Origin of the sequence: Actinomadura spongiicola, assembly GCF_003432485.1 — a bacterium.
Lineage (GTDB): Bacteria > Actinomycetota > Actinomycetes > Streptosporangiales > Streptosporangiaceae > Spirillospora > Spirillospora spongiicola.
The window spans coordinates 1-57,671 of record NZ_QVNQ01000008.1 but is presented as its reverse complement, the minus strand read 5'-3'; the positions used below and the strand labels follow the sequence as shown (position 1 = coordinate 57,671).

46 protein-coding genes (1 of these 46 running past the window's edge) are annotated in these 57,671 nt (G+C 73.6%); 21 read left to right on the top strand and 25 right to left on the bottom strand.

All coding sequences use genetic code 11. From position 1 onward, the window contains the following. From D0T12_RS24455 to D0T12_RS24430, 6 genes are all read right to left on the bottom strand, one after another. Positions 1-497, bottom strand: partial view of a helix-turn-helix transcriptional regulator gene (locus tag D0T12_RS24455; protein WP_117402457.1) — the start only. 2,518 nt of this gene lie to the left of the window's left edge; only the first 497 of its 3,015 coding nucleotides appear in the window; it begins with the start codon at positions 495-497; its stop codon lies off the left edge, out of view. Positions 498-885: 388 nt separating this feature from the next. Beyond that, positions 886-1,536, bottom strand: a complete 651-nt coding sequence (locus tag D0T12_RS24450; RefSeq protein WP_117402035.1) for a LutC/YkgG family protein — start codon at positions 1,534-1,536, stop codon at positions 886-888. After that, positions 1,533-2,969 (bottom strand): LutB/LldF family L-lactate oxidation iron-sulfur protein, encoded by a 1,437-nt coding sequence (locus D0T12_RS24445; RefSeq protein ID WP_117402455.1) that lies wholly within the window; start codon positions 2,967-2,969, stop codon positions 1,533-1,535. Before D0T12_RS24445 ends, D0T12_RS24450 begins: the two co-directional genes overlap by 4 nt. Positions 2,970-3,010: 41 nt before the next feature. After that, positions 3,011-3,736: a (Fe-S)-binding protein gene (locus D0T12_RS24440; RefSeq protein WP_117402034.1), complete on the bottom strand. Its 726-nt coding sequence runs from the start codon at positions 3,734-3,736 to the stop codon at positions 3,011-3,013. A gap of 58 nt (positions 3,737-3,794) precedes the next feature. After that, positions 3,795-4,292 (bottom strand): DinB family protein, encoded by a 498-nt coding sequence (locus D0T12_RS24435; protein WP_117402033.1) that lies wholly within the window; start codon positions 4,290-4,292, stop codon positions 3,795-3,797. A 36-nt stretch (positions 4,293-4,328) separates the two neighbouring features. Continuing rightward, on the bottom strand, positions 4,329-4,676 hold the full coding sequence (locus tag D0T12_RS24430) for a DUF1801 domain-containing protein (protein ID WP_158581617.1): 348 nt from the start codon (positions 4,674-4,676) through the stop codon (positions 4,329-4,331). 115 nt (positions 4,677-4,791) lie between these two features. On the opposite strand from D0T12_RS24430, the gene D0T12_RS24425 reads away from it, so the two are divergent. The 4 genes from D0T12_RS24425 to D0T12_RS24415 all read left to right on the top strand — a co-directional run bounded on the left by D0T12_RS24425 (position 4,792) and on the right by D0T12_RS24415 (position 7,439). Continuing rightward, a complete protein-coding gene (locus D0T12_RS24425) occupies positions 4,792-5,268 on the top strand; it encodes a MarR family winged helix-turn-helix transcriptional regulator (protein WP_199487675.1) in 477 nt (158 codons plus the stop codon). Positions 5,269-5,389: 121 nt separating this feature from the next. Then, positions 5,390-6,181: an aldo/keto reductase gene (locus D0T12_RS24420; protein ID WP_117402451.1), complete on the top strand. Its 792-nt coding sequence runs from the start codon at positions 5,390-5,392 to the stop codon at positions 6,179-6,181. A 54-nt stretch (positions 6,182-6,235) separates the two neighbouring features. Then, positions 6,236-6,448 (top strand): hypothetical protein, encoded by a 213-nt coding sequence (locus tag D0T12_RS34965; RefSeq protein WP_147339618.1) that lies wholly within the window; start codon positions 6,236-6,238, stop codon positions 6,446-6,448. Positions 6,449-6,494: 46 nt separating this feature from the next. Continuing rightward, positions 6,495-7,439, top strand: a complete 945-nt coding sequence (locus tag D0T12_RS24415) for a ribokinase (protein WP_117402031.1) — start codon at positions 6,495-6,497, stop codon at positions 7,437-7,439. A gap of 4 nt (positions 7,440-7,443) precedes the next feature. Here D0T12_RS24415 and D0T12_RS24410 read toward each other — a convergent pair whose 3' ends face one another. Then, a complete protein-coding gene (locus D0T12_RS24410; RefSeq protein ID WP_117402030.1) occupies positions 7,444-7,872 on the bottom strand; it encodes a PH domain-containing protein in 429 nt (142 codons plus the stop codon). A 162-nt stretch (positions 7,873-8,034) separates the two neighbouring features. Here D0T12_RS24410 and D0T12_RS24405 point away from each other — a divergent pair, with 162 nt between their 5' ends. Both D0T12_RS24405 and D0T12_RS24400 read left to right on the top strand, forming a co-directional pair. Continuing rightward, positions 8,035-8,967 (top strand): Ppx/GppA phosphatase family protein, encoded by a 933-nt coding sequence (locus D0T12_RS24405; protein ID WP_117402029.1) that lies wholly within the window; start codon positions 8,035-8,037, stop codon positions 8,965-8,967. Between the two features lie 110 nt (positions 8,968-9,077). Continuing rightward, positions 9,078-11,234, top strand: coding sequence for an MMPL family transporter (locus tag D0T12_RS24400; protein ID WP_117402028.1), 2,157 nt, complete (start codon positions 9,078-9,080; stop codon positions 11,232-11,234). An 83-nt stretch (positions 11,235-11,317) separates the two neighbouring features. Here D0T12_RS24400 and D0T12_RS24395 read toward each other — a convergent pair whose 3' ends face one another. The 4 genes from D0T12_RS24395 to D0T12_RS24380 form a co-directional block, all read right to left on the bottom strand. Then, a complete protein-coding gene (locus D0T12_RS24395; RefSeq protein ID WP_117402027.1) occupies positions 11,318-13,264 on the bottom strand; it encodes a protein kinase domain-containing protein in 1,947 nt (648 codons plus the stop codon). Positions 13,265-13,408: 144 nt separating this feature from the next. Further along, the gene (locus D0T12_RS24390) at positions 13,409-16,714 is read right to left on the bottom strand and encodes an error-prone DNA polymerase (protein ID WP_117402026.1); all 3,306 of its coding nucleotides are present in this window, start codon (positions 16,712-16,714) and stop codon (positions 13,409-13,411) included. Then, entirely contained in the window at positions 16,707-18,221 is a 1,515-nt protein-coding gene (locus D0T12_RS24385) for a DNA polymerase Y family protein (protein WP_117402025.1), read from the bottom strand. The genes D0T12_RS24390 and D0T12_RS24385 overlap by 8 nt, the downstream gene beginning before the upstream one ends. Continuing rightward, complete coding sequence (locus D0T12_RS24380; RefSeq protein ID WP_199487674.1) at positions 18,218-18,988, bottom strand: hypothetical protein; 771 nt, start codon at positions 18,986-18,988, stop codon at positions 18,218-18,220. The genes D0T12_RS24385 and D0T12_RS24380 overlap by 4 nt, the downstream gene beginning before the upstream one ends. Before the next feature lie 94 nt (positions 18,989-19,082). Between D0T12_RS24380 and mtnA the strand changes: the two genes are divergently transcribed. Continuing rightward, positions 19,083-20,156 carry an S-methyl-5-thioribose-1-phosphate isomerase gene (gene mtnA, locus D0T12_RS24375; RefSeq protein WP_117402024.1) on the top strand — a complete coding sequence of 358 codons (1,074 nt, stop codon included), beginning with the start codon at positions 19,083-19,085 and terminating at the stop codon, positions 20,154-20,156. On the opposite strand, the gene D0T12_RS24370 is transcribed toward mtnA, so the two are convergent. Then, positions 20,112-22,241, bottom strand: coding sequence for a M28 family peptidase (locus D0T12_RS24370; RefSeq protein ID WP_117402023.1), 2,130 nt, complete (start codon positions 22,239-22,241; stop codon positions 20,112-20,114). The two genes, mtnA and D0T12_RS24370, sit on opposite strands and share 45 nt — an antisense overlap. A gap of 139 nt (positions 22,242-22,380) precedes the next feature. Between D0T12_RS24370 and recD2 the strand changes: the two genes are divergently transcribed. Beyond that, complete coding sequence (gene recD2 / locus D0T12_RS24365) at positions 22,381-24,618, top strand: SF1B family DNA helicase RecD2 (protein ID WP_233526263.1); 2,238 nt, start codon at positions 22,381-22,383, stop codon at positions 24,616-24,618. Between the two features lie 114 nt (positions 24,619-24,732). Further along, the gene (locus D0T12_RS24360) at positions 24,733-25,476 is read left to right on the top strand and encodes a polysaccharide deacetylase family protein (protein ID WP_117402021.1); all 744 of its coding nucleotides are present in this window, start codon (positions 24,733-24,735) and stop codon (positions 25,474-25,476) included. A 4-nt stretch (positions 25,477-25,480) separates the two neighbouring features. On the opposite strand, the gene D0T12_RS24355 is transcribed toward D0T12_RS24360, so the two are convergent. Then, the gene (locus D0T12_RS24355) at positions 25,481-26,983 is read right to left on the bottom strand and encodes a peptide ABC transporter substrate-binding protein (protein WP_158581616.1); all 1,503 of its coding nucleotides are present in this window, start codon (positions 26,981-26,983) and stop codon (positions 25,481-25,483) included. Between the two features lie 170 nt (positions 26,984-27,153). Between D0T12_RS24355 and D0T12_RS24350 the strand changes: the two genes are divergently transcribed. Then, positions 27,154-28,611, top strand: a complete 1,458-nt coding sequence (locus D0T12_RS24350; RefSeq protein WP_117402019.1) for an LVIVD repeat-containing protein — start codon at positions 27,154-27,156, stop codon at positions 28,609-28,611. 27 nt (positions 28,612-28,638) lie between these two features. Here the strand turns inward: D0T12_RS24350 and D0T12_RS24345 are convergent, their stop codons facing one another. After that, positions 28,639-29,952 carry an aromatic acid exporter family protein gene (locus tag D0T12_RS24345; RefSeq protein ID WP_117402018.1) on the bottom strand — a complete coding sequence of 438 codons (1,314 nt, stop codon included), beginning with the start codon at positions 29,950-29,952 and terminating at the stop codon, positions 28,639-28,641. 59 nt (positions 29,953-30,011) lie between these two features. Then, on the bottom strand, positions 30,012-30,560 hold the full coding sequence (locus D0T12_RS35970) for a CGNR zinc finger domain-containing protein (protein WP_199487673.1): 549 nt from the start codon (positions 30,558-30,560) through the stop codon (positions 30,012-30,014). Positions 30,561-30,598: 38 nt separating this feature from the next. Between D0T12_RS35970 and D0T12_RS34960 the strand changes: the two genes are divergently transcribed. After that, positions 30,599-30,811, top strand: coding sequence for a hypothetical protein (locus D0T12_RS34960; protein WP_147339616.1), 213 nt, complete (start codon positions 30,599-30,601; stop codon positions 30,809-30,811). On the opposite strand, the gene D0T12_RS24335 is transcribed toward D0T12_RS34960, so the two are convergent. Continuing rightward, positions 30,808-32,253 carry a glutamine synthetase family protein gene (locus D0T12_RS24335; protein WP_199487672.1) on the bottom strand — a complete coding sequence of 482 codons (1,446 nt, stop codon included), beginning with the start codon at positions 32,251-32,253 and terminating at the stop codon, positions 30,808-30,810. The genes D0T12_RS34960 and D0T12_RS24335 overlap by 4 nt on opposite strands. 106 nt (positions 32,254-32,359) lie before the next feature. Between D0T12_RS24335 and D0T12_RS24330 the strand changes: the two genes are divergently transcribed. Genes D0T12_RS24330 through D0T12_RS24320 form a run of 3 tightly spaced genes read left to right on the top strand, consistent with a single transcriptional unit; the run spans position 32,360 to position 38,225 of the window. Next, entirely contained in the window at positions 32,360-33,451 is a 1,092-nt protein-coding gene (locus tag D0T12_RS24330; protein WP_199487671.1) for an amidohydrolase family protein, read from the top strand. A gap of 11 nt (positions 33,452-33,462) precedes the next feature. Further along, on the top strand, positions 33,463-34,848 hold the full coding sequence (locus tag D0T12_RS24325; protein WP_199487670.1) for an FAD-dependent oxidoreductase: 1,386 nt from the start codon (positions 33,463-33,465) through the stop codon (positions 34,846-34,848). A 35-nt stretch (positions 34,849-34,883) separates the two neighbouring features. Next, positions 34,884-38,225, top strand: coding sequence for a DUF4132 domain-containing protein (locus D0T12_RS24320; protein ID WP_117402016.1), 3,342 nt, complete (start codon positions 34,884-34,886; stop codon positions 38,223-38,225). On the opposite strand, the gene D0T12_RS24315 is transcribed toward D0T12_RS24320, so the two are convergent. After that, on the bottom strand, positions 38,222-39,493 hold the full coding sequence (locus D0T12_RS24315; protein WP_117402443.1) for a tetratricopeptide repeat protein: 1,272 nt from the start codon (positions 39,491-39,493) through the stop codon (positions 38,222-38,224). The genes D0T12_RS24320 and D0T12_RS24315 overlap by 4 nt on opposite strands. 110 nt (positions 39,494-39,603) lie before the next feature. Between D0T12_RS24315 and D0T12_RS24310 the strand changes: the two genes are divergently transcribed. The 4 genes from D0T12_RS24310 to D0T12_RS24295 are packed head-to-tail and all read left to right on the top strand — an operon-like array spanning position 39,604 to position 46,098. After that, positions 39,604-40,710, top strand: a complete 1,107-nt coding sequence (locus D0T12_RS24310) for an AAA family ATPase (RefSeq protein WP_117402015.1) — start codon at positions 39,604-39,606, stop codon at positions 40,708-40,710. Continuing rightward, positions 40,710-42,980, top strand: coding sequence for a DUF5682 family protein (locus D0T12_RS24305; RefSeq protein WP_117402014.1), 2,271 nt, complete (start codon positions 40,710-40,712; stop codon positions 42,978-42,980). The genes D0T12_RS24310 and D0T12_RS24305 overlap by 1 nt, the downstream gene beginning before the upstream one ends. Further along, entirely contained in the window at positions 42,977-44,140 is a 1,164-nt protein-coding gene (locus tag D0T12_RS24300) for a VWA domain-containing protein (protein ID WP_117402013.1), read from the top strand. The genes D0T12_RS24305 and D0T12_RS24300 overlap by 4 nt, the downstream gene beginning before the upstream one ends. After that, positions 44,137-46,098 (top strand): hypothetical protein, encoded by a 1,962-nt coding sequence (locus D0T12_RS24295; RefSeq protein ID WP_117402012.1) that lies wholly within the window; start codon positions 44,137-44,139, stop codon positions 46,096-46,098. Before D0T12_RS24300 ends, D0T12_RS24295 begins: the two co-directional genes overlap by 4 nt. A gap of 2 nt (positions 46,099-46,100) precedes the next feature. On the opposite strand, the gene D0T12_RS24290 is transcribed toward D0T12_RS24295, so the two are convergent. From D0T12_RS24290 to D0T12_RS24270, 5 genes are all read right to left on the bottom strand, one after another. Then, positions 46,101-47,039, bottom strand: coding sequence for an MBL fold metallo-hydrolase (locus D0T12_RS24290; RefSeq protein WP_117402011.1), 939 nt, complete (start codon positions 47,037-47,039; stop codon positions 46,101-46,103). Between the two features lie 24 nt (positions 47,040-47,063). Continuing rightward, positions 47,064-48,128, bottom strand: a complete 1,065-nt coding sequence (locus D0T12_RS24285; protein ID WP_158581615.1) for a rod shape-determining protein — start codon at positions 48,126-48,128, stop codon at positions 47,064-47,066. Between the two features lie 108 nt (positions 48,129-48,236). Then, positions 48,237-49,130 carry a metal ABC transporter permease gene (locus tag D0T12_RS24280; protein ID WP_117402009.1) on the bottom strand — a complete coding sequence of 298 codons (894 nt, stop codon included), beginning with the start codon at positions 49,128-49,130 and terminating at the stop codon, positions 48,237-48,239. Then, positions 49,127-49,780, bottom strand: coding sequence for a metal ABC transporter ATP-binding protein (locus tag D0T12_RS24275; RefSeq protein WP_117402008.1), 654 nt, complete (start codon positions 49,778-49,780; stop codon positions 49,127-49,129). Before D0T12_RS24275 ends, D0T12_RS24280 begins: the two co-directional genes overlap by 4 nt. Continuing rightward, a complete protein-coding gene (locus tag D0T12_RS24270) occupies positions 49,777-50,694 on the bottom strand; it encodes a metal ABC transporter solute-binding protein, Zn/Mn family (RefSeq protein ID WP_117402007.1) in 918 nt (305 codons plus the stop codon). The genes D0T12_RS24275 and D0T12_RS24270 overlap by 4 nt, the downstream gene beginning before the upstream one ends. A gap of 187 nt (positions 50,695-50,881) precedes the next feature. On the opposite strand from D0T12_RS24270, the gene D0T12_RS24265 reads away from it, so the two are divergent. From D0T12_RS24265 to D0T12_RS24255, 3 genes are read left to right on the top strand one after another with little or no spacing between them, the layout of a single operon-like run. Beyond that, positions 50,882-51,709 (top strand): PP2C family protein-serine/threonine phosphatase, encoded by an 828-nt coding sequence (locus tag D0T12_RS24265; RefSeq protein ID WP_117402006.1) that lies wholly within the window; start codon positions 50,882-50,884, stop codon positions 51,707-51,709. A gap of 60 nt (positions 51,710-51,769) precedes the next feature. Beyond that, on the top strand, positions 51,770-53,581 hold the full coding sequence (locus tag D0T12_RS24260) for an N-6 DNA methylase (RefSeq protein WP_117402441.1): 1,812 nt from the start codon (positions 51,770-51,772) through the stop codon (positions 53,579-53,581). After that, on the top strand, positions 53,578-54,510 hold the full coding sequence (locus tag D0T12_RS24255) for a serine/threonine-protein kinase (protein ID WP_233526262.1): 933 nt from the start codon (positions 53,578-53,580) through the stop codon (positions 54,508-54,510). The genes D0T12_RS24260 and D0T12_RS24255 overlap by 4 nt, the downstream gene beginning before the upstream one ends. A gap of 153 nt (positions 54,511-54,663) precedes the next feature. Here D0T12_RS24255 and D0T12_RS24250 read toward each other — a convergent pair whose 3' ends face one another. The 3 genes from D0T12_RS24250 to D0T12_RS24240 form a co-directional block, all read right to left on the bottom strand. Then, positions 54,664-55,569: a C40 family peptidase gene (locus D0T12_RS24250; RefSeq protein ID WP_158581614.1), complete on the bottom strand. Its 906-nt coding sequence runs from the start codon at positions 55,567-55,569 to the stop codon at positions 54,664-54,666. Positions 55,570-55,847: 278 nt separating this feature from the next. Continuing rightward, on the bottom strand, positions 55,848-57,275 hold the full coding sequence (locus tag D0T12_RS24245; RefSeq protein ID WP_117402003.1) for a maltokinase N-terminal cap-like domain-containing protein: 1,428 nt from the start codon (positions 57,273-57,275) through the stop codon (positions 55,848-55,850). 2 nt (positions 57,276-57,277) lie between these two features. After that, the coding region (locus D0T12_RS24240; protein ID WP_199487669.1) for an alpha-glucosidase C-terminal domain-containing protein at positions 57,278-57,671 on the bottom strand (394 nt) is incomplete at its 5' end.

The following is a 57,671-nucleotide window of genomic DNA, read 5'->3' as shown; positions in this document are numbered from 1 at the left end:
GCCCGGTACAGCTGGTAGCGGGCGACCGGCGTGTTGTCCGGCGCCGCCCCCGCCGGGCTCGGGCGCGGTTCCGCGTGCGTGGCTTCGTTCGGCCGGGGGCCGTCGTGGAGGCCGGTGTGCTCGCCGTCGTGGAGGGCGGCGGACAGCGCGGGGAACACGGGGGCCAGCAGCCGCACGGTCGTCGGGCTCAGATCGCCGATGTGCTCCTCGAGATGGTCGTCGAGCGCGTCGACGACGGCGCCGAACGGCATCTCCTGCTCGAACTCGGCGGCCCGGCCCGCCAGGATGCCGAGCTTGCGGGCGTCCGCGGCGTTCCACAGCTCGGTGAGGAGGCGGGTCTTGCCCGCGCCCGGTTCGCCGACCAGCGCGAGGAAACGGAACGAGTCGGCCGCGGTGGCGTCCAGGGCCTCGTCGAAGGCATGAAGGACGTCCTGCCGGCCGACGAGGGGAACGCTGTCCGGCGACTCGACGCCGCCGTGGCCGGAACGACCCTCCATGTCCACACCCCACCAGTGACAGGCGGTCGATACGCCGTGATCCGTGCTTTTTGTTGAAGTTCCTGAGAATTGGCGGGATTTACCCTATCGGGTGGAACGTCCATAAGGCGGGGCAACACGCCCCACCCGAGCCCCCGGCACCGGGCGGGTGCACTCGACCACCCGCTCCGCCGCCCGGCGCTCCACCCGGATCCTCACTGTGTTGTCCACGTGTTGTCCACGCCGTTGTTTCACTGCTATCAACCGTCCTCCCGGGCCGTGTGTCAACCTCGGGAGGGTAAACCGTTCCGCCGTCGTGACCTCCGACCGAACTCCGAGTGGCGCCGGGCCGGTCACGCGCGGTACCGCACCCGCCGAGCATAACCCGGCCCCCGGAGGGCGGCATCGGTCATTCGACGAGGAGCACCTCCAGGGCGCGCGGACCGTGCACGCCCTCGACCCGGGTCAGCTCGATGTCGCTCGTCGCCGACGGGCCGGACACGAACGTCAGCGGCCGGCGCGGGTCGAGCCGCTCCAGGGCCTCGGGCACGTCGGCGACGACCCGCTCGGCGAGCACGACGATCAGATGGCGGTCGGGGACGAGGGACAGCGCCCGCGGCCCCTGGTCGGCGCCGTGGTCGAGGACGATCGTGCCGGTCTCGGCGATGGCGACGGCGCAGCCGGTGACCGCGCCCGCGAGACCGTCGAGCGACGAGACCGGCGGGTCGCGGACGAGCGCGGCCCGCGTCGCGGACGTCCACTCGGCGGGCAGGCCGGACGGCACGCCGTAGGAGCCGCTGCCGGCCGCCAACCGCTCGGCGAGCGTCCCCGGCACCTCCGAGACGCGGACGCGCAGGACCGTCGCGCGGTAGTCGGCGACCCGCGCGGCGAACAGGTCGAGGATCCCGCCGTCGCCCGCACCGCCGTGGTGGCGGCGCAGGTAGCGGCGGTCGATCCGCGCGTACGCCGCGGCGACGTCCCCGTCCCCGGTCGCCCGCCGCGCGCCTCTCGCGCTCTCGACCCGTTCGATCCGGCGGAGGATCTCTTCGCGAGCGCTCACCCGCCGTCCTCCTCCCGACCTCCGGTTCGGGCCCACCAGGCGCGGAACGACTCGGACGGGGGCGCGGGCGCGTCCCGTGTCTCGGTCCAGGCGCCGAGCGGGCCGGGCAGCCGCCGGATCCGGCCGCCGCGCGCCACGACACGGCGGGCCGAGGACGCGGCGCGCTGGGCGAGCGCGAGCCGGGTCGGGGAACGCAGCGTCCACCCCGCCGCCGCCATCGCGACCCGTTCGAGCGGACGGCGCGGGCCGTCCTCGACGACGCGGGCCCGCAGGCGCACCAGCACCTCCGGGATGTCGATCGCGACCGGGCACACCTCGTAGCACGCGCCGCACAGCGACGACGCGAACGGCAACGACGCGTCGACCTCCGACCCGACGCCCCTCATCTGCGGCGACAGGATCGCGCCGATCGGCCCCGGGTACGGCGACCCGTAGGCGTGACCGCCCGCGCGCCGGTACACCGGGCACACGTTCAGGCACGCCGAGCAGCGGATGCACCGCAGCGCCTGGCGTCCCACGTCGTCCGCGAGGGTCGCGGTCCTGCCGTTGTCCAGCAGGACGAGGTGGAAGTTCCGCGGGCCGTCGCCGGGATGGACGCCCGTCCACATGGAGGTGTACGGGTTCATCCGCTCCGCCGTGGACGAGCGCGGCAGCAGTTGGAGGAACACCTCCAGGTCGCGTCGGCTCGGCACGATCTTCTCGATGCCCATCACCGAGATCAGCGTCTCCGGCAGCGTCAGGCACATCCGTCCGTTGCCCTCCGACTCCACCACCACGAGGGTGCCGGTGTCGGCCACGGCGAAGTTCACCCCCGACACCGCGACCTTCGCCGACAGGAACTTGGCGCGCAGGTGACGCCGCGCGGCCTCCGCCAGCTCGGCCGGGGAGTCGGTGAGGCCCGCCGGGACGTCCTCCATCGCGCGCAGGAAGATGTCGCGGATGTCGGCCCTGTTCCGGTGGACGGCCGGAACGAGAAGGTGCGACGGGCGGTCGTCCCCCAACTGGACGATCAGCTCCGCGAGGTCGGTCTCGTAGGCGGTGATGCCTTCCTCGGCGAGGAACTCGTTCAGCCCGATCTCCTGGGTGGCCATCGACTTGACCTTCACGACCTCGGTCTCGCCCGTCGCCTTCACCAGGTCCGCGACGATCCGGTCGGCCTCGGCGGCGTCGCGGGCCCAGTGCACCGTCCCACCGGCGCCGGTGACCTTCTCCTCCAGCAGCCGCAGGTAGTGGCCGAGGTGTTCCAGCACATGGTCCTTGATCTGCCTGCCCGCCTCCCGCAGCTCCGCCCAGTCGTCCAGTTCGGCGACCGCCTCCGCGCGGCGCGCCCGGATCGTGGTGGTCGCGTGCGCGAGGTTGCCGCGCAGCCGCGCGTCGGACACCGCGCGGCGCGCCGCGTCCGGGAAGGACGGCGTCCCCAGATACGTCGGCATCGCGCCCCGGCCGGGGCCGTCCTCGCGCGCCGCCCGGCCCGTCACGCGGGGGCCTGTTCGGTGGAGGCGAGGATCTCGGCGAGGTGCAGGGTCCGCACCCCGGCGCGCGTGCGGGTGAGCGCGCCGCCGATGTGCGCCAGGCAGGAGTTGTCGGCCGCGCACAGCGTCTCGGCGCCGGTCCCGCGGACGGCGGTGACCTTGTCGGCGCACATCGCGGCCGACACCTCGGAGTTCTTCAGCGCGAACGTCCCGCCGAAACCGCAGCACTCGTCCGCGTCCGGCAGTTCGCGAAGGTCGATGCCGCGCACCTCGCCCAGCAGCCGCAGCGGACGGTCGCCGACACGCAGCGTCCGCAGCGAATGGCACGTCGGATGGTAGGTGACGCGGTGCGGGAAGTAGGCGCCCACGTCGGTGACGCCCAGCACGTCCACCAGGAACTCCGACAGTTCATGGACGCGCCGCCCCGCGCTAGCGGCCGTCCCGGCGGAACTCGGGGCGAGCCTCGGATGCCAGTCACGGATCATCGCGGCGCACGACGCGGACGGCGTCACGATCGCGTCGTAGGGCGCGAACGTCTCCTCGAAGGCCGTCACGAGCGGGACGGCCTGGCGCCGGTAGCCGGTGTTGAGGTGCATCTGCCCGCAGCAGGTCTGCCCGGCCGGGAACTCGACGTCGTGGCCGAGCCTGCGCAGCAGCCGCACCGTCGCCTTCCCCGTCTCCGGGAACAGCGTGTCGTTCACGCAGGTGAGGAACAACGCGACCCGCATTCCGCGCCTCCCGGGAAAGTGGTGGTCGAAACCCGTCGTCGTCTCGTACCCGGCCGGGTCAGCGGCCCACCGAACCGTCGATCCGCTCGCGCAGGATGTCGGCGTGCCCGGCGTGCCGCGCCGTCTCCTCGATCATGTGCACCAGTACCCACCGCATCGACGGCGGCGGCGTGTCGCGCAGCGACCGGGCGCCCTCCCGGTCCAGGCCGGGACAGGCCGCCGTGATCGCGTTGCTCCGGGCGACCGCCTCCCGGTACGCGGCGACGAGGTCCTCGGCGGTCTCGTCGTCGCGCGGCGGTTCCTCGTGGTCCCACATCGGCACGTCGGCGCCCTCGTACGCCCACACGAACCAGTTCAGTTCGACGCGGGTCAGGTGTTTGACCAGGCCGAGGAGGCTCGTGCCCGACGGGACGCCGGGCGCGCGGGCCGCCTCGTCCGGGACGCCCGTCGCCTTGGCCGCCACCGCGTCCCGCAGGTAGTCGAGGAACGTCAGCAACGTCGTCCGCTCGTCGGCGTTCAGGTTCGGCGGACGGACGTCTCCACGCGGTTCGCTCATCCCTGGACTCTATTCCGAGATCCGGGACGTCTCCGGTCAGGCCCGGTCCAGCCGGACGGCCTGGGCGATGTAGTCGCGCAGCGCCTCCTCGTTGATCCCGTCCAGTGACTTGATCTTCACGTGCCGGGTCTTCTTGCCGACGCCCTCCAGCAGACCGTGCGGGTCCTCGAACTCGGCGCCGCGCTCGAAGGCGAAGGTGAGGTGCGTCCTGCTCTGGCTGATCACCGCGAGGATCCGCCTGCCGCGCCAGGCGGGCGACCCGTAGGTGAGGCACTCGGCGGCGTCGGGCGCGCCCTCGGCCATCAGCGCGCGCAGCGCCGTCAGGATCTCGGTGTACTTCGGGTCGAGCTTGGTCGCGACATAGGTGTCGATCTCGGTGCCCATGGGGGTTCCTTTCCTGGGCATCCCCGTGTCGGGGATGGTTCGGTGCCGTGCGAGTACGCTATAGTCACTGGCATTGATAGTCAAGATAAGTGACTAAATTCCTCGGGAGGGGTCCATGGAGACGGCAGCGGAAGACGCGGACCACGCCGGAGGCTCGACCTCCGACCTGGGCATGCTGGCCGGTCAGCTGATGCGGGGCCTGCAGGAGGAGCTGTTCGCGCGCCTGGCCGAGCAGGGCCATCCGGACGTCCGGCCCCGGCACGGCACCGTCCTCGCGTTCCTCGACCCCGCCGGGCTGCGCGCGACCGAGCTGTCGGCCCGCTCCGGCCAGCACAAGCAGATCGTCGGGACGATCGTCGACGAGCTCGTCGCCCTCGGGTACGTCCGCCGCGAACCCGACCCCTCCGACCGCCGCGCCAAGCGGATCGTCCCCACCGAGCACGGCCTCGACGAGATCGCCAAGGCGCGCGCCATCCTCGCCTCCATCGAGCGGCGCCACCGCGAGAGCCTCGGCGACGCGCGCTTCGACGTCTTCAAAGCCGCCTTCCAGGAGGTCGTCCGAGGTCAGCGCGCGTGGAGGGAGTCACGGTGAGCCGGAGGGCCCGTTCCGGGAACGCGGATTCGGGTCGCGTCCGCCGGGCAGGATCGCCCCAGCGCCGCTGAGGAGGGAAAACGTGACCGTACCGAAGGTTGATCTCATCGACGGGACCGCGATGCCGCAGGTCGGCTTCGGGGTCTTCCAGGTGTCGGACGACGAGGCGGAACGCGCGGTGGCGACGGCGTTGCGGGAGGGTTACCGCAGCGTCGACACGGCGAGCGCCTACGGGAACGAGACGGGGGTCGGGCGGGCGCTGCGCGGGTCGGGCGTGCCGCGTGAGGAACTCTTCGTCACCACGAAACTGTGGAACGACGAGCAGGGGTTCGACAACGCGCTGCGGGCCTGCGAGGCGAGCCTCTCCCGGCTCGGCCTCGACTACCTGGACCTCTACCTGATCCACTGGCCCGTGCCGGACCGTGGCCTGTACCTGGAGACGTGGCGGGCGCTCGAGCGGCTCAAGGAGGACGGGCGCGCCCGCTCGATCGGCGTGTCGAACTTCACCGTGGGGACGCTGGGACGGGTCATCGAGGAGGCGGACGTCGTCCCGGCCGTGAACCAGATCGAGTTGCATCCGTACTTCCAACAGGACGGCCTGCGCGCCTTCCACCGGGACCACGGCATCCGGACCGAGGCGTGGGCGCCGCTCGGCCAGGGACGCGGGCTCCTGGACGACCCCGCCCTCGCCGCCGTCGCACGCGCCCATGACCGCACACCCGCGCAGGTCGTGCTCAGGTGGCATCTGCAGATCGGCGACGTGGTGATCCCGAAGTCGGTGACGCCGTCCAGGATCGCCGAGAACCTCGACGTGTTCGGGTTCGAGCTGTCTCCGGACGACATGAAGACGATCGGCGAGTTGGACAAGGGCGTCCGGTTCGGCCCCGATCCCGTCACGTTCGGCACGGGCTGACCGGACCGACCCCCACTCCGACAACGGACTGTCACCCAAAGTAACTTTCCATGTGTGGAGAGTGATCGGGGGAGTTGGGTCGGGCCGGACGGTCTGCGGGTGACGGCGGTACGGCTCGACGGGGCGCACCAGGTGTGGGCTCGGTACACCGGAGTGCGAGGTCAGAGCGCGTTCCTGGTGACGCGCGACGGGGCGTTCGTCGGCTACTACCGGTCGGTGGAGGAGCTGGCCGAGGTGGTCGACCTGGCGGACCTGCGCACGCCGTGACCACGCGTGGTTGCGCGCACGCCCTACGCCGGGTAACCGTTACACCGTGCGTTCAAGGGACTGGGACGTCGTCGTCGTCGGATCCGTCAACGCCGACCTGGTGGTCGGCGTCGACCGGCGGCCCGCGCCGGGGGAGACGGTGCTCGGCTCCGACCTCGCCACGCATCCGGGCGGCAAGGGCGCCAACCAGGCGGTCGCGGCGGCCCGGCTCGGCGCGCGGGCCGCGCTCGTCGGACGGATCGGCGACGACGGCCACGGCGCGCTGCTGCGCGGAGCCCTCGCGGCCGACGGCGTCGGCCTGGACCGGCTCGCGACCACGCCCGGGGTGCCGACCGGCGTCGCGATGATCACGGTCGGACCGGACGGCGACAACAGTATCGTCGTCTCGCCCGGCGCCAACGCCCGGCTCGACCCCGCCGACGTGGCGCGGGCCCGGGACGTGATCGCCGGCGCGTCGGTCGTCTCGCTCCAGTTGGAGGTGCCGCTTCCCGCCGTGGAGGCCGCCGCCCGCATCGCCGCCGAGGCCGGCGGCCGGGTCGTCCTCAACCTCTCGCCGCCCGCGGCCGTCCCCGACGAGCTGCTCGCGCTCTGCGACCCGCTCGTCGTCAACGAGCACGAGGCCGCCTTCCTTCTCGGCGCGGGCGCCCGCGCGGAGGACCCGGCCGCGATGGCGGCGGCGCTCGCACGGTCCGGGCCGCGCTCGGTCGTGGTCACCTGCGGCGCCGACGGAGCGGTGGTCGCGGACGGAGCGGGCCCCGAGGGCGCCGGTGGGACGGTCAGGATCGCGTCCCCGACGGTGGAGCCGGTCGACACGACCGGCGCGGGCGACGCGTTCACGGCGGCGCTGTGCCTGCGACTCGCGCGGGGCGACTCGCCGCCGGACGCGGCCCGCCTCGCCGTCCGCGCGGGCGCCGCCGCCGTCCGCCGACCGGGGGCGCAGAGCTCCTTTCCCACGCCGGACGAGCTTCCCGACCCGGCTCCCGGCGGATAGGCGGTCAGCGGGTCGTGCGGGCGCGAAGCCTGTACAGCTCGTCGGCGACGTCGTGGACGTCGGCGCCCAGGTCGAACGCGCTGAGCAGGTGCAGATCGTCGCCGGTCTCGATCTCCAGCAGGCGGGTGTGCAGGAGGAGCCGCCGCCGCTCGTCCACCCGGATGGCGGTCACGTCGTCCCAGGGGATGCGGCGGCGCCGGGCGTAGCCGGTCACGACGGTGACGCCGGCGCCGTCGGCGGCGAGCCGGACCGGGGCGAGCAGGTCGCGCAGGACCAGGGCGTTCAGGCCGAGCGCCGCCGCGACCGCGAGGAACAGGAACTGGGGGTCGTGGCCGTACAGGACGATCAACGCGGTGACGGCCGCCGCGCCCGCGCATTTGACCACCACATGCCCGGGCGGCACCCGCCAGCGGCGTTCCGCACCCGTCTCCATGACAGCCCCCTTCCCGGAACCGTGCTGAATCCGCCACCGTAACCCGCGCGGGCGCGTGGGACGGGTGCATGGGTCGGGTGCGAGGGGCCTGAACGGTCACATTGCTGTTTCCCGGAGCAGTCGGCCCGGAATGCGGTGAAACCGTCCGATAGCGTCATACGCATGCGACTCGGCGTGTTGGACGTGGGCTCGAACACCGTGCACCTGCTGGTGGTGGACGCCCATGAGGGTGCGCGGCCGCTGCCCGCGTTCTCCCACAAGGCGGAGATGCGGCTCGCCGACCACCTGGACGACAAGGACCGTCTCTCCGCGGAGGGGGAGGCGCTGCTGCGGGACTTCGTCGACGAGGCGGTGCAGATCGGGGAGGACAAGGGCGTCGAGGACCTGGTCGCGTTCGCCACGTCCGCGGTCCGCGACGCCGCCAACGGCGAGGCGGTCCTGGAACGGATCCGCGCCGACAAGGGCATCGACATCAGGGCCCTGTCCGGCGAGGAGGAGGCGCGGCTGACGTTCCTCGCGGTGCGGCGCTGGTTCGGCTGGTCGTCGGGACGGCTGCTGGTGGTGGACATCGGCGGCGGCTCGCTGGAGGTCGCGTCCGGGATCGACGAGGAGCCGGACGTCGCGTTCTCGCTGCCGCTCGGCGCGGGACGGCTGACCCGCGACCGGTTCACCGCCGACCCGCCGCCCCCGGAGGAGGTCCGGAGCCTGCGCCGCCACGTCCGGGCGGAGATCGCGCGGCGGGTCGGGGACGTCTCCCGGTACGGCCCGGCGGACCACGCGGTCGCGACGTCGAAGACGTTCAAGCAGCTCGCCCGTATCGCCGGTGCCGCCCCGTCGGCGGAGGGACCGTACCAACGGCGGGTGCTGGCGGGTGACGACCTCACCGAATGGGCGGGGAAACTGGCGGCGATGCCGTCGGCGGAGCGGGCGGCACTGCCGGGCGTGTCGGAGCGGCGCGCCCCGCAACTGCTCGCGGGCGCGATCGTCGCGGACGCGGCGATGGACCTGTTCGAGCTCTCCGAGCTGGAGATCTGTCCCTGGGCGCTGCGTGAGGGCCTCATTCTCCGACGTCTCGACATGATGACAACCGGTTGACCGGATCCGGCCGCCGGTTGCGCGCGTCGCGATATGACTTGCCGAGTGGGATCCGATCCCGTAGGGAAGAAGATCACGTAGTCCCGCTTCACTACTGGGGGTTCTCCTAAATGACGCGCGCATACAGGTTCGCCTCTCTGCCTTGCGGGCGGCGGGCCAAATGGGTCGTGCTGGGCGTCTGGATCGTCATACTCCTCGTGTCGCTGCCGCTGGCAGGAAAGCTGACCGACGCGCAGAAGAACGATTCGTCGGCATGGTTGCCGAACGACGCCGAATCGACGCGGGTCGTCGAAGAGTCCAAGCGATTCGTACCGTCCGAGACATTACCTGCGGTGATCGTCTACCACCGGGACGGCGCCGCGATCACCGCGGCCGACCGGGCTAAGGCCGCGGCGGACGTCCCGCGCCTCAAGGCCGTCAAGAGCGATCTGGAGACCTCCGGGCCGAAGCGGCGACTCGCGGTGGACGTCAAGGGACCGATCCCTTCGCAGGACGGCAAGGCGCTGGAGACCATCGTCACCGTCCATGTCGGCAACGACGGATGGGCGGTGCTCGGTCCCGGCATCGAGGACTACCGCGACATCGTCCAGAAGGGTCCCCCGGGCCTGGACGCGCACATCACCGGGCCCGCCGGGTACGGCGGCGACTTCAGCAACGTGTTCTCCGGGTTCGACAGCGCGCTGCTCGCCGTCACCGCCGCGATCGTCATCGCGATCCTGCTGCTGACCTACCGGAGCCCCATTCTGTGGCTCGCGCCGCTGCTGTGCGTGGCGTTCTCGCTGATGGCGGCGCAGGCGCTCATCTACTTGCTGGCCGAGCACGCGGGCCTCACCGTGAACGGGCAGGCCGCCTTCATCCTCACCGTCCTCGTGTTCGGCGCGGGCACCGACTACGCGCTCCTGCTCATCGCCCGGTACCGGGAGGAACTGAGAAGACACCAGGACCGGCACGAGGCGATGGCGGTCGCGCTGCACCGCGCCGGGCCCGCGATCGTCGCGAGCGGCTCCACGGTGGCGCTCAGCATGCTGGCCCTGTTCTTCGCCGTCCTCAGCTCCACCCAGAGCATGGGCCCGGTCATGGCGATCGGCATCGTCGTCGCGTTCGCCGCGATGGTGACGCTGCTGCCCGCGCTGCTGGTGATCTGCGGACGCTGGATGTTCTGGCCGCGCCGCCCCGCCTACGGGTCGGACGAGCCGACCGAGCGCGGCCTGTGGGCCCGGGTCGGGTCCGCCGTCGCCGTCCGCCCGCGCATCACCTGGCTGGTCACGGCCGTGGTACTCGGCGCGCTCGCGGTCGGGGTGTTCGGGCTGCGGACCGACACGCTGGCGGCCAAGGACGCGTTCAGCACGGGCAAGCCCGACGCGGTCACCGGCGAGGAGGTCCTCGGACGGCACTTCCCCGCGGGCAGCGGGGCGCCGCTCCAGATCATCACCAAGGCCGGGACCGGGGACAGGGTGCGCGCCGCGCTCCTCAACGTCCCGGGCGTCGCCGACGTCAGGTCCCCCGCGCAACCGTCCGGCGGCCGCGTCTACCTGGAGGGCACGCTGTCCGTGCCACCGGACAGCGACCGCGGGTTCGCCGCGGTCAAGGCCGCCCGTGACGCCGTCCACGCCATACCGGGCGCGAACGCCATCGTCGGCGGCGCGTCGGCGGTGACGCTCGACGTCAGCGAAGCGTCCCACCGCGACCAGAACGTCGTGATCCCGATCGTCCTCGTCGTGGTGTTCGGCATCCTCGCGCTGCTGCTGCGCGCCCTCGTCGCCCCGCTGATCCTCATCGCGACGGTCGTCCTGTCGTACGGGGCGGCGCTCGGGGTCAGCGCCCTCGTGTTCAACCACGTGTTCGGGTTCGCGTCCACGGACCCGTCGTTCGCGCTGTGGACGTTCGTGTTCCTCGTGGCGCTCGGCACCGACTACAACATCTTCCTGATGACCCGCGTGCACGAGGAGTCGAAACGGGTCGGCACGCGGCGCGGCGCGCTGGTCGGGCTCGCCGCGACCGGCGGCGTGATCACCTCGGCGGGCACGGTCCTGGCCGGGACGTTCGCGGCGCTCGGGACGATGCCACTGGTGTTCGTCGCCGCGCTCGGGTTCACGGTGGCGTTCGGGGTGCTGCTCGACACGTTCATCGTCCGGTCGGTGCTCGTCACGGCGCTGAACCTCGACGTCGGACGGCGCATGTGGTGGCCGAGTCGCCTGGCCCGCGCCGAGGCGGAGGCCCCGGCCGACGCGCCCGGGGAGCCCGCTCCCGCGGCCCGCGGCGACTGACCCGAGCCGCCGAACCGGCCCTTGCGCGCACGGCCCGGTCGGGCCCGCTCCATGGCGGGTTCGACCGGGCCGCGGCGTCCGTGTCACATCCAGTACGGGTGGCTGAGCGTGCGACCTCGCGGGGTGAGCACGCGGTCTCCGGTGCCGTCGACGCGGATGGCGTGGATCACCGGTGAGCCGACCACGCCGCGCACGTAGCAGAGCCAGCGCCCGTCGCTGGACCACGCCGGGTCCATGTCGTCCTCGATGCCCCTGGTGACCTGGCGCAGACCGGAGCCGTCGGCGTTCATGACCCAGATGGTGGTCGCCTCGTCCGGGCCCCGGGTGAACGCGATCCTGCGGCCGTCCGGCGACCACTCCGGGTCGACGGAACGGACCCGGTCCTTGGTCAGCCGCGTCCAGGCCGCCCCGGGACGCTCCGGGTCGAGGGTGTAGATCTGGTCGGTGCCGTCCCGGCGGCTCCAGAACACGATCCGGTCGGTGACCGACCACATCGGGTCGTCCTTGAACGACGCGTCGGTGGTGAGCTGGACGGCCGGGCCGCCGCCCTCGACACCGATCACGAAGATCTGCCGCACGCCGCCCTTCTCGGCCATGTACGCCAGGCGGGTGCCGTCCGGTGACCACGACACCCGGGTGCCGCGGACGATCCCGGTGATCCTGCGCAGGTTGACGCCGTTGGCGTTCACCACCCAGGCCTCGGCCGTCCTGGCGTTCTGCCTGGTGAACGCGATGCGTCCGCCCTCCGGCGACCGCTCGGGCAGGATGTCGCACTCCGGTCCGTCGATCAGGGTCTTCACGTCCGCCTCGCCGGGCTGGTAGACGCCGATGTCGGCGTGGCAGTCCCGCGGCCAGCCCGGGGCGGTGTCGATCCGGACGAGCATCGGCCCGGTCGGCATCGCCGCCGGCGGCGGCGCCTTGCGCTCCTCGTCCGGGCGGGTGACGTAGTAGAGGCCCGCGGCCACGGCCGCGGCGGCGAGCAGCCCCGCCACGGCCGAGACGACGACCTTGGCGCGCCGGGACGGTCCGTCCGGCCGCCCCGGGGCCGGGACCGTGACGTCGCGGGAGGTGACGCCCGGGTCGGGCGGCGGCGGTGCGGGCGCCGTCACCGGTGCCGTCGCCGCCGGACCGAACCCAGGACCCGGAAGGGGCTGCGGGCCGGGCGGCGCCATCCAGGTCTGGCCCAGCTCGGACGTCACGTCCGCCTCACCGGCACCGCCGACCAGGGCGAGCAGCAGCTCACGCGCCGTGGGCCGCTGCTCGGGGTCCTTGCGCAGCGCCGCCCGGACGAGCCCCGCCAACGGTTCCGGCAGATCCCCGATCTCGGGGTCGGCGTGGACGGCGCGGGCCGCCAGGATCTGGAACGAGCCCTGACCGAACGGGTTGCGCCCGTTCGCGGCGTACACGACGAGGCAACCCCACGCGAACACGTCCACGGCGGGAGTGATCTGCTGCGTCGTGATCTGTTCGGGCGCGATCCATCCGGGGGTGCCGACGACCTGTCCAGTGCGGGTGTGGGAGGACGCCATGTCCAGCGCGCGGGCGATCCCGAAGTCGATGACGCGCGGGCCGGAGATGGACAGCAGCACGTTGCTCGGCTTGAGGTCGCGGTGCACCAGCCCCGCGCTGTGGATCGCGACGAGCGCGGCGGCGACGCCGACCGCGACGCCGTGCAGCAGGCCGGGCGACAGCGCGCCCTTCCCGGCGACGTGGTCCAGCAGGGACGGGCCGTCGATGTACTCGGTCACCATGTAGGCGAGCCCGAGGTCGTCGCCGTGCTCCAGGACCTGCGCGGTGCAGAACGACGCGACGCGCTGCGCGTTCGCGGCCTCGTCGTGGAAGCGGGCGAGGAACGACCGGTCGCCCGCCAGCGCGGACCGTACGACCTTGACCGCGACGGGACGGCCGTTCGGGTCGCGGCCGAGGTACACCGCGCCCATCCCGCCCTCGCCGATCTTGGCCTCGATGCGGTACCGGCCGATCCGCGTGGGGTCGTCCGGGCGCAGTTCACCCAGCGAGGTCGCGTCCATGGAGATCACCTTCCGGCCCCATGGGCCGCGTGTTGGCGGCCGCCGACGCGGCGGCACGCGGCCCCACCGATTCCATACGATGACAGACTTTTCTTGAGATGGCAGATACCGTGGCGAGGTTCTCGCCACTTCGAAAGATCCGCGTCAGTGGAAGTCGCGGGCGCGGACGCGTCCGGGCACCGGAAGGCGGCGCAGCCGGGTCGCGCGGACGTTGGTGACGCCGTCGACGCGTTCGAGGCGCCCGTCGACGAGCAGCGCCTGGGAATCGACGGCGAGGCCCCGGTGCCGCCGGAACACCGGCGGCGGGCACACCACGTTGACGATGCCGGTCTCGTCCTCCAGCGTCATGAACACGATGCCCCCGGCGGTCGGCGGACGCTGCCGGTGGGTGACCAGCCCGGCGACGACGACGTTGGTGTCGCCCGGCGTCGCGGCGAGACGCCTGGACGACAGGGCGCCCAGCTCGTCGAGGACGTCCCGGACGTGCGCGACGGGATGGGTGTGGGAGACGCCGGTGGCCCACAGGTCGGCGAGCGTCTCCTCGATCGGCGTCATCGCGGGCAGCGGCGGCGCGGACGCGCCCGGCGTCACCCCCGCCAACTGCGCCGGGCCCGAGCCCGTCAGCGCCCCCGCCGCCCACAGCGCCGCGCGCCGGGACAGGCCGAACCCGTCGAAGGCGCCCGCCGTGGCGAGGGCCTCCAGCGCCCCGGACGACAGCGGCACGCGGCGGGCGAGGTCCTCCATGCTCGTGTAGGGGCGGCCCGCCGCGACGGCCTTCGCCGCCTCGTCGCCGAGGTTGCGGACACCGGCGAGTCCGAGCCGGATCGCGGGCTGCGGCTCCGACGGCGCGTGCCGGTGCCGCGCGCCGCCCGTCCCCTCGGAGCGGACCGGCACGGGCTCCTCCAGCACGGGATGGACGTCGCTGGCGTTGATGTCCACACCGCGGACCACGACGCCGTGGCGCCGCGCGTCCGCCAGGAGGCTCTGCGTCGAGTAGAAGCCCATCGGCTGGTTGCGGACGAGCGCGGCCGTGAACGCCGCCGGGTAGTGGCGTTTCAGCCACGCGCTCGCGTACACCAGGTGCGCGAAGCTCTGCGCGTGCGACTCGGGGAACCCGAACCCGGTGAAACCGAGGATCTTCTCGTAGACGTCCTCGGCGACGTCGGCGGGGATGCCGCGCTCGGCCATCCCGTCCAGCAGCCGCGCCCGCAGCCGCTCGACGCGTTCCGGCGCCCGCTTCGCGCCCATCGCCTGCCGCAGTTGGTCGGCCTCGGCGGGCGTGAACCCGGCGCAGTCGACCGCGAGCTGCATCATCTGCTCCTGGAACAGCGGCACGCCGAGCGTCCGCGACAGCGCGGGCTCCATCAGCGGATGCGGGCAGCGGGCGGGCTCCAGGCCCTTGCGGCGCCGCAGGTACGGGTGGACGGACCCGCCCTGGATCGGGCCGGGCCGGATCAACGCCACCTCCACCACCAGGTCGTAGAACTCGCGGGGCCGCAGCCGCGGCAGCGTCGCCATCTGCGCCCGCGACTCCACCTGGAACACCCCGACGGTGTCGGCGTCGCACAGCATGTCGTACACCAGGCCGTCCTCGGGCGGGATCGACTGGAGGTCGTGGCGCCGCCCGTGGTGGGCCTCGACCAGGTCGAAACAGTCGTGCAGCGCGGCGAGCATGCCGAGGCCGAGCAGGTCGAACTTCACCAGCCCGGCGGCGGCGCAGTCGTCCTTGTCCCACTGCAGGACGCTGCGGCCCGGCATCGTCGCCCACTCGATCGGGCAGATCTCCCCGACGGGACGGTCGGCGATGATCATTCCGCCGGAGTGGATGCCGAGGTGCCGGGGCAGGCGCAGCATCCGGTTCGCCAGCTCCAGCACCGGGCCGGGGACGTCGGCCTCCGACCCCACCGGGTCGCGCGGGTCGATGGTCTTCGACCACGCGTCCTGCTGGCCGGGGGAGAAGCCGAGCGCACGCGCCGCGTCCCGGACGGCCATGCGCGGACGGTAGCTGATGACGTTCGCGACCTGCGCCGTGCGCTCCCGCCCGTACTTGCCGTACACGTACTGGATGGCCTCCTCGCGGCGGCGGTGCTCGATGTCCAGGTCGATGTCGGGCGGGCCGTCGCGTCCGGGGGACAGGAAACGTTCGAACAGAAGCCCGTGCCGGACGGCGTCGACGCCGGTGATGCCGAGCGCGTAGCAGACCGCGGAGTTCGCCGCCGAGCCGCGCCCCTGGCACAGGATGCCCCTGCTCCGGCAGAACTCCACGATGTCGTGGACGATCAGGAAGTAGCCGGGGAAGCCGAGCTGCTCGATGACGTCCAGCTCCCTGGCGATCTGCGCGTACGCGCCGGGGACCCGTTCCCGTTCGGGCGGCCCGTAGCGGCGCGGTGCGCCCTCCGCGACGAGGTGCCGCAGCCAGCTCGCCTCGGTGTGCCCGTCCGGGACGGGCCAGTCCGGCAGGCGGGGCGCGACGACGTCGAAGTCGAACCGGCATTCCGCGGCGAGCGCGACCGTCCGGTCCTGGACGCCGGGAAAGCGCGCGAGCCGCCGCGCCATCTCCGCGCCGCTCCGCAGGTGCGCGGTGCCGTTCGCGGGGAGCCAGCCGACCATGTCGTCGAGGCTGCGCCGGGCGCGGACCGCCGCCATCGCCTGCGCGAGCCGCGCGTCCGCGCCGGGCGCCGCGAAGTGCACGTTGTTGGACGCGACCACGTCGACGCCGACGCGGCGGGCCAGCGCGAAGAGGGCGTCGCCCCGGTGGTCGTCGCCCGGCTGGTCGTGGTCGGTGAGCTCGACGAACACGTTCTCGCGCCCGAACATGCCGACGAGGTCGCGCAGCTCGCGCTCCGCCGCGTCCGGGCCGCCCGCCTCCAGCGCCGCCGGGACGTGCCCCTTCCGGCACCCGGTCAGCACCGCCCACTCGCCGCCGTGCGCGGCGGCGAGGTCGGCGAGGTCGTAGACGGGACGGCCCTTGCGCCCGCCCGCGAGCTGCGCCGCCGTGATCGCCGAGCACAGCCGCGCGTAGCCGCCCGCGCCGCGCGCCAGGACGAGCAGATGCCGCCCCGCCGGGTCGGGCTCCCCGGTTCGCGGGCCCGGCATGCCGAGACCCAGCTCCGCGCCGAACACCGTCCCGATCCCCGCCTCCCGCGCGGCCCGCGCGAACTGCACCGCCCCGTACATGCCGTCGTGGTCGGTGATCGCCATCGACTCCACGCCGAGCCGCGCCGCCTCCGCGACGAGCGACGCCGGGTCGCTGGCCCCGTCCAGGAAACTGAACGACGAGTGAACGTGCAGCTCCGCCCACGGCACACCCGTCCCGGCGCGGCCGGGAACGGGCCGCGGCCCCGGTGACGTGTCACGGGTCGGCGGCTCCGCGGGCCGTCCCCCCCGACGCCACGACAGCCGCTCCTCGAACTCCCGCCATGAGATCGGCGGGTTGTGCCAGTCAGTCATAGACGCCTTCGATGTGCCAGCGGCCGCCCTCGACGGCGAGCAGGTAGGCGGCGCCGTCGTCGGTGGTGACCTGGAAGCGGGCGCGGCGCCGCGCCCGGTCCGGGTCCCACCAGCGCTCGTCGGCGGGCCACGGCCCCGTCCACCCGGTGATCGCGGCGGGACGTCCACGCAGGCGCAGCGTGGCGGGCGGCGCGGACACCTCGCAGCGCGCCGACACCACCACCACGGCCCCGGCGGCGTCGACCAGCTCCACGTCGGGCGGGACGGCCGGCACGACCGCCGGGGCGGGCGCCGTCACGCGCCCCGGCCACGGCCCGTCCGGCAGGTCGGCGGGCGCCAGGTCGCCGACCGGCACGCGCACGACCTGCTCGCCCGGACCGCGCCCGCCGACGAGCACCGGGCGGGTGATCCCCTGATGGCCGAGCAGGGCCTGGATCCGGTCGGCGGCCCGCGCGATCCGCTCGGTCACGGAAGCGCGGCCCCACAGCGACTCCTGCCGTCCCACGTCCGGGACGACCTGGTCGGGCACCAGTTCCAGGGACGTCACACCGCCCCAGACCGCTCCCGTGTCGCCCGACGGCCGGTGTGCGGAGAGCTGCCACCGCACCCGCTCCGCCACGGCCAGCGCCGACAGGCCGTCGTGCCGCCACAGGCGCCGCAGGACGTGCCCGTCCGCGAAACCGGCCACGACCTCCAGCCGGACGCAGGTGAGCCCGCCCGCCGCGAGACCCTCGTGCAACTCGCCCGCCAGCCGTTTCGCGGTGAACACCACCCGTTCGGCCTGCTCGGCGGGCGGGTCGAAGCCGGCCCGCGCCGACAGGTCCGCGGCGGCCCCGACCGGCGCGAGCGGACGCGGCTCCTCGCCCCTCGCCATCCGGTGCGCGACGGCGCCGTCCCTCCCGAACCGCCCGGCGACATGCCCGGACGGCAGGGCGGCGAAGTCGCCGAGCGTCTTCACGCCGAGCCGCCGCAGCAGGTCGGCCAGCTCGGGCCGGTCCAGGACGGTGAGGGGGTACGGCGCGAGGAACGCCGCCGCCCCGCCCTCCGGAACGACCACGCCGCCCTGCCCGGCCCGCGCGGCCAGCTCCGCCGCGAACAGCCCGTCGGCGATGCCCGCGCCGCAGTCGTACCCGGCCTCGACGACCGCGTCCTGGACGAGGACGCGCAGCGCCTCCTCACCGCCGTGGAAGCGGGCCGGGCCGCGAGCCGGGATCGCGCACAGCCCCGGCCGCACCACCTCGACCCGGGGCGTCAGCGCCGCGACCGCCGCCGCGACCGTCTCGAACAGCCGCCCCTCCGCGTCGGTGTCGCGCTCCCGCACCACCAGCTCCGGGCACCGCCGCTGCGCGTCCCTGAGCCGCTGCCCGCGCCGCACCCCCTCGGCCCGCGCCGCCGCCGTGCACGCCGCGACCCGCCCCCGCGCGACCACGGCCCCGGCGGTGGCGGCGTCCACGCCCACCGCCGTGGCGGGCCAGTCCGGACACCACAGCACCAGGACCCTGGTCACGCGATCTCCCTGCGCCCCGGACGGGCGTACCCGGGACCGGTGTGGACGGGGGCGCCGTCGGCGACGGCGTCGGGGACGAGTTCCAGCGGCGGCCGGACGGCCTCGTCGGGCCGGACCGCCCCGTCGGAGGCGGGCAGCCAGACCCGGACGCCGCGGCCGGAACCGGGCGCGTCATGGCCTTCGGCGACGATCCGAACACGGCGGCCGGTCAGCCGTCCGTGCCCGTCGGCGAGGCCTTCCCACCCGACGTCCTCGACGCGGAGGCGGAGCCGGGTGCCGGGCCAGTCGCGGGCGAACGCGCCGGTCAACGTCAGGACGCAGCCGTGCTTGCGGGCCAGCGCGGTCAGCCGCCGGACGGCCGCGGCCCCCGGACGTTCCGGCGGGCACAGCAGGATCAGATCGACGGCCTCGGCGAGCGCGGCGACGACGTCGGGCCACCGGTCACCGGGGTCGTCGACGAGGAGCAGGCGGTCCGGCGCCGCGCCCATGCCCACGGCCGCGACGACACCGAACCCGGGAAGGCCGACGACGCCGCACCAGCGGTCGTCCCCGGCGACCCCCGCCGCCAACGCCAGCCCGAGCGACGCGGCGCCGAGCCCGTCAAGGCCGACGACGGAGCCGGGCCGCAGCCCGCCGCCCGGCAGGAGGGGGCGCAGCGCCGCCAGGACCGGTACCGTGCTCCGGGCGGGCACCGTGTCCAGGAGGTCCGTGTCCCGGAGGAGCGCGTCCGGGACGGGAGAGGCCAGCACCCCCCCAATTTCGAACACAGGTTCGATCATTGTCAAGTCGTCGCAGGTCACACGGTTAGTGGCGGGGTGCGGAAAGTCCGATGGCGCTGGGGTTTCCGGCATGATGGGCGTTATGTCGGACGATGTGCGGACCATCGAGTGGACGGGCGACGGGCTCCGCCTGCTGGACCAGACCGTCCTGCCCCACCGCGTGGAGTACCTGACCGTCCGGGACGTCGACGTCCTCGTGGACGCGATCCGGCGGCTGGTCGTGCGGGGCGCGCCCGCGCTCGGCGTGGCGGGCGGGTTCGGTGTCGCGATCGCCGTCCGGCAGGCCGCCCGCGACGGCTGGGACGGCGCCCGGCGCGACGCGGCGATCGCCCGCGTCCGGGAGGCCCGCCCGACGGCGGTGAACCTGGCGGCCGGGGTCGACCGGGTGCTGCCGTTCGTCCCGGCGGGCGAGGACGCGGTGGTGGCGGAGGCCCAGGCGATCCTGGACGAGGACGTGCGCGGCAACCACGCCATCGGGGCGTTCGGGGCGGACTGGATCCTCGACCGGGTGGGGGACCGGCCGCTGCGCGTCCTCACGCACTGCAACGCCGGTGCGCTCGCGACGGCCGGGTGGGGCACGGCGCTCGGCGTCGTCCGGGAACTGCACGGGCGGGGCCGCGTCGAACTCGTCTACGCGGACGAGACACGCCCCCTGTTGCAGGGCGCGCGGCTCACGGCCTGGGAGCTCGACCGGGCCGGGATCCCGTGCGTCGTCCAGACGGACGCCGCCGCGCCGAGCACGATCCTGCGCGGTTTCGTCGACGTGGCCGTCATCGGCGCGGACCGTGTCGCCGCCAACGGCGACACCGCCAACAAGATCGGCTCGGTGGGGGTGGCGCTGGCCTGCGCGGCCGCCGGGATACCGCTGGTCGTGGCCGCGCCGTGGAGCACCGTCGACCCGTCCGTCCCGGACGGGAACGGCGTCCCGATCGAGGAACGCCCCGCCGAGGAGGTCCTGACCTGGAGCGGCGCGCGGACCGCCCCGGCGGGGGCGCGCGGGTTCAACCCCGCGTTCGACGTCACGCCCGCCCGTCTGGTGACCGCGCTGGTCACCGAGACGGGCGTGCTGGAGGTGTCGGCGGGCACGACCCCTTCGATGAGAAGGGGAGGCTCAGCGGTCTCCTCCCGGGGCGAGGGTGCGGGTGGCGGCGCGTAGGCTCCGGAACAGCCGGGCCTCGTACTCCTTCGCGGCCCGGACGTCCCGGTCGCCGAACAGCGCGTCGTAGAGCGCGGGCAGCCGCTGCGTGGCGTAGCCGGTGTCGAGGCCGGGCGCGAACACCTGATGCCGGTACCAGGGACGTCCCGGCAGGCCCGCCTGGGTCAGCAGGTCCCGCTCCGTCTGCATGATCTTGTCGTTGAGGCGGCGGAACTCGGCGGTGTCGCCGTCGCGGAGCGCCTCGTCGGCGCGGTCCCGCAACGCCGCCGCGGCCCGTGCCCACGCCTTGGCCTGCTCGATGTCGCGGGACACGTCGACGACCACCGAGCCCAGCCGTTCACGCTGCTGCTCGGTGAAGTCGGCGAGGTAGCGGGCCGTCTCCTCGGCGTAGGGACGGTAGCCGAGCGCGACGACGTCGGCGTTCGCCAGCCGCAGCGTCGCGATGCCCGCGAGCCGCGACATGGCCGTGTGGTACTCCCAGTTCGGGTCGCCGAAGCGCGACATCCAGTAGTGGTCGTCGCACGCGCAGTGGTAGTTGCCCGCGGTGCCCGGTGACGCGGCGCTGATGTCCATCGCGGGCACCCCGTACCGCTGGAAGAACGCCTGGAAGTCCGAGCCGCCGCCGATGCGGCCGATCGGCGTCTTCCCGTCGTTCTGCGCCTTCCACGCCTCGTACAGCGTTCCGTCCGTGCCGGGCCATCGCACTTCCTTCGTCGCGTCGATGACGGACTCGTCCAGCGCGGGCGTCGTCGTGGCGCCGAACCGGGAGCCGCCCGCGCCGTCCATGTTCACGTACGCGACGGCGTCGCGGAGTTGCCGGTCGCGTTCCTCGGCGTACTCGGTGGAGCCGAACAGCCCGTACTCCTCACCGTCCCAGGTGGCCAGGACGACGGTGCGCTTGGGACGCCACCCCTCCTTCAGGAGTTTCCCGAGCGCGCGTCCGACCTGGAGGACGTTCTCCGTGCCGGACAGGTTGTCGCTGCTCCCGTACGTCCAGGAGTCGTGGTGCGCGCCGAGGATGACCTCCTGCTCCGGGTGCTCGCTGCCGGGGATCCGCACGGTGACGTTCCACAGCGGACGCACCTCGAACGTGTTCTCCAGGTCCAGGTGGACCTTCGTCCCGCCCGGCCCGAACCGGTACGTCAGCGGCAGGCCGCCCCGCCACTCCTGCGGCACCTCGGGGCCCGTCAGCGCCTTCAGCAGCGGCGCCGCCGCGCCGTAGGAGATCGGCGTGGTCGGGACGAGGTCCTTCAGCATCGGCGCCTCCGACGGCGGGACGCGCTCGGCGCCCTTCACCGACGGCCAGCCGGGCGTCTGCGGGTCACCGGCGGCGAGCTGGATCTGGGCGACGCTGCCGCGCTGGATGCCGTCGGGGGCGCGCCACGGCCCGTCCGGGTACACCGCGCCCTTGGTGAACCCGTCGTCGGCGGGGTCGGAGTAGATGAGGACGGCCTTCGCGCCGCGCCGGGCGGCCTCCCGCGGCTTGACGCCGCGGAACACCGCCCCGTACCGGGCCAGGACGATCTTGCCCTCGACGGAGACGCCCTGCTTCTCCAGCAGCTCGAAGTCCTGCGGGCGCCCGTAGTTGGCGTACACGACCTCGCCCTGGACGTTCCCGGACGGCGACAACCCGTTGTGCCCCGGGATGACGTCGTCGTAGTGCTTCTGCCAGGGCCGCTTCTCCTCCTTCACGGGCAGGGTCACGCGGTCCGGCGCCGTCATCTCGACCTTCACGCGCTTCGGCATGGACAGGTAGGCGTAGTAGGTCGTGATCTCGGGTTCGAGGCCGTACGACCGCAGGTGCGCGACGATGCGCTCGACGCGTCTGCGGTCCCCGGACGTGGTCGTCAGGCCCGGTTCGCTCGACAGCTCGGCGTCCAGGTCGCGGGCGATCTTCGCGGACGGGACCGCGCTGAACAGCTTCTCGTACCGCCGTTGCCAGCGGGAGTTCTCCTCGGTGAACCCCGGGATCGGGCGTTCGCCCCCGGCGGGGGCGGCGACCGCCGGGGCGGCGGGCAGGATGAGGGTCAGGGCCAGGGCGGGGGCGGTCAGCGCCGCCAGCGCCTGGGTTCGGGAGCGGAACACCGGCGTTGCCTCTCAGTGCGCTGTACGGGGTGCGCCCGGACCGTACGTCGCGATCAACGGAAGATCTAGATCGTCTGCCGGTTCCGGCCAACCCGGCGGGACGACCGGCCTGTCGGAGCGATGGGCCATCATGGTCACCGTGCCGAACTCCCCGACGCCCCACGCCACGCCGCGTCCGGCGGAGCTTGACGCCGTCCTGGAACGGATCACGTACGCCAATGAGGAGACGGGCTACACGGTGGCCCGCGTCGCGACCGCGAAGAGCGGCAGCGACCTGCTCACCGTCGTCGGCGCGCTGCTCGGCGCCCAGGTCGGGGAGAGCCTGCGGCTGGTCGGCCGGTGGCGGTCGCATCCGAAGTACGGGCGGCAGTTCGAGGTGGAGTCGTACACGACCGTCCTTCCGGCGACGATCCAGGGCATCCGCCGCTACCTCGGCTCCGGCATGATCAAGGGGATCGGGCCGGTGATGGCCGACCGGATGGTCGGGCACTTCGGCACCGACATCCTGCGGATCATCGAGGAGGAGCCGGAGCGGCTCGTCGAGGTCCAGGGCCTCGGGCCCAAGCGGACGAAGCGGATCGGCGAGGCGTGGGAGGAGCAGAAGGCCATCAAGGAGGTGATGGTCTTCCTCCAGGGCGTCGGGGTGTCCACGTCCCTGGCCGTCCGCGTCTACAAGCAGTACGGCGACGCGTCCATCGACACGGTCCGGCGGGAGCCGTACCGGCTCGCGGCGGACGTGTGGGGCATCGGGTTCAAGACGGCCGACACGATCGCGCAGGCCGTCGGCATCCCCCACGACAGCCCGGAGCGGATCAAGGCGGGCCTCCAGTACACGCTGTCGGAGGCCGCGGACGACGGCCACTGCTTCCTGCCCGAGCCGAACCTCGTCACCGCCGCCGAGAAGATCCTCGGCGTGGGGCGGGAGCTGATCGTCCCGGCGCTGGACGAGCTGGCGCGCGACGAGGGCGTCGTCCGCGAGCCGATCCCCGGCGAGGGCGAGGACGCCGCGACGATCCCCGCCGTCTACCTGGTGCCGTTCCACCGCGCCGAACGGTCCCTGGCCCGCGGCCTCCTGGACCTCCTCGACGCCCCGACCGACCGGCTGAAAGCGTTCGCCGACGTCGACTGGGACAGGGCCCTGCCATGGCTGAGGCAGCGCACCGGGCAGTCTCTCGCCGCCGAACAGGAAGAGGCCGTCAAGCTCGCGTTGACGTCGAAGGTGTCGGTGCTGACCGGTGGACCCGGCTGCGGCAAGAGCTTCACCGTCCGCTCGGTGGTGGAGCTGGCCGCCGCGAAGAAGGCGAAGATCGTGCTGGTGGCGCCGACCGGCCGGGCCGCCAAACGGCTCGCCGAGCTGACCGGGCACGAGGCCGCGACCGTCCACCGGCTCCTCCAGCTCCAGCCCGGCGGCGACCCCAAGTTCGACCAGGACAACCCGCTCGACGCCGACCTCGTCGTGGTCGACGAGTCCTCGATGGTCGACCTGATCCTCGCGAACAAGCTGGTGAAGGCGATCCCGAGCGGCGCGCACCTGCTGCTCGTCGGGGACGTGGACCAGCTCCCGTCCGTCGGCGCGGGGGAGGTCCTCGCCGACCTGCTCGGCGCCGAGGTGATCCCGCGCGTCCGGCTGACGAAGATCTTCCGGCAGGCGCAGCGGTCCGGCATCGTGGTCAACGCGCACCGGGTCAACTCCGGCGACCACCCGCACACGCGGGGCTACCCCGACTTCTTCCTGTTCCCGTGCGAGGAGCAGGACGAGGCGGCGGAGCTGACCGTGGACGTCGTCGCGAACCGCGTCCCCCGCAAGTTCGGCCTCGACCCGCGCCGCGACGTGCAGGTCCTCACGCCCATGCACCGGGGCGCCGCGGGGGCGGGGGAGCTGAACGCGCGGCTCCAGGAGGCCCTCACCCCGCACGACGACGCCCGTCCCGAACGCCGCTACGGCGGCCGCGTGTTCCGCGTCGGCGACAAGGTCACACAGCTGCGCAACAACTACGACAAGGGCGAGGCGGGGGTCTTCAACGGCACCGTCGGCGTCGTCACGTCCGTGTCGCTGGAGGAACAGTCGCTCACCGTCGTGACCGACGAGGACGAGACCGTCGACTACGCCTTCGACGAACTGGACGAGTTGGCCCACGCCTACGCGATCACGATCCACCGGTCGCAGGGCAGCGAGTACCCGGCCGTCGTCATCCCGCTCACCACCGGCGCGTGGATGATGCTGCGCCGCAACCTGCTCTACACGGGGATCACCCGCGCGAAGAGGCTCGTCGTCCTCGTCGGGTCACGGCGTGCCCTCGCGGCGGCCGTCCGCACCGCCGGGGCGGGCCGCCGCCACACCGCCCTCGCCCACCGCCTCTCCCACGGGCGCGGCTGAACGGCCGTTAACGCACTGAATGAAATTCAACGCGGGAAGCGTTCATTTCGAAAGTGTTGACAGGTGTTTCGGGTGCGTTTCAAGAATGGGTTCCCGCCATTTTGAGGAGCTCGCATGACCCGACGCGCTTCCGCGTGCCGCAGATCCGCCCCGACTTCCCGCGGTCTCGTCGCCGCCCTGACCGCCGCGCTCACCGCCGGGGCCCTGGTCGCCGCGACCACCCCGCCGGCCCACGCGACCGGGGGCGAAGACCGCAGATGCCGCGCCGGATATGTGGGCCTGACCTACGACGACGGCCCGACCCCCGAGCACACCGCCGCGCTCTTGTCGGCCCTCAAGGAGAACCACGTCCGGGCCACCCTGTTCAATATCGGGCAGAAGGCGGAGAAGAACGAGGCGCTGGTCGCCGCGCAGCGGGACGCGGGAATGTGGATCGCCAATCACAGCTGGTCGCATCCGCAGATGACGAAGCTGCCGGAGCCGGAGATGGAGACGGAGATCACCCGGACCCAGGAGACGATCGAGCGGATCACCGGAACCGCGCCGAAGCTGTTCCGGCCCCCGTACGGGGACACCGACGCCACGGTGAAGGGGGTCGCGGAGCGGCTCGGCCTGATCCAGGTCCTCTGGGACGTCGACACCCGGGACTGGACCGGCAAGCCCGCCGAGGAGATCGTGGAAGAGGCCGTCACCGTCGAGAGCGGCGAGATCGTCCTCATGCACGACGGCTATCCCGCGACCATCGAGGCCGTCCCGCTCATCGCGAAGAATCTGCGGAGCCGCGGGCTGTGCGCCGGGATGATCTCACCCGTCACCGGGCGGCCCGTGAAGCCCGACGCCGGGCCCGCGATCTCCTGACCGGTCACTCCCCGAACGACAGGTCCGCGAGGCGCAGGCCGGTGAAGGCGTCGGCGGTGACACCGCGGACGCGGTCCGACCACACCAGATGATCATGGCGGGACCACAGCGGAACCAGCGGCATGTCCCGCAGCATGGCGCTCTCGGCGAGGCGCGCGGGGACGACGCCCTCATCGGGGGTGGCCGCGCGCTGCGCCTGCGCGACGAGACCGGTGGCGTAGTCGTCGCCGTAGCCGGTTCCGGCGTCCAGCAGCGGCGCGAGCGCGGCGACGGGCGCGGGGTAGGCGGCGGTGGCGTGGACGACGAACGGCCCGTCCACCGCCCGGTCGGCCAGCGCCTTGCGGAGGTCGGCGACGGGCCGGGGCCGCGCGTCGAGCCGGAGTTCCTCGCGGAGCTGCGCGGCGACCGTCCGCACCCAGGCGTCGTCGCCCCGGTTCGCCTCGTACCAGAGGTTCAGCGGCCCGCGGAGCCCGCCCGCGTCGGCCAGCGCGGCGACGGCGGCCTTGGCGTCGTGGACGCACAGGCGGCACTGCCCCTCGCGGTGGCCGGGCCTGATCCCGGGCGGGACCAGCGCGTCGGCGGGGGAGTACTGGTGGCCGAGCGGCCCCTCCGTCACCGCCGACCGGTCGATCGCCATCGACAGCGCGTGCCGGACGGTCGGGGACGCGAGGCGCTTCACCCATTCCGGGAGCGCCAGGTGGGTCATGCCCCGTCCGGGCACGGCGCGGTGCCGGTCGCCGAAGTCGGCCTCCATCGACTCGTGCCGGTCGGGCGGCACCCGCGTCGCGACGTCGAGGTCGCCGCCCTCGGCGGCGGCGTACTGCGCCCGCGCGTCCGGCATGATCCTGACGACGACGGGCCGGCCGCCCTTCCGGGGACGCAGGACGATCTCCCGTCCGTTCCGCGACGCCATCTGGAACGGGCCGTTGCCGACCGGGGTCCGCGCGTACGCCGCCCACGCGCGGGACCGCAGGACGTGCTCGGGCATCGGGAAGAACGCGGGGTCGCCGAGCAGGGCGGGAAAACCGGACAGCGGACGGCCGAGCGTCACCTGGAACGTGCGGTCGTCCTCGACCTTCAACCCGGACTCGCTGACGTGCGCGACGCCCGTGAGGAGCCCGGCCCCGGCCCAGCCCTCCCGCAGCGCGGCCGTCCACGCGCCGGTGAACGAGCGGGACGTCACCGGCGTCCCGTCGGAGAACGTCGCGCCGGGCCGCAGCCGGATCGTCCAGACCCTCCGGTCCGGGCTGGTGATCGACTCGGCGGCGGCGTGCACGGGCGCGCCGGTCTCGGCGTCGTAGGAGACCAGTCCCGTCCACACCGCGTTCGCGATCATCCGTCCGGTCGGGTCGCGGACGTCGCCCGGCAGCAGCGTCGCCGGGGCGGCCGCGCCGACGGAGATCCGCGGGTCGGGCGGATCGCTCCACGCCCGCAGCGCCGCGACCGGGGCCAGCAGAACCGCCACGGCCCCGGTGACCAGGGCCGCGGTGCGTGTGGAGCTCTTCAACGATCTCTCCGGGGAGCGGGTCGGGGACGCCCGCGAGGCTACGGCAGGACGCCCGGCCCGACCAGTCCATACGGCCGCGCGTCCGAATTCGTGGCACATGTTGCTGTTGATCACATTTGCTCGCGTGCCTCAGACTGGCGGCTGCGAGCACCCTCATTCGTGGAGGTGGGATGTCTCTCCGCACATCCGTCAACGTCAGGCGCTTCGTCCAGGGCGGCGGCGCGGTCGTGGCGTCCGTGGCCCTGCTGGCCGCCGGGACCGCCTGGGCGTGCCCGCCCGAGTCCGACCAGAGCGCGCGGACCGCGTCGGGGGCCGCGTCCGAAGCGGAGGGCACGAGCGGCTCCCGCCATGCCGGGCACTACCACCGGGCGCCCAGTGTGCGGACCGAGTCGGAGGCGATCAAGGGCGTGCGGCGCGTCGGCGGGGTGTCCGACGCCAAGGGCGCCATCTCGCTGATGTTCATCGACTACGGCAAGGGGCACCGGAACAAGCGGACGATCATGTACGCGACCGGCCAGTTCGGTGTGAAGGCCTACGACATCACCGCCGACCCCCGCGTCCCCAAACTCGTCGGGCAGCTGAACATGCCCGGCATGTGGGAGACCGAGGACACCGACTTCGACCCCGAACGGAAGATCATCTATCTTTCTCGGGACCCGCGTGCGTTCAACGGCAACACCCAGACCGGTGAGTCCGGCATCTACGTCGTCGACGCCTCCAACCCGGAGAACCTGCGGCACCTCACCTACGTGAAGGTCCCCGCCGGGCACACGACCACCTGCGTGAACGACTGCCGGTACCTATGGACGGGCGGTCCCGCGAAGGCGAACTGGATGCCCGCCGACTGGGGCGGACGGCCCGTCTGGGTCACCGACGTCCGCGACCCGGCCCACCCGAAGGTGTTCGAGGACCCGATCGACACCGGCCGCAACGACGGCAAGACCGACTACACCCACGACATCCAGGTCGACTCCGACGGCGTCGCGTGGGCGTCCGGGCGCGGCGGCGTCCGCGGCTATCACACGTCCGGGAAGCACTACGACCCGGTGCTGAAGAAGAAGCGCGTGGCCACCGCGTGGAACCCCGTCCCGTACGCGGGCGGAGGGCTGGACGAGGCCACCACCAACTCCACCTTCATGCACAACAGCTACCGCGCGGTCGGCCGCACCCGGAAACAGGCCGCCGACCCGCGCCGGTGGGGCAACGGCAAGCTGCTGTACGTGACCGAGGAGACGTTCAACGAGGGGTGCGCCAACGACGGGCTGCTCGTCATCTCGTCGCTGGAGGGCTCCTACGACGGCCAGGGCTGGCGATCCACCCCGCAGGACCCGTTCCGGCTGCGCACCGTCGGCACCTGGGGCGTCGCGGGCAAGGAGGGCAGCGACCCGGCGAGCGACGACTGCTCGGCGCACTACTTCGACGTCCGTGACGGCGTTCTCGTCCAGTCGTTCTACGCGCAGGGCACCCGGTTCCTGGACGTCCGCGACCCCACGAACCCCAGACAGCTCGCGTACTACCGGCCGTCCGACGCGTCGTCCTGGCAGCCGTACTGGCACGGCAAGTACGTGTACGTCGCCGACAACACGCGCGGCATCGACGTCCTGGAGCCCACCTTCCGCCGCCGCTGACCCCGCCGCCGACCTCGCCGCCGACCTCTAGGGCCGCCGGTCCGGCTTGCCGGACCCGGCGGCGCGGCGGAGCTGGTGCCCGGCCTGCTGGACGACCTGGACCGGCCGCGCGGGCAGGTGCCGGGACGCGCCGCGGTGCCGCCGCCAGTGCTCCCGGGCACGGGCCCGGTGCTCGACCCGCAGGTTCTCGATGAGGCGGTCGACGTCCATCGACACCTCTCCGTACAGCGGCCACAGGTCCCCGGCGGCGGCCCGCTCGTGCAGCCTGCGGGCCAGCCGGGCGCGGCGCTCCCTGGCGACGTCCACGCGGACCTCCAGGTCGTGTTCGGCGAGGAACGGCCGGGCGTCGCGGGTCAGGTCGGAGCGGGCCAGCCTGCCGTAGGCGGCGATGCTGGCGGCGATCCCGGCGAGGGCGTCGCCGAGCTCGCGGCGCAGGACCGGGTCGGTCAGCAGCCGTCCCTTCTCCCCGAGCCGCTCGTCGTCGGCGAGCGACCGGGTGAGGCCGCGCAGCGACAACGTGAAGTGCTCCATCGTCTCCATCGCGTTGCGCAGCGCGACGCCCGCGTCGATGAGCCGCCGCGCCTGCGTGCGCGGGTTGAGCCGGACGCTCTCCTCGGCGGCGCCGAGCTCCTGGTCGGTGCGGCCGATCTCGCGGGCGAGCCGCTCGGCCGCCTCCTGCCAGCGGGCCGCCTCGTGCTCGGTGCGCTCGCCCCGCAGCCCGTCGGCGATGTCCTCGATCAGCGCGCGCAGCTTCTCGGCGATGTCCTGGACGGCCTCCTCCGCCGGGCGGACCCGCACCGACGGCGCGAGCAGCGTCGCGACCAGACCGGTGGCGGCGCCGAGCAGCGTCTCCAGGATCCGCTCGGCGGCGCCGCTCTCGCTCGCCGCGCCCAGCGCGAAGATCAGCATCGCGCTGATCGGCGCCTCCATGACGTGTTCGCGCAGGCGCAGCACATGTCCGATGACGAGCGCGACGAGGATCGTCAGGCCGAGCGTCCACCAGGAGAACCCGATGGTGCTCGCGGCCATCACCGCGACCAGCACCCCCGCGGTGACGGCGATGACCCGCAGGATGCTCGCCCGGATCGTCTGGTAGACGGAGAACTGGATGACGAGCAGCGCGGTCAGCGGCGCCAGCAGCGGCCTCGGCACGCCGTCCGGCAGGACGGCCAGGGCCAGCAGGTACGCCGCGACGGCGGTGAGCGTCAGCCGGGCGATGCGGTCGGCGTCGGACCAGACCTCGCGGTTGCCGAGCGGGATGGCGACGCGCAGCGGCGAACGCGCGGCGTCGTCGCCCCGGCGCGGCCGGGCGGTCCGGCGGCGGAAGGACACGAGTCGCATCCCGGTGTCATGCCCGCCCGGCGGCAATGTTTCGGCAAAAGTCGGATCTGCGGCGCAGATCACCCTCGGCGGCGGGCGCGGAAGGCGGCGACGTTCGTCCGGTTCGCGCACGGCTCGGAGCAGAAGCGGCGCCGCCCGGCCCGGGACGTGTCGGCGTAGACCCGGACGCAGCCGTCCGCCGCGCACACGCCCGTCCGGCTGAGGCCGTGCTCGACGATCAGCTCGGCGAGTTTCATCAGCGTGGTCGCGCGGAACCGGTCCGGGAGCCGGGACGACGGCGGCGCGTAGTGCATGTGCAGCCCGTGCGGCTCGTGGTCGGACAGGTGCGGGTGCATCGGGATCTGCAACATGAGGCCGTTCAGCAGGGCCATCGCGTCCTCGACGCGGTCGGCCTGGAAGAACGGGCGCAGGGTCCGCCCCCAGACCCGGAACTCCTCGGCGTCGGAGTCCCGGAACTCCTCCCAGAAGAACTCGTTCTCGCGCAGGATCCGGCGCAGCGCGTCCGCGGAGTCGTCGCCGCCGATGACGGCGTTGACCAGCGCCGCCGCGGCGGCCACCCCGTGACTCTTGTAACCGGTGATCCGCATCGCCGTGCCCTCCGGTGGCATGTCACGCGTGTAAATGTCATACTAGTTAGAACCATTACATGCTTCCAGGGGACGCGGTGCAGGACTGCCCAGGCTGCGGCTGGCCCGATTCCGACGTGTACGAGGTGCTCTCGCGCCACCTGACGTCGGAGGGCGTGGTGACGTACACGCGCTGCGCCTGCGGGGAGACACAGGTCCGCGTGCAGCCGTTCGAGCCCGGCACCGTCGTGGCCGCCCGGCGTGGTGACGCCCCTCCATCGGACGCGTCCTAGTGGCGCCAGCGGGTGGCGGCGGCCACCTGTTCCGGCGTCGCGCCGTCCAGCAGCGCGATCTCGCCGCGCCGCACGGCCGCCACGGTGTCGATCACGGCCTCGCCGAGCGCGTCCCGCAGGACGGTGTCCGCCTCGAACGCCGCGACGGCCTCCGGCAGCGACTCCGGCAGCCGCCCGATGCCCCGGGCGGCGCGCTCCTCGTCCGACAGCCCCGCCGGGTCGACGCCGATCGGCTCCGGCAGCCGCAGCTCGGTGCCGAGCCCGTCCCGTCCGGCGGCCAGCGACGCCGCCAGCACCAGATACGGGTTCGCGGCGGCGTCGAGACACTTGACCTCCAGGTTCGCCGCGTCGGCCTGCTCGCCGTCCGCGCCGGTGACGAACCGCAGCGCCGCCTCCCGGTTCTCCCGCCCCCAGCACGCGAACGCGCCCGACCAGTGCGACGGGACCAGCCGCAGATAGCTCGCCACCGACGGCGCCCCGATCGCCAGCAGCGCCGGGAGCCGCCGCAGGATCCCCGCCGCGAACGCCTCCCCGGCGGCCGTCATCCCGCACGGGCCGTCACCGCCCGCCATGGCGTTCACCGGACCGGACGCCCCGGCCCGCCGCCACAGGCTCAGATGGACGTGCGCGCCGTTGCCGACCGAGTCGGCCTCGACCTTCGGGGAGAACGTCGCCGCCAGACCGTGCTCCATCGACACCGCCCGGATCGTCTCCCTGACCAGGACGGCGGTGTCCGCCGCGCCGACCGGGTCCTCGGCCACCACCGACACCTCGTACTGCCCGGCCGCGTACTCGGGGTGCAGTTGCGCGACCGTGACGCCGGTCGCCTTCAGCGCCGACAGGAGATCCCGGAGATACCCGGCCAGCTCGGTGACCCGCGTCATCCCGTACGCGGGCCCGCGGCACGCGGGCACGAACGCGTCACCGTCGCCCTTCGGCCCGTCCTTCAGCGACACGGCCCACTCGATCTCGAAGGCGGCCCTGACGGACCAGCCGCCGTCGGCGAGCCGTTCCGTCTCGCGGCGCAGCAGCGCCCGCGCGTCCAGGGGGTGGACGGTGCCGTCCTGCGCGTACCGGAGCGCCGGCGCCTGCGCCCACCCGGGCAGCGCCGCCATCGGACGCAGTCGGCTCAGGTCCGGGTGCAGCCGCAGGTCCGAGGAGGGGCCGCCGATGTACTTCCCCGACGTGATCGAGTCGTCCAGCAGGAACACGTCGAACACCGGGGACATCCCGACGCCCCAGGTCGCCGCGTGCTCCAGCCGCTCCACCGGAACCGTCTTGGTGCGGGTGATGCCGCTGACGTCCACCCAGGTCAGCGCGACGGCCACGATGTCCTGCCCGGCCAGCCTCCGCGCCGTCTCGGCCGCGCGGGCACCGAGCCGTGCGCGGAGGTGCTCGTCGAGCCGATGCTCGGCGAAGTCGGTCTCAGCGATCTGTTCCACGGTGCTCGCTCCGATCGGAGTGACGTCGGCGTGACGGGACGACGACGGGGGACGTCCCCTACGGCATCGTAGAGAGACCAGCCCCTGTTCAGGGAGGAGACGGGCCGTGCTCGCGTACTTGGAGTCGCTGCCGTTGGTCGACCACCACTGTCACGGCGTCCTCGACCGGGACCTCGACCGCGCCGCGTTCGAGGAACTTCTGACCGAAGCGGACACCGCGGGCCCGATCACCCTGTTCGACACCCAGGTCGGGTTCGCGGTGCGGCGCTGGTGCCCGCCCGTCCTGGACCTGGACGCCCACGCCGAGCCGGACGCCTACCTCGCCCGCCGCGCCGAACTCGGCGCCGCGGAGGTGAACCGGCGCTTCCTGGACGCGGCCGGGCTGGAGGCCCTGTGCGTGGACACCGGATACAGCCCGCAGGCGATCCTCGACCCGCCGGACCTCGGGCGCCTCGCCGGCGCCGCCGCGCACGAGATCGTCCGGCTGGAGGCCGTCGCCGAACAGGTCGCGGGCGACGGTGTCGCCGCCGCGGAGTTCGCGGACGAGGTCCGCGCCCGTGTACAGGTGCACGGCGCCGTGGGCGCGAAGTCGATCGCCGCGTACCGGGCAGGGCTGGAGTTGTCGGGCGAACGGCCGTCCGAAGCGGAGGTCACGGCGGCGGCCGGACGGCTGATGAGCGACCCGACACCGCGGGTCTGCGACGAGGTCCTGCACCGATTCCTCGTGTGGTGCGCGGTCGACGCCGGGCTGCCGGTCCAGTTCCACGTCGGCCTCGGCGACGTGGACGCCGACCTGCGCCGCGGCGACCCGCTGCTGCTCATCGACCTGCTGCGCGCCATGGACCCCGTGCCCGCGATGCTGCTGCACAACTACCCGTTCCACCGGAACGCGGGCTACCTCGCCCAGGTGCTCCCGAACGTGCACGTCGACGTCGGCCTCGCCACCCACAACCTCGGGCACCGCGCGCCCGCCCTGATCGCCGAGCTGCTGGAACTCGCGCCGTTCGGGAAGGTGCTTTACTCGTCCGACGCGTTCGGGTTGGCCGAACTGTACTTTCTGGGCGCCTTGCTCTTCCGGTCCGGGCTCGCCGGGTTCCTCGCCGGAGGAGTGGACGACGGCGCCTGGACGGCGGGGGACGCCCGACGCGTCGCCGGGCTGATCGCGTCCGGCAACGCGCGCCGCGTCTACGGAATCTGAGGGGGATGCGCATGGCCGCACTCGAACGGCTGCTCGTCATCGGAGGGGACGCCGCGGGGATGAGCGCGGCATCCCAGGCCCGCCGCCGTCGCGGGCCGGACGACCTGGAGATCCTCGTCGTCGAACGCGGGCACCACGTGTCCTACTCGGCGTGCGGCATCCCGTACCACGTCGGCGGTGTGGTCGACGACGCCGACAGCCTCATCGCCCGCACCCCCGCCGAGTTCCGCGACCGTGACATCGAGGTGCGGCTGCGCGCCGAGGCCGTGGAGATCGACGTGTCCGGCGGGCGGGTCCGGGTCCGTGACCTCGAGGACGGCACCGAGCGCTGGGAACCCTACGACGACCTCATGGTCGCGACCGGCGCCGTCCCCGCGCGGCCGCGGCTGCCCGGGGCGGACGCGGAGGGCGTCCACGGCGTCCAGGTCCTCGACGACGGGATCACGCTCCGCCGGATCATCGACCGGGAGGCGCCACGGCGGGCGGTGGTCGTGGGCGGCGGTTACATCGGCCTGGAGATGGCCGAGGCGCTCGTGCGGCGCGGCCTGGAGGTGTCCCTCGTGGACGCCGCCGACCAGCCGATGCGCACCCTCGACCCCGACATGGGCGCCCTCGTCGCCGACGCGCTCCGCGGCGTCGGCGTGGACCTGCACCTCGGGGAGCCGGTCGAGGGCTTCGACACCTCCGCGGGCGGGCGGGTCACCGCCGTCCGCACCGCGGGCCGCACGCTGCCCGCCGACCTCGTCGTCCTCGGGCTCGGCGTCCGGCCGGGCGCCGACCTGGCCCGCGCCGCCGGGATCGAGACCGGTCCGACCGGCGGCATCGTCACCGACCGGCGGATGCGGACCCGCACCGAACGGGTCTGGGCGGCGGGCGACTGCGTCGAGACCCGGCACCTCGTCTCCGGCGGCCCCGTCGCGATCGCGCTCGGCACGCACGCCAACAAGCAGGGCCGCGTCGCCGGGATCAACCTCGGCGGCGGCTACGCCACGTTCCCCGGCGTCGTCGGCACCGCCGTGTCCAAGATCTGCCGGGTGGAGGTCGCGCGCACCGGCCTGAACGAGCGGGAGGCGGCCGACGCCGGGTTCGACGCGCTCGCCGTCGTCGTGGAGTCCACCACCCGCGCCGGGTACTACCCGGGCGCCACCCCGATGCGGACGAAGCTGATCGCCGAGCGCCGCTCGGGACGGCTGCTCGGCGGGCAGATCGTCGGCGAGGAGAACGCCGCCAAGCGCGTCGACGCGCTCGCCGTCGCGCTGTGGAACGGCATGACGGTCGAGGAGATGACCGGCCTCGACCTCGGCTACGCGCCGCCGTTCGCGCCCGTCTGGGACCCGGTCCTGATCGCCGCCCGCAAGGCCGCCGAGGCCGTCGAACGCGACATGTCCAAGGCGTAGGTCTTTGTCGTTGATCTCCCTTACCGTGTCGGTCCATGAGCGCACGGGGCGGGACCGCCGAGGACACCTGGGAGACGCCGGACGCGTGGCTGCGCGCCCTCCATCCGCGCCGTGACCGTCCGGGGCCCTGGCGGCGGCCGAAGATCGACGCGTCCGCCGCCAGGACGGCGCGGGAGGTCCTCGACGACACCGCCGCGACGGTCGAGAAGGTGCTGGCGCAGCCGGACACACCACCGTCGCTCGCCGAGCACGGCCGCGCCTACCTGAGGGGAGAGGCGACCCCTCTCGGCGCGGCGGTCGTCGCGGGCGTCGTGGTGAACGAGCGGGGCTTGGTCGCGTTCGGCGGCACGGACCCGTTCCGGGACGCGTGGGTGACCGAACACGGGCTGCCGTTCGCCGCGTGCGCCTACGCGCGGCTGAGCCTGATCACGGTAGGCCGCTACCACGTCCCCGCCACGGGGGGATGGGTCGGCGTCAAGGACCGCCGACCCGACGACCATCTCGACGTCTGGTGGGCGGAGAAGAGCGTCGCCCGCCACCTGCGCGCCCTCCTCGCCGCCGCGGACGACGACGTGTACGACGAGGCGGTCGCCGGTCTGGAGCGATGCCGCCGGACGCCCCTGCAGAAGATGGTCGTCTCGTATCTCGTGCCGACCCGGCAGGACTGGGTGGACGAGGTCTGCTCGCTCGCGCCCGGCCTGTCCCTGGAGGGGAACCGAGCGCGTTGGATGCTGCTGTGCTCCCTCGGTGAACCCGGCCGGCTCGCCCGGCTCCCGCTGGTCCTCGACCGCGACGAACTGACCGGCGGCATCGTCCCGACCCTGGTGGACGGCGTCGGTGCGGCGGGCACGGTGCCGGCACTGACGGCGGCGCTCGACAACGCCCACCTCGGCGCCGACCGCGATCGGGCGCTGCTGGGCTTTCTCGCGAACCTGAACTGCGACGAGGCGTTCCAGGCCCTCGTCGACCGGGCCGGCCGCCCCCACGTCCCGGCCGCGCTGGGCGCCGCAGCCCAGCGCTTCCCGGCGCGGGCGCTGCGGCTGCTGGCCCACCGGGCGGGGACGCCCGCCTCGTGCGCGGGCGTGGCGGAGTCGCTGCGGGCCCATGTCCGCACCCACCCCGAACTCGTGGCGGAGATGCTCCCCGGGCTCCCGGAGGAGTCGCGGGCGGCGATCGAGGCGCTCCGCGATTCGGCCGCGCCGGCACCGGAGGCGCCGCCCGGAACGCTGCCGCCGCTGCTCACCGCACCGCCGTGGACCCGCCCCCGAGACAAGGCCAAGCCCGTCGTCATCAAGGACCTGCCCCCTCCCGGCCTGCGCGCCATCGCCTGGAAGCCCGGAGAACGCGACGCCTGGAACACCGAACATCCCTATCTGTGGACCGGGATCGAACGGATGGACTGGCAGACCCGGGCGGCCGCGTTCAGGAAGGACGAACTGCGGGACGAGGACATCGCGTACCTCTTCGCGAAAGGCCCCGAAGACCTGGTGCGCCCCCTCCTCGCCGACTGGGAGCCGTCCGTCTCCTGGGCCGTGGAGGTGTGGATGCCGGCCGTCGTCTCCCGCTTCGGACTGGACGCTCTGAGCGTCGCCGTCTCGGCGGCACGCCGCCGTCCCGCCGAAGCCGGCGCGCTGCTCCTCCCGTACCTGGACGACGAGGTCGCCGTGCTGATGGCGGACTGGCTCGTCCGGCTCAAGCAGGTGGGCAAGACCGCACGGGCCTGGTTCCGGCGGCACGGTCCGGCGGCCGTGCCCGCCCTGCTGCCCGCCGCGCTCGGCCGGTCCGGGAAGGAACGGCGCGCCGCCGAGGCCGCGCTCCGGCTCATCGCCGCCGAGCACGGGCCCGCCGCGGTCGTGGAGGCGGCCCGTGTCCACGACGCCAGGGCGGGCGCGGCGGTCGAGACGTACCTCTCCGCCGACCTGCTTGAGGCCCTGCCCACGAAGATGCCGGTGCTCGGCCCCTGGGCGGATGCGCGGCTGCTTCCGCAGATCTTGCTCCGCGACCGCGCGCACGCCCTCCCGGCCGCCTCGGCGGAGCACGTGTTGACGATGCTCGCGCTCTGCGAACCGGGCGAGACCTACGCCGGCGTGGACGTCGTCCGCGAACTGTGCGACCCCGAGTCGCTCGCCGAGTTCGGCTGGGCCGTGTTCACCCGGTGGGACGCGGCCGGCGCGCCGTCCAGGGAAAACTGGGCACTGACGCAGCTCGGCCTGACCGGCGACGACGAGACCGTCCGCCGCCTCGCCCCGCGGATCCGCGCCTGGCCGAGCCAGCGCGGCAACGCCAAGGCCCTCGCCGGCTTGGACGTTCTCGCCTCCATCGGCACCGACGCCGCGCTCACACATCTTCACGACATCGCGCGGCGCGTGCGTTTCGAGAGCCTCAGGAGCAGGGCGCGGGAGACGATCGAGGAGGTCGCGGCCGCCCTGGACCTGACCGCCGACCAGCTCGCCGACCGCCTCATTCCCGACTTCGGCCTGTCCGCCGACGGGAGACTCACGCTCGACTACGGCCCGCGCCACTTCACCGTCGGCTTCGACGAACGGTTGCAGCCCTACATCACCGATCAGGACGGCAGGCGCCGCAAGAGCCTCCCGAAACCCGGCGCCAAGGACGACCCGGATCTCGCCCCCGCCGCGCACAAGGCCTTCGCCGCGCTGAAGAAGGACGTCCGGACCGTCGCCGACGAGCAGATCCGCCGCCTGGAGGACCGCATGGTCACGCGGCACCGCTGGTCCGCGCACGAGTTCCGGGAGCTTCTCCTTGGGCATCCGCTCGTCCGGCACCTGGTCCGCCGCCTCGTCTGGCTCGCCGACGACGGGGAGAGAACGACCGCGTTCCGCGTCGCAGAGGACGGCACGTTCGCCGACGTGAACGACGACGACCTCGCCCTCACCACCGCATCCGTCAGGATCGCCCACCCACTCGATCTGGGCGGCTCGGTGACCTCCTGGTCCGAGGTGTTCGACGACTACGAGATCCTCCAGCCGTTCCCGCAGCTCGTCCGACCCGTCCACCCTCTGACGGACGAAGACCGCGCGGGCGGCCGACTGTCCCGCTTCGAGGACCTCACGGTTCCCGTGGAGAGGATCCTCGAATTCACGTCGCGCGGCTGGGAGCACGGCCGATCGGAGAGGAGCAACTTCGCACGCTGGTTCCACCGCCGCGTCACACCCGACCACTTCCTGGTCATCCACCTGGACCCGGGCATCTTCATCGCGGCCCCGCACATGGATCCCGTCCAGACCCTGCGGATGGTCGCGCTGACGAGCCACCCCGAGCAGGTCTGGCTGGGCGAGGAACCCTCCGGATCCTTCGCCGACCTCGACCCGGTCACCGCGTCCGAAATCCTCGCCGACCTGGCGACCCTCTCCTAGGCGAAGCGGTTGCTCGGCACCGGGCCGGGGGAGCGGACCGCGTCACGCGGCCCGCTGAGCCAGTGCCCGGCGACCGCGCGGACGAACCCGGCGAGGGCCTCGTCGGGGTCGGGCGGCGCGCCGTCACCGGCCTCCTCGTCCAGTTCCGGGGCGGACCGGATGATCTCGTCGGCGAGTTCCTCCTCGGGCCGCCCGTCCGGCGGGATGGTCTCGGTCTGCCGGTCGGTCGTCATCCGCAGCCGTTCGCCCCACGGCGCCACCACGACCTGGTGGAGCAGCCCGCTGACGTCGGCGCCGATCCCCGGCGGGTCCGTCCAGGACGTCGCGCGTTCGAACAGGATCTGCCCGTCGGCGCGCTGCCACAGCCCCCGAGCGGCGGCCTCGTCCAGGTCGGTGTCGTTCAGGTCGTACGCCACCACCAGGGCCCCCGGACGGCCCGGGTCGAACGGTTCCGCGGGCAGCTCGAACAGGCGAGCCGCCGCGAGCCCCAGGATCCGGCTCGACCGGTCCGGCAGCAGGCCCACCGACGCCGGTCGCCGTCCCGCCGCGTCCAGGATCAGCCGCAGCCGGTCCAGGGCCCGCCTGCACATCGCGAAGCTGTCGGAGGAGTACGCGTACCGCCCCGTCATTCCCTGGTCGTACCCGTAGGGCGAGATGGTGGCGAGGAGACCGCCGCCGAGCACGAAGTGCCAGCCCCGCAGATCCTTGGAGTCCAGGGGACCGGCGGTCCCCGCCGCCCGGGCCCTGCCGAGCATCCGCCCCAGCCGGTCGTGGACGGGCGCCCAGTCGGCGTCGTCCGGCGCGGGCAGGACCGCCGCCTCCCGCTCGGCCCTGGGGACGTCCCCGGCCATCAGCGCGTTGTAGGCGAGCAGGTACCGGGCGGGCCACGGGTCGAGCGAGGCCACGTGCGGTTCCAACGCTGCGACGGCCTCGGCGTGCCGGTTCTCCCGCTCCAGGGCGGACACCAGCTCCATCACCAACGCGGGCTCCTCGGGCAGGATCTCCAGCGCGCGCCGCAGCGCCGGGATCGCCAGGAAGGGCACGCCGCGCTCGATGCAGGCGTACCCGAAGTCGTAGAGCTCCTGCGGTCCGCGGGCGCGGACCATCGCCGCGGCGGCCTCCCGCATGTCGTCGAACCCGGAGCGGGCCGCCGCGCCCTCCATGAGCTCCGCGACCTCGGCCAGGTCCATGCCGTCGGCGTTGAACCGCAGATGCCGGATCAGCCCGGCGATGTCCCCGCTGTCGAGAAGTGCTCGCGCCTCACTCATGATCGGCAACGGTACCGCCCGCGCCGTCCCGACAACACGACAATTCCCCCGTGCCGTGAAGAGCGGGACATGGGGCGCTCTGTCGGCGTCCTCCTCTAGCGTGGAGCGCCATGGGTGATCATCGCGTCGACGCCACCGCCGAGTACCAACGGCCGCCCGCCGAGGTGCGGTTCGCCGACGAGTTGGAGCGGCTCCGCGACGCCGACACCGGGCCGCGTCCGCCCGGCTGGGCGTTGAGCCTGACGGCCGCGCGAACGTTCATCACCGGTGACGACGCGCTCGGCGTCCGCCGCAAGTTCGTCGGCGACACCGCGCTCATCGACCGGGCCCTGGTCACGCTGGCGACGAGCCGGGGGCTGATGCTCATCGGGGAGCCGGGGACGGCGAAGTCGCTGCTGTCGGAACTGGTCGCGGCGGCCGTCAGCGGCACGTCCACGCTGACGATCCAGGGTGGCGCCGCCACCACCGAGGACCAGATCAAGTACTCGTGGAACTACGCGCTGCTGGTGTCGGAGGGGCCGTCCACGCGGTCGCTCGTCCCGGCGCCGCTCCTCACCGGGATGGCGGAGGGGAAGGTCGTCCGGTTCGAGGAGATCACCCGGTGCCCGCTCGAGGTGCAGGACTCGTTGCTGTCGCCGCTGTCCGACCGCGTCCTGGCGATCCCGGAGCTGACGGGCGATGACTCGATGGTGTTCGCGCGGGACGGGTTCAACGTCATCGCGACCGCGAACACCCGCGACCGGGGCGTCAACGAGATGAGCGCGGCGCTCAAGCGGCGGTTCAACTTCGAGACGGTGTTCCCGATCGGCGACCTCGCGACCGAGCTGGAGCTGGTGGAGCAGGAGGCCTCGCGGCTGCTGGAGCGCAGCGGCGTCGCCGTCGCGCCGCGCCGGGACGTCCTCGAAGTGCTCGTCACGACGTTCCGGGAGCTGCGCGACGCCACGACCGAGGACGGACGGGCCATGGACCGGCTGTCCGCCGTCATGAGCACCGCCGAGGCGGTGTCGGTCGCGCACCAGATCGGGGTTCGGGGATGGTTCCTGCGCGGCGAGGCCGGCGGCGCGGCCGACATCGTGGAGTGCCTCGCGGGGACGGCCGCCAAGGACAGTCCCGAGGACCTCGCCCGGCTGCGGCGCTATCTGGAGCAGCAGGCGTCCCGGCGGGACGGCGAGCAGTGGCGCGCCCTGCACGCCGCCCGGCGACTGCTGCCCGGCTGATGGCCGTCACGTTCGTCGGCGTCCGGCACCACAGCCCGGCGTGCGCGCGGCTCGTCCGGGACACGATCCGGCGGCTGCGCCCCGCGTACGTGCTGGTCGAGGGGCCCGCCGACTTCAACGGGCGGATGGACGAGCTGCTCCTCGGCCACGAACCGCCCGTGGCGATCTACAGCTACCACCGGGACGCGGAGCGGGTGCACGCCTCCTGGACGCCGTTCTGCGCGTACTCGCCGGAATGGGTCGCGCTGACCGAGGGCCGGGCGGCCGGCGCGGAACCGCGGTTCATCGACCTGCCCGCGTGGCATCCGGCGTTCGCCGACCGCGGCAACCGGTACGCCGACGCCGAGCTCCGGTACGCCGAGGTCGCCGAGCGGCTCTGCCGGGAGTTCGCCGTCGACAACACCGACGTCCTCTGGGACCACCTCTTCGAGATCGACACCGACGACACGGCGCGGCGGCTCGACGCCTACTTCGGCCTCCTGCGGGGCGAGGCGGAGGCGGGGGAGGACGACGCGGCCCGCGAGTCGTACATGGCGGGGTGGATCCGGGCGGCCGAGGCCGACGCCGGTGACCGCCCGGTCGTGGTGGTGACGGGAGGCTTCCACAAGCCCGCGCTCGAAACGCTCGCCGGGTCCGGGGGGACCGTGTGGCCGGACGTGCCCGAGCCGCCCGAGGGCTCGACCGGCGGGAGTTTCCTCGTCCCGTACTCGTTCCGGCGGCTCGACGCGTTCACCGGCTACCAGTCGGGGATGCCGTCGCCCGAGTACTACCAGCGGCTCTGGGAGGGCGGCCCGGAGGAGGCGGCGTCCGCGCTGATCGAGACGGTCGTGGCGCGGCTACGCGAGCGCCGGCAGGTCGTGTCGACCGCCGACCTGATCGCCGCGCGCACGCTCACCGACGGGCTGACGCGGCTGCGCGGGCACCGGGCGCCCGCCCGGACCGACCTGCTGGACGGGCTGGTGTCCGCGCTGGTGAACGACGACCTCGACCAGCGGCTGCCGTGGACGTCCTGGGGCCGGCTGGCACCGGGCGCGCATCCGGCGGTCGTGGAGATGGTCGCCGCCCTGGGCGGGACGCGGGTCGGGCGGCTCCACCGCGACACCCCGGCCCCGCCGCTCGTCCACGACGCCACCGCCGAGCTGGAGCGACTCGGCCTCGACCGGGGCGGGCCGGTCGCGCTCACGTTGACGACTCCGCGAGGGTTGGAGCGCAGCCGGGCACTGCACCGGATGCGCGTGCTGGCGATTCCCGGTGTGGAGCGCCGCTCCGGGCCCGCCACCGGCGCCGATCCGGTGCTGGAGGAACGCTGGGTCGTGGACGTCTCCGACGACGGCGGGCGCCGGATGTCCGCGCTCATCGAGGCGGGCGCCTACGGGCCGACGCTCGCCGCCGCCGCGGCCGCCGTCCTCGACGAGCGCATGACCTCGGCCGGACGCGACATGGGCGGGCTCGCCGACGTCCTTTTCGACGCGGCGCTGTGCGGCTGCGCGGACCAGTCCGGGCGGATCGCCGAGTCGATCGCCGCCGGGATCGCTGGCGCGTCCGACCTCGCCGCGCTCGGGGCCGTGCTGGAGGTCGCGCTCGGGCTGTGGCGGCACGACCGCGTCCTCGGCACGGCCCGCAGCCCCCTGCTCGGGACGGTCGTCGCCGAAGGAGTCGACCGCGTCCTCTGGCTGGTCGAGGGCGTCCGCGGCGGGCCGGGCCCGGCCGACCTCGGCCGCCTGCGCGCGGTCGCCGCCGCCCGGGACGCGCTCGTGCACGCCTCCGGTCCACTGGGCCTGGACCGGGACGCCGCGCTCGGCGTCGCCCGCCGCGTCGCCGCCCGCACCGACGTCCCGCCCGACCTGCGCGGTGCCGCGTTCGGCCTCGGCCGGGCCCTCGGCGACACCGCCGACCCGGTGCGGGCGGTGCGCGGCGCGGCGGGCCCGGAGACGTTCGGGGACTGGCTCGCCGGGCTGTTCGCGCTCGCCCGTCAGGAGGTCCTCGACCCGGCGACGGCGATCCTCGGCGTCCTCGACGACCTGGTCGGCGGCATGGGCGACGACGACTTCCTCGTCGCGCTGCCCGCGCTGCGGCAGGCGTTCGAGTTCTTCCCGCCCCGGGAGCGCGAGACGATCGCGCTCGGCCTGCTGGAACGGCGCGGGACGCGCGGCTCGCCCCGGGCGCTGCTCCGGACGGACGGCCCGCCGCTGCTGATCGCGGAGGCGCGGGCCCTGGAGGCGCGCGTCGACCGCGCGCTTCACGCCGCGGGACTGGAGGCCACCTCGTGATCCCACCCGACCTGGAACGGTGGCGGCTCGTCCTCGGCGCGCCCGCCGAAGCGCGCACGGGCCCGCTCGCCGGCACGGCCGCCGAACGGGACGCCGCGCTCGACTGGCTCTACGGGCGCGACCCCGACCTGGCCCGGCGCGGCGTCCGGCGCGGCCCCGGCGGAGGCGGTCTCCACGGCGACGATCCCGCAGGCGACCGCACCGGCGGGAACGGGCCGTCCCGGCTCACGACCGTCGACTGGCTCGACGCCGTCCACCGGCTGTTTCCGAAGGAGACCATCGAGCGGTTGGAACGCGACGCCGTCGAACGCTACGAGATCCACGACATCGTCACCGACCCCGCAGTACTGGAGCGCGTCGAGCCCGACGAGACGCTGCTGCGCGCCGTGCTGCGCACCAAGCACCTGATGGACCCGGAGGTCCTCGCGCTCGCCCGGCGGATCGTCGAGGCCGTCGTCCGGCAGCTGATGGAACGGCTCGCGACCGAGGTGCGGCGCACGTTCCACGGCACCCGGTCGCGGCGGCCCAGCCGGATGAAGAACTCCCGTAACTTCGACTTCCACCGGACGATCCGCGCCAACCTCGCGCACTACCGGCCGGACGAGCGCCGCCTCTACATCGAGAGCCCGAAGTTCGTGTCCCGGACGCGGCGGCACGTCGAGCAGTGGCAGCTCGTCCTGCTGGTGGACCAGTCCGGGTCGATGCTCGGGTCGGTGGTCCACTCCGCCGTCACGGCCGCGTGCCTGTGGGGGCTGCCGGGCCTCAAGACGCACCTCGTCGCGTTCGACACGTCCGTGGTGGACCTGACGTCCGACGTCACCGACCCCGCCGAGCTGCTGATGAAGGTGCAGCTCGGCGGCGGCACCGACATCGCGCGGGCCGTCGCGTACGGGGCGGGGCTGGTGGAGAACCCGCGCCGGTCCATCGTCGCGGTCATCACCGACTTCTACGAGGGCGGGGACGTGCGCCGGCTCGTCGAGGAGGTGAGGCGGCTCGTCCAGCAGGGCACGCACGTGCTGGGGCTCGCCGCGCTGGACGAGGACGCCGACCCGTCCTACGACCGGGAGACGGCGCGACTCCTCGCCGACGTCGGCGCGCACGTCGGCGCGATGACGCCGGGGCGGCTCGCCGAGTTCGTCGCGGAGAGGATCGGCCGGTGACGCGCGCCGACCTGGTCTCGCTCACGCCAGACGCGCTGGCGGCGCTCGCCAACCGCGGCCTGGTCAAGCGCGCCGCCAAGGACCTCGACGCCGGGAACGGCCCCGAGATCACCGTGTCGCCGGACGGCACCGTCGAGGGGACCTACCCGGACGGCGCGGCGACCTCCCTCCCGGCCGGGGCGGGGCTGGACGCCGCGACCTGCTCCTGCGCGGCGACGGGGACCTGCCGTCACCAGATCTGCCTCGTCCTCGCCTACCAGCGGCACGCCGACGGCGAACCGGCCCCGGAGCCCGCGGTCGACTGGTCGCCGGGCGCCTTCGACGACGACGCGCTCGTCCGTGTCCTCGGGCAGCGCGCCGTCAGCGCGGCCCGCCGCACGTTCCGCGCCGGGTACTCCGCCGTCGTCCGCCGCCCCACCGCCGACGACCCGGTGCCGGAGGTGGAGCTGTCGGCCTGCACCGTCCGGTTCCTCGTGCCGAGCGAACTGGGCTACGTCCACACCGACGCCGCCGCCGTGCTGCGCGGCGAGGTCGCGGTGCTGGCCGTCTGGGCGTTCCGAGCCGCCGACGAGCGCGGCCTGACCGGCGACGAAGTCCGCCTGGACGTGGGCGGCGGGCCCGGAAGGGCCGGAGGCGGCGACGGGCTCGACGCCGCGCTGGAGTTGGCCGACCAGGTCCTCCTCGACGGCGCCGCGCACGCGGGCCCGGTGCTGGTCGCCGCGCTGGGAAGCGCCGCCGCCGACCTGGCGGCGCGCGGGCTGCACTGGCCCGCCGCCGCGCTGACCGACCTCGCCGCGCAGCTCACCGCGCACCACGACCGCCGCGCCGACCACGACCCTCGGCGCATCGCGGAACTCCTCGCCGAGGTCCACGCCCGGCATCGCGCCTCCCTACCGGTGCCGGACGGTGTCGAAGGTCGTCGATCGCAGGTCCTCGGCACCGACGAGGCGGCGGAGACCCCGCTGCGCCGCGTCCGCCTCGCCGGGCTCGGCTGCCGGGTCGCGGGCACCGGCGACACCCGCACCGCCGACGTCTACTTCGCGCACACCGGCACCGGAATCGTGCTGGTGCTGAAACGCCGCTGGGACGTCCCGGACGAGACGCGGCTGACCGGCGCCGACCTCGCCGGGCGCCGGATCCTCGGCGCGTCCCTGCGCGCCCTCGCCGCCGGCAACGTCGTGTCGGAGACCGCGACCCGCACCGCGGGACGGGTCGTCCGGGTCGCCGCCGGCCGGGTCGCGAGGACGACGGTCACCCCGCTCGGCGACGCCTGGGAGGCCCTGCCCGCCCGGCTCCTCGTCCGCGACTACGCGGCGGAGGGACGCGCCCTGGACGCGCTGCCGCCCCGGCTCGTCCGCCCGCGCGTCGAGGCCGAGCTGGTCCGGGTCGTCGAGATCGCCGAGGTGCGCGACGTCGGCTACCGGCCCGGCGCGCAGCGGCTGGAGGCGCGCGTCGCCGACGGGGCGGGCGCCACGGCCGTCGTGTCCGCGGACTACGGCCCGCACCGCCCGGCCGCGCTGGACGCGCTCGCCGAGGCGTTGTCCGCCGGTCCGCGCCTCGTCGCCGGCGCCGTCCGCCGGGACCGCGGCGGGCTGGTCATCGACCCCTTCGCGGTCAAGACCCCGGACGGCGTCGTCGTGCCCGACCTGGAGCCCGGTGACGGGACCGCCGCGCTGGGCGGCCCGGCCGGGGACGATCCCGACCCGCTCGGACACGTCCTGGACGAGGCGCTCGACGCCTGCGCCGAGGCCGCGCACCGCGGCCTCGCCCACATGACCCCGGGCCCGCGGGACCGGATCGCCCGCGCCGGACGGGACCTCGAACGCGCCGGGCTGCGCGCCGCCGCCGGGACGCTCGCCGCGTTCGCCGACGCGCTCACCGGCGACGACCCGCGCCGCGCCGCGCGGGCGTGGGCCACCGCCTGCGTCCGCCTCATCACCACGGCCGAGCTGCGCTGAACTCAGGCCCGGCAGGTCAGCGGGCGACCCCCGTTGAACTCGATCATCTCGTTGAGCGCCGCCACCTGGTCGATCCGGGCGCCGGGCTCGGCGCCGTCCAGCTCGGCGTAGGCGCGGTGCAGGTTCCCGACGAGCCGTTCGGCGTCGGTCAGCTCCGCGAACGGGCCGAGGTCGGCCTCCCGGGCGGCCTCCAGCGGCGCCAGCCCGGCCGCCTTCCCCGCCTCCGCCGTGGTCTGCACGAACCGGATGTAGGCGGCGACGCGGTCGATCAGCTCGGGGCCGGCCACCGGGCCGTGCCCCGGGACGATCACCTCCGCGTCCAGCGGCGCGACGACCTCCTCAAGCACCCGCAGCGCGCCCAACACCGAACCCTGGAGGAGGAACGGCGTGCCGCCGTTGAACAGCAGGTCACCGCAGAACAGCACCCGACGGTCCGGGATCCACACGATCGAGTCGTTGGTGGTGTGCGCGGCCGTCCCCACATGCCGGACCTCGCACCGCAGGTCGTCCACCCACAGCGTCACGGCGTCGGTGTAGGTGAGGAACGGCGGCTCGATCTCGACGTCGCCCCAGTCGACCTTCGTCCAGAACGGGTTGTCGAACGGTTTGCCCCACGCGAGCGCGGCGGCCCGTGTCTCCTCGTGCCCGACGACGGTCGCGCCGGAGAACAGGTAGTTGCCGTACGTGTGGTCGCCGTGGTGGTGGGTGTTGACCAGCGTCCGGACGGGCCGGTCCGTCACCGACCGGATCGTCTCCAGGTACGCGCGGGTCCGGCGTTCGGTGGAGCAGGAGTCCACGCTGGTCACGCCCCGCGAGCCGACGAGGAAACCGGTGTTGTTGATCCACCAGGTGCCGTCCGGCTGGACGTAGGCGAACACCCCCTCGGACACCTCTTCCAGGCGCGGACTTCCGGGACCGTCGTGGTCGGGTGCGTCGCTCATGAACCCGGAAGTCTAACCGTCGGGTCAGTACTCGAACTCGGGGACGGACGTCACCAGATGCGGTCGCGGAGAGCTCTCCCGGGCGGACGGTTCCGGCGAGCCGGCCGACCGCAGCACCTCTCCGGCGCCGAGCACGGCCGCGTCGCCGGTCTCGTCCCCGATCCGCGCGGCCAGGCCCGTCCTGTCCTGGATCAGCCGTTCCAGGCCGGGCAGCCGGGCGGTCCCGCCGGTGAGGGTGACGCCGACGCTCAGCAGATCACCGGAGATCTCCGGAGAACAGCCCGACAGCCCGGCGTGCACGGCGTCGACGATCTCGGCGACGGGACCGGCGATGGCCCGGCCGACGTCCACCGTGGTGAGGACGATCTCGCGCGGCATCCCGGTGGTGACGTCGCGACCGTGCACCACGGTCTGCCGCACCGGGCGCCGCCCGAGCGGCGGCACCGCTCCGACCTCCAGTTTCGCGGCCTCCGCCGCCGCCGGCGAGATGGCCGTGCGCTGCTCGCGCCGCACCAGCGCGACGATCGCGCGGTCCAGCGCCGATCCGCCGATGTGCGCGGTGTGGGACGTGACGAGCCCGCCGAACGCGATGACGCCGATGTCGGTGAGGTCGGCGCCGATGTCGGCGATGACGGTCACCTCGGGCCGCGCCGACGAGGTCAGCCCCATCCCGATGGCGGCGGCGATCGGCGTCGGCACCAGCGTGAGGCGCCGCGCGCCCGCCTGGTACGCGGAGAACTGCAACGCCCGGTAGTGGACGGTGTTCATGCCGCTCGGCACGGTCATGACCAGCCGTGGACGGGCCGTGTACCGGCGCCGGTGATGCTTGCGGACGAGATGCCGCATCAGGTACTCGGCCTCGTCGGTCTCGGTCGGCGCGCCATCGCGGATCGGCCGGACGAGGGTGACGTCCGGGTTGCGTCCCGCCATCTCCCGCGCCGGGCGGCCGAGCGCGAGGATGCGTCCGGTGCGGCGGCAGCGGGCGAGGAGCGACGGTTCTCTGCACACGACCCCGCGGTCCCTCACATGCATCCGCACCGTGGAGCCGCCCAGGTCGATGGCGGTGTCACGGCCCGCGAAATCCCACATCGCGTCCCTCCCAATCGCCCCGAAAGTCGCAAGCGCCGTGATAATGCCCTCTTGTCCGGTGGGGATGCTCATGACCCGGTAAGCGAATGGCAACGTCCTGACGTGCGATCAGAGGGCCCCGGGTGAGCGCACGGTGTCGAGCCGCGGCGACGGGCGCCGGGTCGTCCAGCCGCGCCGCTTCCGGACGGCGCCCACCGCGCGGCACACCCCGTACAGGGTGAACGAGATCGTCGTCACGTACGGGCTGACGGGGATGCTGGACCCGACCGACAGCAGGATCCCGCCGACCACCGACACCGTCGCGAGCGCCGCGCTGAGCAGCGGCACCACCACCGGTGACGCCGACACCCGCACGGCCGCCGCGGCCGGGGTGCAGATCAGCGCCAGCACCAGCAACGCGCCCACGACCTGCACCGACACGGCCACCGCGAGCCCGAGCACCAGCATGAAGGCGGGCGACAGCAGCCGCACGGGCACGCCACGCGCCGCCGCCACATGCGGATCGAGGCTCGCGAACGACAGCGGACGCCACATGACCGCCAGGCACACCAGCACGGCCGCCGACGTCGCGAGCAGCCACGACAGCCGCGGCGTGTCGATCGCGACGATCTGCCCGGTGAGGAGGCCGAACTTGTTGGCGGCCCGCCCCTCGTAGAGCGACAGGAACAGCACGCCCAGCCCGAGCCCGAACGGCATCAGCACCCCGATGACCGAACCGCGGTCGCGAGCGCGGGAGCCGAGCACCCCGATGAGCGCGGCAGCCACGAGCGCCCCGGCGATCGAACCGCCCGCCACGCTCGCCCCGAACAGCAGCGCCGCCGCCGCGCCCGCGAACGACAGCTCGCTGATGCCGTGCACCGCGAACGCCAGGTCGCGCATGATGACGAACGTTCCGGCGAGCCCGCCGACCAGCCCGAGCACCGCCCCCGCGATGATCGAGTTCTGCACGAGCGCGAGCAGCGCCCCGTAGTCCTCGAAGTTGATGATCTCGTGCCAGTTCATGACACGACCGCCGCGCCGACGTCCAGGACCCGGTCGGCCAGCGGCAGCACGGGATCGAGCTCATGGGTGACGAACACGACGGTCGTGCCGTGCTCGCGCCGCCGCCGGTCGACCAGCTCGGCGACGATCCGCTGGTGCTCGGCGTCCAGCGACAGCAGCGGCTCGTCGCACAGCAGGAGGCGCGGATCGGTCGCCAGCGCCTGCGCGACCCGCACCCGTTGCAGCTCCCCGCCGGACAACAGGTCGAGCGGGACGTCCGCGAACGTCTCGGCGCCGACGTCCCGCAGGACGGCCTCGACGCGGTGGCGCGCCCCTGAACGCGGCCGCGAACGTGGTAGGGGCAGGCCCCACCGATGCCCGTCGATGCCGAGCCGCACCAGGTCACGTGCCCGCAGCGGGGTGTGCGGGACGACGGCCCGATGCTGCGGGACGTAACCGACGATGTCGCTCCCGCGCCGCGGCGGGCGCCCGTTCACGGTGACCGTGCCGGAGGAGAGTCGCCGCAGCCCGAGCAGCACCTTCAGCAGGCTCGTCTTCCCCGACCCGTTCGACCCGACCACGACCAGGAACTCGCCCGCCTCGACGTCGAGGTCGAGGCGCCACAGCGTCCGGTCCCCGTAGGACAGGACGGCGTCGCGGAGGGAGATCACGACAGCGCCTTCCCCAGCGCGGTGATGGTGGCGTCCATCCAGGAGACGTAGTTCCGGCCCGGCGGAAGCGTCTCGGTGACCGGCACGACGGGCACGCCGCCGTCCTTCGCGGCCTTCTCCAGTCGCTCGGTCTGCGGCCCGCTGGTCTGCGCGTTCGACACGAGCGCCGCCACCTTCCTCCCGGTGAGCAGCGCGAGGGTGTCCCGCATCGCGCGGGGCGGCACGTCGCCGCCCTCCTCGACCGCCTCGCTGAACTCGTCCGGCGTCTCGTTCCGCAGCCCGGCGGCCTCCAGCAGGTAGACCGGCAGCGGCTCGGTGACCGCGACGCGGTCTCCGTCGTGCGCGGCCCTGAGCGCCGCCACCTTGCCTTGCAGGGTAAACAGTTCCGCCTTGAACGCGGTGGCGTTCGCCTTGAACGTTCCCGCGTTACCGGCGTCGGCCTCGGCGAGCGCGGCGGAGATCCGGTCGGCGAGGCGCGCGACCGTCGGCAGGTCGTACCAGACGTGCTCGTTCGGCTCTTCGCCCGCCGGCGCGGTCTTCCCGGCGATCCGGACCACGTCCAGCACCTCGGCCTTGGACCCGGCGCCCTTGAGCAGCGTGCCGACGAAGTCGTCGTAGCCGCCGCCGTTCTGGATCACGACCCTGGCCTTGGCGAGCGCGAGCCTGCTGCGCGTCCCCGCCTCGAAGGAGTGCGGGTCCTGCGCGGGATCGGTGATGAACGACGTCACGTCCACCCGGTCGCCGCCGATCCGGCGCGCGATGTCGCCGTACACGTTCGTCGAGGCCACGACGGAGACGCGGTCGCCGCGCTCCGGCTCGGCGCCCGAGGACGACCCGCAGCCGCCGAGCGCCAGCGCGGCCACGCCGAGGACGGCGCCCGCGCCGAGCACCCGGATACGCAGAAGTGAGGACATGAGGGCTCCTCGAAAATGAAAACGGTTTTCGATTCTGAAGTTAGCACGATCCAGGCGTTTCGTCCGTTGCTCCGCGTGCAAAACGTGGGCAGAGACGCAGGTATGGCCACGCCTGGCCAGAGCCTGCAAGCCAAGAAGTCGAACAAAATGCTTGTGAACTCAGTTTTTGTGTGCTTCTCTTATATGCATGGCTCACCACGTGCTTCGGATCGCCGCCGGATCGGACATCGGCCGCCGTCGGCGGGTGAACGAGGACTCGGCGCTCGCCGGTCCGCGACTGCTCGCGGTCGCCGACGGGATGGGCGGTCACCCGCACGGCGACGTGGCCAGCAGGACGGCCGTCGCGACCCTCGCCGGGCTGCCGCTCAGCGGCGACCTGGTCGCCGTGCTCTCGGCCGGGGTCACCGAGGTCGCCGCGCGCCTGGACGCCCTCGCCCGGCAGAACCCGGACCTGGCGGGGATGGGCACCACGCTGACCGCGCTGGCCTGGGACGAGCCGGGGCGCCGCTTCGCGGTCGCGCACATCGGCGACTCCCGCGCCTACGTGCTGCGCGGCGGTGACCTGTTCCAGCTCACGCGCGACCACACGATGGTGCAGTCGCTCGTCGACGGCGGGCAACTGACTCGTGCCGAGGCGGCCCGCCATCCGAAAGGATCGATGCTGGTCAGGGCGTTGCAGAGCGGTGGCAGCGCCCAGCCCGACCTGTTCTGGCACGACGCCCTGCCCGGTGACCGCTACCTGCTGTGCTCCGACGGCGTCTCGGGATTCCTCACGCCGGAGGCGATCCGGGACGCGTTGGCGGACGCCGCCCGTCCCGCGGACGGCGTCGCGAGCCTCATCGGCCTCGCCAACGGCGCCGGCGGGCAGGACAACATCACCTGCGTCGTCGCGGACGTCGCCGGCGCCGAACCCGCGCCCGGACCGGCGCCGGAACCGTTGCTCGTCGGCGCGGCGGCACAGGACGGGGCGGGCCGGATCGCCAGGTTCGGCCGCCGCCTGCGCCGAACGCATTGACGCTGTTCACGGTCGTTCCTCGTGTCGATCGACGTTGCGAAGATCAAGTATGGTGACGGCATGACCGGCGATCCGGGGGTGACCGCGGGCGACATCGCCCGGCTGGCGGGCGTCGGCCGCGCCACGGTCAGCAACTGGCGCCGCCGCCACGCAGACTTCCCGGCACCGGTGGGCGGGACGGCGACCAGCCCGCTGTTCTCCCTCGCCGACGTCGAGGACTGGCTGCGCCGCAACGGCAAGCCGTTCGAGGTGTCCCTCGCCGACCGGGTGTGGCAGCGGTTGCGCGCGTCCGGCGACGACTTCCAGCTCGCCGACCTCGTCGGCTGGGCCGGGGTGCGGCTGCTCGAACTGCGCGGCGACACCGCCGTGCCGTCCGGGAGGCGACGGGCGCGCCCGCCGGTCGAACCGGCCGACGCCGAGCTGCCCGCGCTGCTGGCCGAGCTCGCCGCCGAACGCGGCCACGCCGACGCTTTCGACCTGCTCGTCCGCCGCTACGTCCAGGCGCACTCGCGGCGGCTGGACGTCACGCGCGAGGACGTGGCGCGGCTGATGGCCCGGCTCGTGTGCCGGGACGGCGACACCGTCCTCGACCCGGCGTGCGGGCTCGGAACGCTGCTGCGGGCGGCCCCGGACCCGCGTTCGGCCCTCGGCCAGGACGGCAGCGCCCCCGCCGCCCTGATCGCCGAGGTCAGGCTGCTGCTCGCCGGGACGCCCGCCGAGATCGCCGCGGGCGACTCGCTCCGCCGCGACGCGTTCCCCGGCGCGCACGCCGACGCGGTGCTCTGCAACCCGCCGTTCGGCGACCGCGCGTGGGGACACGGGGAACTCGCCGGTGACCCGCGCTGGGAGTACGGGCTGCCGCCGCGCGGCGAACCCGAACTCGCCTGGGCCCAGCACTGTCTCGCGCACCTGCGGCCGGGCGGCCGCGCCGCGGTGCTGATGCCCTCGGCGGTCGCGTCCCGGCGTCCAGGCCGCCGCATCCGCGGCAACCTGCTGCGGGCGGGCGCGCTCCGGGCCGTGATCACGCTGGCGGCGGGCGGTCCCGACCTGTGGCTGCTGCGGCGGCCCGAACCCGGTCGGCCGCCACCCGCCACCGTCCTGCTGCTGGACGCCGAGGGAGACCTGGAACTGGCCGGACGCGCCTGGGAACGGCGCGCCGACGGCGAGTTCACCGTGCCGGTCATCGACCTGCTGGACGACGAGGTCGACGTCGCCCCGGCCCGGCACCGCCCCCGGCAGAGCGAGGAGGCGTTCGGGCGCCGCTTCACCGAGACCCTGGACCGGCTGACCGCCGCCGTGCCCGCCCCGCCGGACCTGGAACCGCTGGCGGAGCGCAGGCCCCCGCCGGTCACGACGCTCGCCGAGCTCTCCCGGGCCGGGGTCGTCGCGATCAGCCACGGGCCCGCGCGGCTACCGGCTGGCGGCGACGTTCCGGTCCTCACCGTGGACGACGTGAGCGCCGGGACCGGCCCGTCCGGCACGACCGCCGCGGCCCCCGGCCTGATCATGCTGGAGCCCGGCGACGTCGTCGCCACCGCCGCGGGGTCGGCGCGGGTCGTCACGTCCGCCGGCGCCGCGCTCGGCCCCCACCTCACGCACTACCGGCCGGATCCGGAGCGGCTCGACCCGCGGTTCCTCGCCGGATTCCTGACCTTCGCCCACACCCGGACCGGCGCCGGATCGAGCCGCATGGACCTGCGCCGCGCCCGCATCCCCCGCCTCTCCCTCGAACGGCAACGCGACTACGGCCGGGCCTTCGAGGAACTCGCCCGGCTGACCGCGACATTGCGTGACATGTCGTCCCTTGGGGAGACGCTGGTCGGGCTAAGCTTCGACGGGCTGCTGGACGGCCATCTCCGTCCTCGCCGATGACTTACGGGAGGACCATGCTCATCGCCGACAGGTATGAGCTCGACGAGCTCCCTCTCGGCCGCGGCGGGATGGGCTCCGTCTACGCCGCCCACGACACGCGCCTCGGCCGCCGCGTCGCGGTGAAGTTCCTGGAGCTGCCCGGCGGCGGCGCGGACGACGAGCTGGAGCGGCGGTTCATCCGGGAGGCCCGCATCCTCGCCCGGCTGGAGCACACCGGCGCGCCCACCCTGTACGACTTCGGCGCGTTCGAGCAGCGGCTCTACCAGGTCATGCAGTTCATCGACGGCGTCACCGTCGCCGATCTGATCGCCGAGCACGGGCCCGTCCCGGTGCCGTGGGCCGCCGGGATCATCGCGCAGGCCGCGGCGGTGCTGACGGCCGCGCACGCCCTGTCGATCCGCCACCGCGACCTCAAGCCGACCAACCTGATGCTGGGGCCCGACGGCGGCGTCAAGGTCCTCGACTTCGGGCTCGCCGTCCTCGGTGACGCCGACGTCGCGCACTTCACCCGGCACGGGCAGATCCTCGGGACGCCCGCGTACATGGCGCCGGAGCAGATCGAGCGGGGCGTCGCGGGCCCGCGGAGCGACCTGTACGCGCTCGGCTGCGTGCTGCACGAGATGCTCACCGGACGGCAGCTGTTCGCGGGCCCGACGGCGTACGCGGTGTTCGACAAGCACGTCCGGGAGCGGCCGCCGTCCGTGCCCGGCGTGCCCGCCGAACTGAACGCCCTCCTCCAGGACCTGCTGGAGAAGAAACCGGAGAACCGCCCGCCGGACGCGCCGGCGCTGTACGCGCGGGTCCGCCCGTTCACCGGTGAACTGCCGCTGCTCCCGGGGTTCCTGGAACCGGCGTCCACACCGAACCCGGAACGCATGTACGCGCAGATCGTCGGTCAGGTTCTCGGGGCCGCGCCGGAGAACGGCTGACACCGCGCCGCCCGCCACGAACGCGGGTGCGGGGACCCACGGCGTTCATGACGGGCGGCGTTCATGACAGGCGGTGTTCATGACAGGCGGTGTTCCGGCCGGTGGAGTTCCGGCCGGTGGTGTGCCGGTGCGGACGATCGGTGGCGCCGGCCGTCAGTCCTCCGACTCGTGGTCCGGCGCGGTCACCTCGTCGGCCGGCTCGGTGTCGGTCGCCGAGGAACGCGGCTCCGGCCCGGGAGAGTCCGGCCAGGCGCGCTCCGGCTCGTAGCGCGGCCGGGGTTCGGGCCTGGACCCGTCCGGAGACGCGTCGCCACCCGGTGGCCGAGCGGTGGAGTTCGTGGGGGCACGGTCGGGGGTGTTAGCGGGGAGTTTGTCGGATTTCTTGGGAATTGAATGCTCTAGTTGCGGAATGTCGGGGGTCCGCCGATTATCTGGCGGTTTAAGGTCCGCGCGTTTCTGCGAGCTCATTCTGTCGATCTTCTCCAGGAGTTCCTTCACCGAGGGCGACCATTCCTTGTAGGCGGGTGCGCCCGGACGCACCGCGCCCGCGAACTGCCCCTTCCGCCGCCCGCCGAGTTTGTCGATCCGGACCTTCGCGCCGGTGTGCGGCGCGTGCAGGAATCGCCCGTGCCCGACATAGAGTCCGACATGGCTGCGGCCGCGGAAGAAGATGAGGTCGCCGGGCTTGAGGTCCTTCAGCCGCACCTTGCGCTTCACCTTCCGGTACTGCGCGTAGGTGACGCGGGGGATCTTGACGCCCGCCTTCCGCCACGCGGTCATCGCGAGGCCGGAGCAGTCGTAGCGCTTCGGCCCCACGGCGCCCCACCGGTACGGCTTGCCGAGCTGCTTGCGGGCGAACGACAGGGCCTGGTCCGCGCGGTCCCGCTGCGTCGCCTCACGCGTCCGGTACTTGTCGTACGCCTGGACCCTCTTCCGCGTCGCCGAGTCGAGATGCAGGCTCTTCAGCACCGTGGGATTGATCGCGGCCAGCGCCTGCGAGCCCAGCGGAACCGCCAGCGCGAGCCCCGTCGCCGTCACGGTGACGGCCGTTCGGAGCATCCTCCTATTTCGAATGGCGGCCCGGGCAAGGGCGGCATGGCCCGGGAACGAGCCGTTCTCGGCTCCGCTCCGGGCGTCGGCTCCGCGTGATCCGCATGCGATGGACATTCGTGTGCTCTCCGTTCCCCCATTGTCCGGGGCCTCGTCGTCGCATCGTCCCGGCGGGTGATCTCCCTGCCGAGAGTTCGCGTACCCGTCGAACGCGACACGATTTTGGTGAGCTCACCGATTTTGCGTGATCATGGCGCGGAATTAGCACCGGCCTTTGCGGATCTTGATCATGCGGTCAGATGGGCCAGCGACTTCAACGGAACAGGCAGCCAGGCCGGACGGTTCCGCGCCTCGTACCGCACCTCGTAGACCGCCTTCTCGAATTCGAGGGCGCGCAGGAGCACCGAGTGCGCCGCCGGATCGGGGCCGCCCGCCGCCGCGTAGCCGCGACAGAACGCGGCCCGGTTCCGTGCCGCCCACACGTGCGCGCGGGTCTGCGACCGTCCGGTGGGTCCCGGCGGCATCGTCCCCGGCTTGGCGATGAGGTACCGGGCCGCGTACTCGAACGAGCGCAGCATTCCGGCGACGTCCCGCAGCGGATGCGCGAGGGCCCGGCGCTCGTGCTGCGTCCGCGCGGGCTCGCCCTCGAAGTCCAGTAGCGTCCAGCCGCTCTCGGTGCGCAGCACCTGGCCGAGGTGGTAGTCGCCGTGGACGCGCTGCACGGGAAGCGGCCGCGCCCACGCCGCCAGGTCGAGGAACGCGCCGGTGAGCGCCTTCGCGTGCGGGGCCAGGCCGGGCACCGCGCGGCACGTGACGGTCAACTCGGCGTTCATCCGCGCCGCCATCGCCCGCACCTCCGCCTCCGGCAGTACCGTCACCCCGAACGCGTCGGCGAGCGACCGGTGCACCTCGGCGGTCGCCGCGCCGAGCCGTTCCGACTCGGCCGCGAAGTCGCCGCCGGCGAGACTGGCGTCCAGTTCCGCCCACTCGCCCGCCCAACCGGCGTCGCGCGGCGGCGTGTGCGCGAACCAGTCCCGCACGCTCGCGATGGCGAGGCTCCAGCCGTCCGCGCCGGTGTGCAGGTAGTCCGACAGGAGGGCGAGCGTCACCGGGGCGCCGGGAACGGGCCCGGGGTCCAGCTCGATCCAGCCGAGGACGGCCGGGACGTGCGCGCAGCCGGCGCGGGTCAGCGCGAGGTTGACCTCCAGGTCGAGGTTGACGCCGTGGCCGAGCCGCCGGAACAGCTTGCAGATGTGGGCGTCGCCGAACAGCAGCGAGGTGTTGCTCTGCTCGGTGGTGATCGGCAGGCTCGTCAGGTCCGTCCGGATCGCGGCGCCGTCCACGCGGTGGAACCGCAGCGGGCCGACGGACGCGCCCGCGACCAGGCAGTCCAGCAGCGTCCGGGTGAGGTCCGGGTCGTGGGCGGCGTCGTAGAGGCGCGTTCCGTGTGCGTCGCCCGCCGCTCCGCCGATCTCGGCGTGGCGGAGCCGGTCGGGCAGGTGGCGGCGGGTGCCGAGGAGAAGCTGGTAGTGGTCGGTGGCGCCGTTCTGGTGGACGTCGAGGACGAGGTGGTGCAGGCCGGGGTCGCCGGTGCGCAGTTGGGTGGCGGTGCCGATGGTGAGGTCCTCGATGGGGCCGTCCTTGCCGCCGAACCATCGCTGCCTCGGCAACCACGCCGCGAGATCTCCGATGAGGGACGGCTCGGGCGGCAGCACGGTCAGGCGGTCCTTTCCGCGTGCGCGCCCGCGTCCCTGCCGTCATCGTCCGGGGGGACCAGTTGGAACCAGTAGAAGCCGTGGCCGGGCAGGGTCATCAGGTACGGGAGTTCGCCGATGGCGGGGAACTGGACGCCGCCCATGCACTCGACGGGGGAGTAGCCCTCGAACCGGCGCAGGTCGAGTTCGACCGGCTGGGGGAACCGCGACAGGTTGCTGACGCACAGGACCGCGTCCATCTCGCCCCATGGGCTCTCGTCCTCGGTGATCTCGCGGGTGAAGGCGAGGACGGAGGGGTTGGAGGCGGAGAGTTCGACGTAGGTGCCGACGCCGAAGACGGGGTGGCGTTGGCGGATTTCGATCATGGTGCGGGTCCAGTGGAGGAGGGAGCCGGGG

Coding starts and splice junctions, on each gene's coding strand:
- D0T12_RS24430 (WP_158581617.1), bottom strand. CDS start 4,676: ATGGGCACCGAGATCGACACCTATGTCGCGACCAAGCTCGACCCGAAG.
- D0T12_RS24320 (WP_117402016.1), top strand. CDS start 34,884: ATGAGCGCACGGGGCGGGACCGCCGAGGACACCTGGGAGACGCCGGAC.
- D0T12_RS35970 (WP_199487673.1), bottom strand. CDS start 30,560: ATGCCACCGGAGGGCACGGCGATGCGGATCACCGGTTACAAGAGTCAC.
- D0T12_RS24400 (WP_117402028.1), top strand. CDS start 9,078: ATGACGCGCGCATACAGGTTCGCCTCTCTGCCTTGCGGGCGGCGGGCC.
- D0T12_RS24305 (WP_117402014.1), top strand. CDS start 40,710: ATGGCCGTCACGTTCGTCGGCGTCCGGCACCACAGCCCGGCGTGCGCG.
- mtnA (WP_117402024.1), top strand. CDS start 19,083: ATGTCGGACGATGTGCGGACCATCGAGTGGACGGGCGACGGGCTCCGC.
- D0T12_RS34960 (WP_147339616.1), top strand. CDS start 30,599: ATGCTTCCAGGGGACGCGGTGCAGGACTGCCCAGGCTGCGGCTGGCCC.
- D0T12_RS24360 (WP_117402021.1), top strand. CDS start 24,733: ATGACCCGACGCGCTTCCGCGTGCCGCAGATCCGCCCCGACTTCCCGC.
- D0T12_RS24445 (WP_117402455.1), bottom strand. CDS start 2,969: ATGCCGACGTATCTGGGGACGCCGTCCTTCCCGGACGCGGCGCGCCGC.
- D0T12_RS24420 (WP_117402451.1), top strand. CDS start 5,390: ATGCCGCAGGTCGGCTTCGGGGTCTTCCAGGTGTCGGACGACGAGGCG.
- D0T12_RS24395 (WP_117402027.1), bottom strand. CDS start 13,264: ATGGACGCGACCTCGCTGGGTGAACTGCGCCCGGACGACCCCACGCGG.
- D0T12_RS24265 (WP_117402006.1), top strand. CDS start 50,882: ATGGCTCACCACGTGCTTCGGATCGCCGCCGGATCGGACATCGGCCGC.
- D0T12_RS24435 (WP_117402033.1), bottom strand. CDS start 4,292: ATGAGCGAACCGCGTGGAGACGTCCGTCCGCCGAACCTGAACGCCGAC.
- D0T12_RS24410 (WP_117402030.1), bottom strand. CDS start 7,872: ATGGAGACGGGTGCGGAACGCCGCTGGCGGGTGCCGCCCGGGCATGTG.
- D0T12_RS24270 (WP_117402007.1), bottom strand. CDS start 50,694: ATGTCCTCACTTCTGCGTATCCGGGTGCTCGGCGCGGGCGCCGTCCTC.
- D0T12_RS24255 (WP_233526262.1), top strand. CDS start 53,578: ATGACTTACGGGAGGACCATGCTCATCGCCGACAGGTATGAGCTCGAC.
- D0T12_RS24350 (WP_117402019.1), top strand. CDS start 27,154: ATGTCTCTCCGCACATCCGTCAACGTCAGGCGCTTCGTCCAGGGCGGC.
- D0T12_RS24425 (WP_199487675.1), top strand. CDS start 4,792: ATGGAGACGGCAGCGGAAGACGCGGACCACGCCGGAGGCTCGACCTCC.
- D0T12_RS24290 (WP_117402011.1), bottom strand. CDS start 47,039: ATGAGCGACGCACCCGACCACGACGGTCCCGGAAGTCCGCGCCTGGAA.
- D0T12_RS24310 (WP_117402015.1), top strand. CDS start 39,604: ATGGGTGATCATCGCGTCGACGCCACCGCCGAGTACCAACGGCCGCCC.
- D0T12_RS24285 (WP_158581615.1), bottom strand. CDS start 48,128: ATGTGGGATTTCGCGGGCCGTGACACCGCCATCGACCTGGGCGGCTCC.
- D0T12_RS24260 (WP_117402441.1), top strand. CDS start 51,770: ATGACCGGCGATCCGGGGGTGACCGCGGGCGACATCGCCCGGCTGGCG.
- D0T12_RS24345 (WP_117402018.1), bottom strand. CDS start 29,952: ATGCGACTCGTGTCCTTCCGCCGCCGGACCGCCCGGCCGCGCCGGGGC.
- D0T12_RS24390 (WP_117402026.1), bottom strand. CDS start 16,714: ATGACTGACTGGCACAACCCGCCGATCTCATGGCGGGAGTTCGAGGAG.
- D0T12_RS24250 (WP_158581614.1), bottom strand. CDS start 55,569: ATGCTCCGAACGGCCGTCACCGTGACGGCGACGGGGCTCGCGCTGGCG.
- D0T12_RS24315 (WP_117402443.1), bottom strand. CDS start 39,493: ATGAGTGAGGCGCGAGCACTTCTCGACAGCGGGGACATCGCCGGGCTG.
- D0T12_RS24440 (WP_117402034.1), bottom strand. CDS start 3,736: ATGCGGGTCGCGTTGTTCCTCACCTGCGTGAACGACACGCTGTTCCCG.
- D0T12_RS24280 (WP_117402009.1), bottom strand. CDS start 49,130: ATGAACTGGCACGAGATCATCAACTTCGAGGACTACGGGGCGCTGCTC.
- D0T12_RS24325 (WP_199487670.1), top strand. CDS start 33,463: ATGGCCGCACTCGAACGGCTGCTCGTCATCGGAGGGGACGCCGCGGGG.
- D0T12_RS24405 (WP_117402029.1), top strand. CDS start 8,035: ATGCGACTCGGCGTGTTGGACGTGGGCTCGAACACCGTGCACCTGCTG.